This window comes from Chromobacterium aquaticum, from assembly GCF_021129195.1.
GTDB lineage: Bacteria > Pseudomonadota > Gammaproteobacteria > Burkholderiales > Chromobacteriaceae > Chromobacterium > Chromobacterium aquaticum.
Genome location: NZ_JAJOHW010000013.1, coordinates 1 through 57,434, shown reverse-complemented (window position 1 = coordinate 57,434; position 57,434 = coordinate 1). Strand labels below are relative to the sequence as shown.

Genomic DNA, 57,434 nt, shown 5'->3' with positions numbered 1-57,434 from the left:
AGAGCACCATTTTCACCATCGGATGGCCGGTCAGCGACAGGTAGATATTATCCAGCTGTTGACGCGAGGTGGCGGTGACGGTGACGGTCAGCGCGTAGAAGCGGCCATTGGAGCTTTCGCGCAGCGTCACGTCGTGGTCGGCCAGGTCGGGCGCGTTGACGCGGACGACCTCGGTGATGGTGACGACGAATTCCTCGTGACGCTCGCCCATCACCTTGATGGGGAAGCGACAGGGGAATTCCATGAGTTCCTGTTTTTCAGACATATTCAATCAAATCCGCTAAGAACGTGTTTACGATTTTGCGAGCAAGAGCGAGACAAGGCGAAAACAGTTGAGAAAGCGGAGTGTACACACGGTACCTGAGCATTTCGAAGCGGTTTTCAACGCTGTATCGCCGAAGCGCAGCAGATCGTAAACAGGTTCTAAAGACGCCGAACCCGAAACGGGCAAAGGCGCAGCAGCCAGTTGTACGGCAAACCGGGCCGCCCGCGCCAATACATTTTACGGTCGTCTTTATTACTAAAACGCCACATCATAATACAGCCGCGGCGTCCGGGCGATGCCCGGCGCCGCGATCAACGGCGGACGCCGTTTATTTCCAGCCCAGCATCAGCTTGATGCTATCCCACAGCCGGCTGAAGAAACCGCCTTCTTCCACCGCCTTCAAGGCCACAACCGGGCGCTCGAATAGCGGCTTGCCGTCCAGGGACACCACCAGCTTGCCCACCACCTGGCCGGCTTTGACCGGGGCGATCAAGGGCTGCATGGTGGTCAGGTCGGCCTTGAGCTTGGCGGCCTGGCCCTTGGCCACGGTGGCGTAGACGTCGCTGGCGAAGCCGACGGACACGGTTTTGGCCGCGCCCTTGTAGATGGGCAGCTCGGATACCGGCTTGGCTCCGCTATACAGTTTGGGCGTATCGTAAAACTGCAAGCCGTAGTTGAGCAGCTTGGAGCTTTCCACCGCGCGCGCTTCCGGGCTGGCGGTGCCCACCACCACCGAAATCACGCGACGGCCGTCGCGGTGGCTGGTGGTGATCATATTGTAGCCGGCGCTATCGGTGTAGCCGGTCTTCATGCCGTCGACGTTGGGGTCGCGGTAGAGCAGCAGGTTGCGGTTGGGCTGCTTGATATTGTTGTAGGTGAAGGACTTGATCGAGTAGATCGGGTAGAACTCCGGGAAGTCGCGGATCAGCGCGCCGGCCAGGATGCCCAGATCATGCACGGTGGTGTAGTGCTCGGGGTTGGGCAGGCCGGTGGCGTTGCGGAACTGGGTATTCTTCATGCCCAGTTTCTGCGCTTGCTGGGTCATCACCTGGGCGAACACTTCTTCGCTGCCGGCAATGGCTTCGGCCAGCGTCACGCAGGCGTCGTTGCCGGATTGCACGATCATGCCCTTGATCAGGTCGTCGACCTTGGCCGGCACCTTGGGATCCAGGAACATGCGCGAGCCTTCGGTCTTCCAGCCTTTTTGCGACACCGTCAGCGTCTGCTCCAGCGTCAGCCGTTTTTCCTTCAGCGCCTTGAAGGTGAGGTAGGCGGTCATCAGCTTGGTCAGCGAAGCCGGCTCCACGCGGGAGTCCGGGTCGCGCTCGGCCAGCACTTGTCCGCTGTTGAAATCGGTCAGGTAATAGGCCTTGCCGGCGATCTCGGGCGCGGGCGGCAGGAAGGCGGCGGAGGCGAAGGAGACGGACGGCAGCGCAATCGCCGCTGCCGTGAGAATGCTGGTGAATGTTTTCATTGTTCCTATGGGCAACGCTGGGGGTTGAGGGCCTAATAGTAGCCGTTGATTATACACGCGGATTGCCGACCGGTTGCCGCAAAGTGGGGATTTTCTGCGGGCGGCTTCTCGATACTGCAATGCAACAATCCAATGTTATCAAGGCTTCCCGTAGACTTGGAGTTCCTGCTACTCTGGCAGTTCAAGCACAATAATGATCGGGACAAAGGCTTTGCCATGCAAGAGAAGCAAGACTATCTGGAACGCATCCTGACGTCGCGGGTATACGACGTCGCCATCGAAACGCCGCTGGAGCTGGCGCCCAATCTGTCGCGCCGCTACCGCAACAAGATTCTGCTCAAGCGCGAGGATTTGCAGCCGGTGTTTTCATTCAAGCTGCGCGGCGCTTACAACAAGATGGCCAAGCTCAGCCGGGAACAGCGCGAGCGCGGCGTGATCACCGCCAGCGCCGGCAACCACGCCCAGGGCGTGGCCTTGTCCGCGAGCAAGCTGGGTTGTGCCGCCACCATCGTGATGCCGGTGACCACGCCGCAGATCAAGATAGACGCGGTCAAGCAATACGGCGGCCAGGTGGTGTTGCATGGCGATTCCTTCAACGAAGCCTTCCACCACGCGACTGAATTGGCCGCTCAAAACGGCATGACCTATATCCCGCCGTTCGACGATCCGGATGTGATCGCCGGCCAAGGCACCATAGGCATGGAAATCCTGCGTCAGCATCCGGACGATCTGGACGCGGTCTTTGTCGCCATCGGCGGCGGCGGCCTGGCCTCCGGCGTCGCCAGCTTCATCAAGCGGCTCAAGCCCGAGGTCAAGGTGATAGGGGTGCAGCCGGTGGATTCCGACGCGATGCGCCAATCCATCGCCAAGGGCGAGCGCGTGGAGTTGAAGGATGTGGGTTTGTTCGCCGATGGCGTGGCGGTCAAGCTGGTGGGCGAGGAGACTTTCCGCATCTGCCGCGAGCTGTTGGATGAGATCATCCTGGTGGACACCGACGCCATCTGCGCGGCGATCAAGGACATTTTCGAAGACACCCGCTCCATCGTGGAGCCGGCGGGCGCCTTGGCGGTGGCCGGCGCCAAGGCTTATGTCGAGCGCGAGGGTTGCGCCGATCAGACGCTGGTGGCGATTTCCTGTGGCGCCAATATGAATTTCGATCGTCTGCGCCACGTGTCCGAGCGTTCCGAGCTGGGCGAGCGGCGGGAAGCCGTGATCGCGGTGACCATCCCGGAAAAACCCGGCAGCTTCAAGCGCTTCTGCACCGTGATAGGCGGCCGCAACATTACCGAGTTCAATTACCGCTTCGCCGATCCCGGCACCGCCCATGTTTTCGTCGGCGTGCAGATCAGCGGCAAGCCGGATCTGGAAAGCATTCTGGCCAGCCTGAACGCCAATGATCTGGGCAGCATCGATCTGACCGACAACGAATTGGCCAAGCTGCACATCCGCCACCTGGTGGGCGGCCACGCGCCGCAGCTCAAGGACGAGCGGGTGCTGCGCTTCGAGTTTCCGGACCGGCCGGGCGCCTTGATGCGCTTCCTGGAAGCGATGAGCGTGGACTGGAACATCAGCCTGTTTCATTATCGCAACCACGGCGCTGATTACGGCCGCGTGCTGGTGGGCATTCAGGTGCCGGCCAGCGACGACGCGGAGTTCCAGCGCTTCCTGGACAATCTGGGTTATCCCTATGTCGAGGAAACCCAGAACCCGGCCTACAAGCTGTTCCTGGGCAAGACCATACGTTGAACCGGGCCGGCGGGCTGCTCGTGGTCGGCAGCCTGACGCTGTGCCACCTCTTTGAAGCGAATCATGATCAAGGCAGTTCTATTCGATCTGGACGGCACTCTGGCCGACACCGCGCGCGATCTGGGCGCCGCGCTCAACCGCTTGCTGGCCGAGGAAGGCCTGCCGCCGCAGCCGTACGCGGCGGTGCGGCCCATCGCCAGCCACGGCGCGCGCGGGCTGGTCAGCCTGGGCTTCGGCATCGACCGCGAGCATCCGCGTTTCGAGGAGTACCGCCTGCGTTTCCTGGACCATTACGAGCACAGCTTCGCCGACGAGACCGTCTTGTTCGATGGCGTCAACGGCCTGATCCAGGGCTTGATGGACAAGGGGCTGCTGTGGGGCATCATCACCAATAAGCCGATGCGTTTCACCGATAGATTGGTGCCATCGCTGCCCTTCATCTCCTGCCCGGCGGTGACGGTCAGCGGCGACACCGTTGGCGTGCCCAAGCCGGATCCGCGGCCGATGCGTTTCGCCGCCGAGCGGATAGGCATCGCGCCCGAGCATTGCCTGTACGTGGGCGACGCCGAGCGGGATATCGCCGCTGGCCGCAGCGTGGGCATGAAGACGGTGTTGGCCAATTGGGGCTATATCGCCGATAGCGACCGGCCGGCGGAGTGGGGCGCCGATATCGCCATCGACCATCCGCTGCAATTGCTCGATCACGTTTGAGCGGCGGCGGGAATGAAAAAAAGCCACGGTTTCCGTGGCTTTTTTGGTTTCGGCCTGATTGGTGCTCAGGCGCGCAGGTTCTGTGCAATCGCATAGATGGGCGACAAGGCCGCCTCGCCCAGGCGCAGGCTGCGCTGGCCGCTCCAGCCGAAGTCGTCGTCCGGCAGATTGGCATTGTCCTTGAACGGCATTTCCAGCGTGAAGGCGAGACAGCCGAAGTTCTCGCATACCCAGTTGGTGGCGATGGTCATATTGGCCTTGCCCGGTGCGTTGCGCGGGTAGCCGTGCTCGGTCTGGTAATCCGGGCTGGCCAGCAGCAGATGGTGGCGGAACTGGTCGGCCAGGGTTTCCAGGCGCTCGTTCCACGACGGCACACCCTCGGTGCCGGCCAGGAACACATAGGGAATGTTCTCGTCGCCGTGGATGTCCAGGAACAGGTCGACGCCGGTTTCCTGCATCTTGTTGCGCACCGCCAGCACTTCCGGGCTGGTTTCCGCGCTGGGGGCCGCCCATTCGCGGTTCAGGTTGGCGCCGGCGGCGTTGGTGCGCAGATTGCCCAGCACCGAGCCGTCCGGGTTCATGTTCGGCACCACGTAGAAGGTGGCGCGGTCCAGCAGCGCGCGGCTGGTGGGATCCTGCGGATCCAGCAGGCGGTTGAGCAGGCCCTCGATGAACCATTCGGCCATGGTTTCGCCGGGGTGCTGGCGAGCGATGATCCAGATCTTCAGATCCGATTCCACCTCGTGGCCTATGGTCAGCAGATTGATGTCGCGCTGCTGCACGGTAAAGCCCAGGTCGCTGACCTGGCACAGGCCGGAGCCTTGCGCCTGGCCGATCAGGTTCAGGTGCTGGTCGTAGGAATAGGGCTCGAAATAGGCGTAGTAGATGCTGCCGGACAGCGGCACGTGATCTATCGTCATCACGCCGTTTTCGTAATGGGTGGGCACGCGGAACCAGTTGATGCGGTCATAGGAGGCCACCGCCTGGTAGTCGACCCAGCCATCCGGGTAAGCGCTTTCGCTGGCGTTCAGGAAATTGAAGGTGCAGTGCTGATAAGCGGCGCCTTGCACGCGGAAGTAAAACCACTGGGCGAACTCGGCCGCATTGTCGCGACGGATGCGCAGTTGGATGTCTTCGTAGTTGTCGGCGGAGACGATCTCGATGCTGCCGGCGTCAAAATTGCTGCTGATTTTCATGCGCTGAACCTATTGGTTTCCTGAAACGTGCTTAAGGCGGAGATTGTAAACCTGTCGCCGCTCACATGCCATCCTGGCGCGCGGCAAAGAAAAACCCCGTCGGCGGGACGGGGTTGTGCTTTAGCCGGAAACTTCTCTGTTAAGCAGTGGGCGCGCGCTTGCTGGCGGTCTTCACCGCGTCGGCGGTGGCGCTGGTGGCGGCCTTGACGCTGCTGTCGGTGAATTCAACCACTTGCTGGGCTGCCTTGCTGAAGGTGTTGACCGCGGCGGCGGCGGCGGCCACCGAACTCTTCACCGCGTTCAGCGCGGCGTCGGAGCCAGCCGGGGCGTTCTTGGCGGCGGACTCGATCGCGCCGATCAGCGACTTGTTGAAGCTGCCCAGGTTTTCCTCGGCCAGCTTGGTCAGCTCGCTCTGCGCGGCGGACACGATGTCGTACAGATTGCGCGAGTTGGCCAGCGCGGCGTCTATGCTCTGGGTGGTCAGCTTGTTCAGGTGGGTGACGGCTTCCTGCGGGTCGGTCACGCCGCTCAGTTGCTTGGCGACTTTGACGTTGTCTTCCAGCGTTTGCTTGGAGATTTCCAGATTCAGCTTGACCAGGCGCTCGGCGCTGTCCAGAGTGATCTGCGAAAAACGGAAAACGGTTTCCAGGCCGTTGAGGGACAGCTTGTTCAGTTGCTCATTGCTGATGGACATGGGGTATTCCTCCGCTGTGGGGTGAGACCTTAAGGAGATAGTCTTAATCAAAAATTTTGCACTGCACAATGACGACTAAATGTATCATGCAATGCAGCAAAATTGGGAGCATTGACTGAAGATTTACTCTAGCGTGTTGTATTTATGATAAATTGCGGGCACACGGCACCGTAACAAAATAAACCGGGAGCGTTACATGAGTGTTGAGAAGCGGGTCATCAAAAAATACCCGAACCGCCGGCTGTACGATACCGCCACCAGTTCCTACATCACCTTGGGGGATGTGAAGCAACTGGTACTGGATAATGTTGATATCCAGGTGGTGGACGCCAAGAGCCAGGAGGACATCACCCGCAGCGTGTTGCTGCAAATCATTCTGGAGGAAGAGAACGGTGGGATGCCGATGTTCAGCTATGAAGTGCTGACTCAGTTCATCCGCTCCTACGGCCAGGCCATGCAGGGCATGATGGGACCGTTTCTGGAGAACAATCTGCAACTGTTTGCCCAACTGCAACAGAAAATGCAGGAGCAGACCCGCGCGATCTACGGCGACAACGCCATGTTGAACTCCAATCTATGGGGCGAGTTCATGAAGTTCCAAGGTCCGGCGGTGCAGAACATGATGGCCAACTACATGGAGCAGAGCACCAGCATGTTCCTGGACATGCAGAACCGGATGCAGGAACAGACCAAGCAGCTGTTCGGTGGTTTCGGTTTCCCCGGCTACAAGCCGGGCGGCGAAGACGACAAGGACAAGTCGTAAACGCCTGCGGCCAGCGGACGCGGCGCTTGCTCCGCGTCCATGCGCCGTCCGGGAGCCCGCCATGCCGATTCTGCTCGGTTTGATTCCCGGCGCCGCCGTTCGCGACGCCGTGATGCCCTTTGCGGGCGCCATCCTATCTTTTTTCTTTCCTGTTTTCCCATGTCCGCCACGGAACTGAGCCTCAGCCTGCGACAAGCGCAGCGCTGCCATCTTGACGGCGACTGGGCCGAAGCGGAACGCCGCTACCGTGCCTGCCTGCGGGATTGGCCGGATTGCGCCCTGGCTCAGGCCTTGCTGGCCTTTCTGTTATTGCAGACGCAGCGGCCGGAGGAGGCTGAAACCTGGCTGCAGGCGGCGATCGCCGCCGAGGCGGGGCATGCGGACTGGCATTTCAACCTGGGCATGGCGCTGGCGCGCCAGGGCCGCGCCGGCCGGGCGCGGCAGGCTTTTGCCGCCGCGGTGGCGCTGGATGCCGGCCAGTTGATGTATTGGACCAATCTTGCCGCTTCCAGCGAGCAGGATGGAGACCTCGCGGCGGCGGAGCATTGCTGCCGGCAGGCGCTGGCGCTGGATGCCGGCTGCGCCGATGCCCATTTTCTGCTGGCCGGACTGTGCCTGCGCCAGGAGCGCCATGCCGAGGCGCGGCGGCACAATGCTGCGGGCATCGTGGCCCAGCCCGCCGCGCATGGACCGATCGCGCGCATCGAGGCCTATTGCGAACTGGGCCAGCACGACGCCGCGTTGGCGCTGTTGCATGGCTGGCTGGCGCAGGCGCCGGATGATGCGGTGGCCTTGCATCTGCTGGCCGCCTGCGGTGGCGCGCCGCCTCCGCCGCAGTGCAGCCCAGCCTTCATCCAACAGACTTTCGATGCCAATGCCGCGACCTTCGACGCCAGCCTGGCCGGCTTGCGCTACCAGGGGCCGCAATGGCTGGCGCAATGCCTGCGGCGGCTGGCGCTGCCGGCATCCGCGCTGGAGGTGTTAGACCTGGGCTGCGGCACCGGCCTGGCCGGCGCGGCGTTGCGACCGTACGCGCAGCGCTTGCACGGGGTGGATCTCAGCGGCGAGATGCTGGCGCGCGCCGCGGACAAAGGCGTGTACGACGCCTTGACCCAAGGCGACATCATCGAATTCCTGATGGCGGCCCCGCCGCCCTGTGATCTGATCTGCTGCCTGGACACGCTCAGCTATTTTGGCGATCTGCGCCTTGCTCTGGATAGGATGGCGCGCGCGCTCAAGCCGGGCGGCCTGCTGCTGTTCAGCATCGAGCGCGCGCTGCAGCCCTTGCCTGATGGTCATCGGCTGCAGCCCTGCGGACGCTATCTGCACGATTCGGACTGGGTGGAGGCCTGCTTGGCGGACTATGGGCTGCGGCTGGAGGAAAGGCGGGACATGATGTTGCGGGAAGAGGCCGGCTGCCCGGTGCCCGGCGCTTTCTACTGCGCCGAGCGCATGCGCTGAGCCGGGCCGCCGCTCAGTGCTTGCTTTGCATCAGCTTGTCGGTCCAGGCCATCACCAGCGCGGACAGCAGGAAGGTGCAATGGATCACCACCTGCCACATCACGCCCTGTTCGGTGAGCGGATTGCCGGGGCTGCCCAGATTGGACGCGCTGATGAAGGTTTTCAGCAGATGGATGGAGGAAATGCTGATCAGCGCCAGCGACAGCTTGGTCTTCAGTACGCCGGCGTTCACATGGGACAACCATTCCGGCCGGTCCTCGTGGCTGTTCAGACTGTCGATCTTGGAGACGAAGGTCTCGTAGCCGCCCACCACCACCATGATCAGCAGATTGGCGATCATCACCACGTCGATCAGGCCCAGCACGATCAGCATGATCTGGGTTTCCGTCATGCTGGAGGCGTCGGCGACCAGATGGATCAGCTCCACCAGGAATTTATAGACATAGACGCCTTGGGCGACGATCAGGCCCAGATATAAGGGCGCTTGCAGCCAGCGGCTGGCGAAGATCAGGGATTCCATGCGTGAGACAAGAGTTTTCATATCGGTATTGTGTGAGGGGTTGACGGCTCAGAGCCTGTTCTAAGTCTGCCGCGCGTAGTGGAGCGCGACACGGTGAGTACACCTTCGAAATGTCCATGCACCACGAGTAGATTCCGCTTTCTCAGTTGTTTTCGCCTGGTTTCGCTCTAGCTCGCGGGACTTTGAACAGGTTCTCAGGCCTATATGGAGGCGTCGGATTTTACTATCAAGTGAGGTCTGAAAGAGGAGCGGCGCTGATCCGCATCCAGCCCGCCGCGGGAGCCTGTGAAAACGAATCGGCGAGCCCATGGCCCAAACCCCTCGCAACGCTGCGCATCGCCTGTCAAATCGTTGTATACTCTCGCGTTTTTCTTCAGCAAGGCCATCATCATGGCAGACAAGATTCCAAGTATCGGCTTCGTGTCGCTGGGCTGTCCCAAAGCCTCCAGCGACTCGGAGCAGATCCTGACCCGCCTTCGCGCCGAAGGCTACGATATTTCCGGCAGCTACGCCGGCGCCGACCTGGTGGTGGTCAACACCTGCGGCTTCATTGATTCCGCCGTGGCCGAATCGCTGGACGCGATCGGCGAAGCCTTGAACGAGAACGGCAAAGTGATCGTCACCGGCTGTCTGGGGGCCAAGGGCGATGTGGTGCGCGACGCGCATCCGTCGGTCTTGGCCGTGACCGGCCCGCACGCCACCGACGAGGTGATGAGCGCGGTGCATGCCCACCTGCCCAAGCCGCACGATCCCTTCGTCGACCTGGTGCCGGATATCGGCGTGCGGCTGACGCCCAAGCATTACGCGTATCTGAAGATTTCCGAGGGCTGCAACCATCGCTGCACCTTCTGCATCATCCCGTCCATGCGCGGCGATCTGGAAAGCCGGCCGATTCACGACGTGCTGCGCGAGGCGGAGAGCCTGGCCAAGGCCGGGGTCAAGGAAATCCTGGTGATTTCTCAGGACACCTCGGCTTACGGCGTGGACACCAAGTACAAGCTGGGCTTCCACAACGGCCGCCCGGTGAAGACCCGCATGACCGAGCTGTGCGAGGAACTGGGGCGTCACGGCATCTGGGTGCGCCTGCATTACGTCTACCCGTATCCGCATGTGGACGAAGTGATTCCGCTGATGCGCGACGGCAAGATCCTGCCTTATCTGGACATTCCGTTCCAGCACGCCAGCCAGAAGGTGCTGAAGCTGATGAAGCGTCCGGCCAATAGCGACAATGTGCTGGCGCGCATCAAGAAATGGCGCGAGATCTGTCCGGAACTGGTGATCCGTTCCACCTTCATCGTCGGTTTCCCCGGCGAAACCGAGGAAGACTTCGAAGAACTGCTGAGCTTCATCCGCGAGGCGGAGCTGGATCGCGTCGGCTGTTTCACCTATTCGCCGGTGGAGGGCGCCACCGCCAACGACTTGCCGAATCCGGTGCCGGAAGAGGTGAAGGAAGCGCGCAAGGAGCGTTTCATGGCGGTGCAGGAAGAGATCAGCGCCCGTCGCCTGGAGCGCCGCGTCGGCCAGACCATGCAAGTGCTGGTGGACGAGATCGACGACGAAGGCACGGCGATTTGCCGCAGCTACGCGGACGCGCCGGAGATCGACGGCATGGTGTTCGTCGAGGACGCCGCCGACATGCGTGCCGGCGAATTCTATTCGGTGAAGATCGTCGACTGCAGCGAGCACGATCTGTGGGGCGAGCGCCAGCCGTCCTGATCTAGGGATTCCGGTGGCGAAAACGGCGCGTCGCCTGCGGGCGTCGCGCCGTTTTCATTTCAGGCGTCGCGCAGCAGGCGCTGGCGCGCTACCCAGGCCTGCCCCAGGCTGAGGCCGCCGTCATTGGGCGGCAGCTGTTCCGCGGTCAGCGGACGCAAGCCGGCCTGTTCCAGACGCGGCAGCAGCTGTGCCATCAATTGGCGGTTGCCGCAGCAGCCGCCGGCCAGCGCCACGATACGAGTGCCGGTGGTGCGCGCGGCCTTGGTCGCCCAATCCGCCAGCGCCGCCGCCAGCGTGGCGTGCCACAGGCCGGCGATAACGTGGTCGTCGTCCAGCAGGCACAGGTGGCGCGCCAGCGGCGTCAAATCCAGCAGATTGGCCTGGGTGGCCCAGCCGTTGGCCAGCGGGTCCATGATTTCCGCCAGCGCTTCCAGCCGTTGCGCGGCTTCGCTTTCAAACGTTTCCACCCCGCATTGGCGGGTGAGGCCGGCGATGGCGCCGAACCAGCGGCCCAGGCTGGTGCTGTCCTGGCAGTCGCGGCGCATGGCGATCTGTTTTTCCAGCATGGCCGCGCCAGCCTGCTCCGCCAGATGCGGCGGCAGCGGCCCCAGGTCCAGGGTTTGCCACAGCGCGATGGCCAGCTTCCATGGCTGCAGCCGGCTGCGGCCCTGGCCCGGCAGCGGCAGCGGGGTGATGTGGCCGATGCGCTGGCAGGCGTCGCCGTCCACCAGCATCATTTCGCCGCCCCAGGCGCCGTTGTTGTGACCCAGGCCATAACCGTCCAGCGCCAGGCCCAGTGCCGGCTCGGCCACGCCGTGCTCGGCCAGCACCGCGCCCAGGTGGGCGTGATGGTGTTGCACCCGGATCAGCGGCACGCTCCATTGCTTGGATAGATGTTCGGCCAGCAGGCTGGAATAGGTGCCGGTTTCCAGGTCGCAGGCCACTGCCTGCGGGGTGACGCCGGTGAGGTCGAGCAGGTGGTCGGACGCCTGTTGCAAGGCTTCGCAGGTCAGCGGGTGGTTGAGCGCGCCTATGTATTGCGACACGAAGGCGTCCTTGCCGCGCAGCACGGTGGCGGTGGCCTTCATATAGGCGCCCAGCGCCAGCACCGGCGGGCCGTCCAGCGCCAGCGGCACCGGGTCCGGCACGAAGCCGCGCGCGCGGCGGAACAGCAGCGGCCGCCTGCGCTGCAGCGATACCACGCTGTCGTCGCAGCGGGTGACGATGGCGCGGTTGTGCAGCAGGAAGACGTCGGCCACCTGGTTCAGCCGCTCGCGCGCCTCCTGGTTGCCGGTGACGATGGGCTCGCCGGACAGGTTGGCGCTGCTCATCACCCACAGCCGCGCGCAGGGCTGGCGCAGCCAGGCGGTGCCGGCCGGGCGGCCCAGCGCTTCATGGAACAGCAGCCATTGCAGCGGGGTATAGGGCAGCATCACGCCCAGCGCGGACAGACCGGGCGCGACATCGGGCAGCAATTGGTCGGCTTCCGGCTTTTTGTTCAACAATACGATGGGACGCTCCGGTCGCTGCAGCCAGGCGGCCTCCTCGTCGCTGACATGGCAGAGCGCGCGGATGGATTCCACGTTCAAGGCCATGATGGCCAGCGGTTTGCCGGGGCGATGCTTGAGATGGCGCAGCCGCGCCACCGCGGAGGGGTTGGCGGCGTCGCAGACCAGGTGGAAGCCGCCCAGTCCTTTCATCGCGATGCTGCGGCCCATATTGAGGATTTGCACCGCGCCTATCACCGGGTCGCCGTTCAGGCTCTGGCCGAAGCGGTCGGTCAGCTGCAGCTTGGGCCCGCATACCGGGCAGGCGGTGGGCTCGGCGTGAAAGCGGCGGCTGCTCGGGTCCTGGTATTCCTGACGACACACCGGACACAAGGGAAAGGCCAGCATGCTGGTGTTGGCGCGGTCATAGGGCAGGCGGTGGGTGACGGTGTAGCGCGGCCCGCAGTCGGTGCAGTTGATGAAGGGGAAGCGGTAGCGGCGGTCGCCGGGAGTGAACAGCTCTTCCACGCATTGCGGGCAGGTGGCCACATCCGCCGGCAGCCGGGCATGGGTGACTTCGCCGCTGCTTTCCTCGATCTGGAAGCGTTGCTCATCCGCGAGCACCGGCAACTCGCACTCTTGCACCGCGTCGATGTGAGCCAGCGGCGGCAGCCGGGTTTTCAGCGCTTGCCGGAAGGCGTCCAGCGCTTGCGGCTGGCCCTGTAGTTCCAGCGTGACGCCTTCGCCGGTATTGCGGACGAAGCCGGTCAGGCCATGCTCGCTGGCGGTGCGCCAGATGAAGGGACGGAAACCGACGCCCTGGACCCGGCCCTGAACCGATAGGTGGATGCGTTGTGGGTTCATGGTGTTTGTGTCGCTGTGTGCCGGCGTCGCGATGCCGCCGTGCGGGTGGTTGGACAGCTTGCGCGCCTCGCCGTGGCGCTACCGCCAGGAGGATGACGCGCCACGCTATTCCTATGTCATTGCTATGGCAAGGGTGATCTCACCGATCCTGTTGACAGCCTAGCAGTAGAAACCGTCCCAAGGCTTTGTCCTAGATCATGTATATGAGTATTTGACGATTTACTGTATGTAAAAAGGATTCTTGTCTGGTGCGCAGAAGACAAGGCATCGGCGGCGAGGCGCGCCGGCGCGCTGCTGTTGCAATCCGATTACATCAGAGTGGTTGGCGTCGTTATAATGCCATTTGGAATTTTTCCGTGATGAGCCCGGGTTGGATTGTTAATGAATTACTTGAAACAGTGCATAAAAGAGATATCTACCCCGGACATACTGGCGTGCGCGGCGGATACGCCGCTGGCAGAGGCGGCGCGACGCATGGTATTGGCGGGCTGCGGCTCCATCGTGGTGCAGGACGAGGCGGGACGGCCGCTGGGCATCTGGACCGAGGCCGACGCGCTGGCGCTGGACCGGCTGGACGGCGCGGCCGGCGCGCGACCGGTGGGCGAGGCGATGAACGCGCCCTTGGTGGTGCTGCCGCATGATTTGCCGGTGAGCGAAGCGGTGGCCTTGTTCCGCAACCGCGACCTCCGCCATGCGCTGGTGGAGCAGGCAGGCCAGATCTGCGGCGTGGTGTCGCTGACCGATATCGTGCTGAGCCAGGGCAGTGAAGCGTTTCTCAGTGTGCGGCGGGTGGTGGCGGACCGCGCGGCGCCCTTGTGTCTGCTGGGCGCGCAGGCGGCGCCGGAACAGGCGCTGGCCATGATGCGGCGCCAGGGCGCCACCGCCTTGGCGGTGCGCTTCGACAACGGCGATTACGGCATCCTGACCCTGCGCGACCTGCTGCGGCTGCTGGCGGAGGGGCGGGCGCCGGCGACGCTGGCCGAAGCCTGCTCCTGGCCGCTGCTGGGCGTGCGCGACGGCAGCAGCCTGCTGCAAGCGCGACAGTTGATCCTGCAACACAAGATCCGCCATTTGGCGGTTTACGACGCCGATGGCGGCCTGCTGCAGCTGCTGGGTTTTTGCGACATCATCCAGATGGTGGAGCAGGAATTCCTGCATGAGCTGCATTCTGCGCTGCGCGAGCGCGACGACGCGCTGCTGCGCTCGCGCCACAGCCTGCTGCTGGCGGACAAGGTATTCGAATCGACGCTGGAGGGCATTCTGATCACCGATGGCAACGGTGTGATCCAGATGGTGAATCCGGCGTTCAGCCGCATCACCGGCTATGGCAGCGAGGAGGCCTTGGGCAAGACGCCGGCCTTGCTCAAGTCCGGCAAGCAGTCGCCTGATTTTTACCGCCAGCTGTGGCAGAGCCTGAAGGAGAACGGGCTGTGGCAGGGCGAGGTGGTCAACCGCCGCAAGGGCGGCTTGCTGTACACCGAGCATTTGAGCATCACCGCGATCCGCGATGCCGATGGCGCCTGCCTGCACTATGTGGCGGTGTTTTCCGACATCACCCAGCGCAAGCAGTCCGAGGAGAGGCTGCATTTCCTGGCCAATCACGACGCCTTGACCGGTTTGCCCAACCGGACGCTGTTCCTGGAGCGTTTGCAGGAGGCGATAGAGCGCGCGCAGCCGGCGCGTTCGCAATTCGCGCTGCTATTCGTCGATCTGGACCGTTTCAAGCTGGTCAACGATACCCTGGGGCATCATGCCGGCGACGAATTGCTGGTGCGCATCGCCTCGGTGCTGCTGAGATACGCGCCGCAGCATTCCACCGTGGCTCGGTTGTCCGGCGACGAATTCATCCTGCTGCTGCCGGTGGTGGAGCGCGTCACCCAGGTGGCGGCGCTGGCGCAGCAATTATTGGACGGCGTGACCGAGCAGTCCGGCCTGACCGGTCACGAGTTGTTCATCTCGGCCAGCATAGGCATCAGCATGTACCCGGAAGACGGCGTCAGCGCGGACGCGCTGCTGGTCAACTCGGATTCGGCGATGTACCAGGCCAAGGAGCGCGGCAAGAACAATTTCCAGTTCTACACCGCTGACATGAACGCGCGGGCGATGGAGAGGCTGAAGCTGGAGTACAGCCTGCACCGCGCCTTGGCCCAGGAGGAACTGGAGGTGTGGTATCAGCCCAAGGTGGAGCTGGCCACGCGGCGCATCGTCGGCGCCGAGGCCTTGCTGCGTTGGCGTCATCCGGAGTTGGGGCTGATGGTGCCGGGAAAATTCATTCCCATCGCCGAGGATAGTTCGTTGATGGTGCCGATAGGCGAGTGGGTGTTGGATACCGCCTGCCGCGATTGGGCGCAATGGCGCGCGATGGGACTGGAGCCCGGCCGCATCGCGGTCAATGTGTCGGGGCGCCAGCTCAAGTACGGCGGTTTCGCCGCCACGGTGGCGCGCACCTTGTTGCAGCATGGGCTGGATAGCGGCGAACTGGAGCTGGAGATCACCGAAAGCGTTGCGATGGACGAGGACTGCGGCATGGTGGAGGCGCTGCAGCGCTTGCGCGAGCTGGGCGTTTATCTGTCCATCGACGATTTCGGCACCGGCTATTCCTCGCTGTCCTATCTGAAGCGGCTGCCGGTCAGGGGTTTGAAGATAGACCGCTCCTTCATCATGGACCTGCACCAGGACGGGGACGACGCCGCCATCACCAGCGCCATCATTTCCATAGGCCGCAGTCTGGGGCTGGAACTGGTGGCCGAGGGGGTGGAGTTGGAATCGCAGCGGGCGTTCTTGCTGCGGCAGGGCTGCCGGCTGGGCCAGGGTTATCTGTTCAGCAAGCCGCTGCCGCGAGCCGAGTTCGAAGCGCTGCTGGCGGCGCGGGCATGAAAAACGGCGCCCATAAGGGGCGCCGTTGTCTTTCCAGCGGCGGAGCTTGAACCGGGGCCTTAGCCGCCGATCTTGTCGCGGCCGCCGAAGTAGGGGCGCAGCACGGTCGGGATGGTCACGCTGCCGTCGGCGTTCTGGTAGTTTTCCAGCACCGCCACCAGGGTGCGACCCACCGCCAGGCCGGAGCCGTTCAATGTGTGCACCAGCTGGTTCTTGCCGCTCTCGTCCTTGTAGCGCGCCATCATGCGGCGCGACTGGAAGGCCTCGCAGTTGGAGCAGCTGGAGATTTCGCGATAGGTGTTCTGCGCCGGCAGCCAGACTTCCAGATCGTAAGTCTTGGCGGCGCCGAAGCCCATGTCGCCGCTGCACAGCGTGATCACGCGGTAGGGCAGTTCCAGCGCCTTGAGGATGTTCTCTGCGTGGCCGACCATTTCTTCCAGCGCGGCGTAGGAGTCTTCCGGCTTCTCGATGCGCACCATTTCCACCTTGTCGAACTGGTGCTGGCGAATCATGCCGCGGGTGTCGCGACCATAGCTGCCGGCTTCGGAGCGGAAGCAGGGCGAATGCGCGGTCAGTTTCAGCGGCAGATCCTCGGCCTTGAGGATGCTGTTGCTGACGGTGTTGGTCAGGGTGATTTCCGAGGTGGAGATCAGGTACTGGTCCACATTGCCTTCTTCACCGCCCTTGGTCACCTTGAACATGTCCTCGGCGAACTTGGGTAGTTGGCCGGTGCCCAGCAGCGCGCTGTCGTTGACGATGTAGGGGGTGTAATGCTCGACATAGCCGTGATCGCCGGTATGGGTGTTCAGCATGAACTGGGCGATGGCGCGGTGCAGGCGGGCGATATCGCCCTTGAGCACGGTGAAGCGCGCGCCGGACAGCTTGGCGCCGGTGTCGAAATCCAGGCCCAGCGGCGCGCCGACATCGACGTGATCCTTCACTTCGAAGTCGAACTGGCGCGGCACGCCGACGCGGCGCACTTCCACATTGTCGTTTTCATCCTTGCCCACCGGCACCGATTCATGCGGCAGGTTGGGGATGGACATCAGCCAGGCGTCCAGCTGTTTTTGCACCGCGTCGAAACCTTGCTCGGCGGCTTTCAGCTCATCGCCCAGCGTCGCTACTTCGGCCAGGATGGCTGACACGTCTTCACCCTTGCCCTTGGCCACGCCGATCTGCTTGGAGGAGGCGTTGCGCTTGGCTTGCAGTTCCTGCATGCGGGTTTGCAGGGATTTGCGGTCGGACTCCAGCTGATTGAAGGCGGCGGTGTCCAGGGTATAGCCGCGGCCGGCCAGACGGGCGGCGACGGCTTCGATGTCGTTGCGAAGCAGATTGATGTCGAGCATGGTTAGGTTGGTCCTGTTTCTTTCACTTATTCGGAGTCTTGCCGGGCGTCGTCGTCGAGTTGACGCAGGAAATCCAGCTTGTCCCTTATTTTGCTTTCCAGTCCGCGCGGCGTCGGCTGATACCAGCGCATGTCTTCGATTCCTTCCGGCAGATAGGTCTCGCCGGCGGCGTAGGCATGGGGTTCGTCATGGGCGTAGCGGTATTCGTGGCCGTAGCCCAATTCCTTCATCAGCCGAGTGGGCGCATTGCGCAAGTGTACCGGCACCGGCCGGGATTTGTCCTGCTTGATGAAGGCGCGGGCCTCATTATACGCCTTGTAACCGGCATTGCTCTTGGCGGCCACGGCCAAATACAGCGCGGCTTGAGCCAGCGCAAGTTCGCCTTCCGGGCTGCCCAGCCGCTCATAGGTGGCGGCGGCCTCGTTGGCGATCTGCATCGCGCGCGGATCGGCCAGGCCGATGTCTTCCCAGGCCATGCGCACCAGCCGGCGCGCCAGATAGCGCGCGTCGGCGCCGCCGTCCAGCATCCGCGTCAGCCAATACAGCGCCGCGTCAGGATTGGAGCCGCGCACCGATTTGTGCAGCGCGGAGATCTGATCGTAGAAGTCGTCGCCGCCCTTGTCGAAGCGGCGCGCGTTGACGGTCAGCACCTCGGACAGGAAGTCGCGGTCGATCTGGCCGGCCTTGCGCGCGTAGGCGGCGGTGCGGGTCTGCTCCAACAGATTGAGGAAACGGCGGGCGTCGCCGTCGGCGTAGCCGGTCAGGGTATCGATGGCGGCATCGTCGAAGCTCAGCCCGTCCAGCGCGCCATTGGCGGCGGCGCGTTCGAACAGCTGGCGCAGTTCCTCCTCGTCCAGGCTGTTGAGCACATAGACCTGGGCGCGCGACAACAGCGCGGAGTTGACCTCGAAGGAGGGGTTTTCCGTGGTGGCGCCGATGAAGGTGAGCAGACCGGATTCGACGAAGGGCAGGAAGGCGTCCTGCTGGCTCTTGTTGAAGCGGTGCACCTCGTCGACGAACAGAATGGTGTGGCGGCCGGAGCGCTGCAGCGCGGCGTGAGCGCGCTCCACCGCTTCGCGGATGTCCTTGACGCCGGAGAACACTGCCGACAGCGGGATGAACTCGGCATCGAAACTGGCGGCGAGTATGCGCGCCAGCGTGGTTTTGCCTACGCCGGGCGGGCCCCACAGAATCATCGAGTGCGGGGTGCGCGCTTCCACCGCCAGCCGCAGCGGCTTGCCGGGGCCGATCAGGTGCCGCTGGCCGATCACCTCGTCGAGGCGGCCGGGACGCAGCGCTTCAGCCAGCGGTTTTTTCGGTTCATTGGCAAACAGATCGTTCATGGCGGGGTTCTGCGGCGGGGAAAATCAAAGCGACAGTATATCAGTTGATCCGCCGGACGCGGCTGACTGGCGTTTTTGTTGCGATGCAAAAAATATGGCGTAAATGGATTATTGCTGGCAGATTGTTTCCATTGTCATGATGTTGCGAGTAGCTGGGAGATAGCGATGCAAGCAGTGGATACCGGCCGCATGATTTTGCGGCCTTTCAAGGAGGATGACCTGGACGCCTTCTACCGGCTCGGCACCGTGGCCGAGGCCATCCGCTATGTGGGCAATACGCCGTTCGGCTCGCGCGAGCAAGCCTTGCAGGCGATGCGCGACGGCCCGTTGGCGGACTATGAGCGGCATGGTTTCGGCCGAGTGGCTTGCGTGTGGAAGGACAGCGGCGAGGTGATAGGCTTCAGCGGCCTGAAATACATGGCGGCGGTGGACGCGGTGGAACTGGGCTATCGCTTTCTGCCGGAGTATTGGGGCCTGGGTCTCGCCACCGAGTCCGGCCGCGCCTGTCTGCGCTTGGCGCGCGACGTCCATGGCCTGGACCGGCTGGTGGGCCTGGTGCATCCGGACAATGCCGGATCGGCGCGGGTATTGAGCAAGCTGGGTTTCGCGGTGGAAAGCCGGGTGCGCCTGGATTTTATCCCGGACACGCCGGTGGATGTGTTCGCCAGGCGCTTATTGGCCGAGGAGCCCTTGTAAAACAATAGCCAGCAAGGCTTGGCCAAATCTTGAACCCGCCGTTTCGGCGGGTTTTTTCATTGGGCGCCGCCTGGGCGGGATCTAGCGGTTTTGCCGAGTTTGACGCGCGTCAAATGCGCGCGCGGTTGCGCATGACATGCCGGAAATGTGATGGATAGAATCTCGCCGTGATAAATTTTTTGTCATCGCCATGAAACTATATCTCGACGCCGAAGTGCTCGCCGACTTTGTGTCGGCCCTGTTGGGGCCGGACAGCGAAGTGGCGGTGCATGATCTTTCCGATCCCAGCGCCTCGCTAAAAATCATCCGCAACGGGCATTTGTCCGGCCGCAGCGTGGGCGCGCCGGCCACGGATCTCGCCTTGAGCATGGCGCGGGAGTGTTCCGGCAAGGGCGGTGAGAACTACCGCTTGAACTACCACAGCAAGACCAGGGGCGGCGTGTCGCTGCGCTCGTCCACGCTGGTGATCAAGGACGATGCCGGCCGCGTGCAGGCGATGTTCTGCGTCAATTCCGACGATAGCCGCTACCAGCGCGCGCTGGAGGCGGTGCAGGCGCTGCTGCCGGCCGAGCTGTCCCTCGATCCGCACCAGGAAACGCTGTCGCTGGGAATAGACGATGTTGGCGTGGGCATCATGCAAAACGTATTGGAACAGTACCCGATGGACCCGGCGCGTTTGTCCGGCGATGAGAAACTGGAGGTGATCAGGGAGTTGAATCGACGCGGCTTGTTTTCGATCCGGGGATTCGTCGGCAAGGCCGCGCAGGCGCTGGAGATTTCCGAGCCCACGCTTTACCGCTATCTGAAACAGTGCCGTGAATGACGGCTTTTGATGTGCATCCGTAGCTCCCGTACCGCGCTGTTGGCGCAGCGCGTCTGGGAAAACCAAGCACCCGGTTGGCGCCGGATTGCTTGAAACAGTACATGAAACTACTAAAGGAACATTCAGTATGGACATCAGCCAGGTGGGCGTCAAGCCCAGGGCAAGCGCTGCCCAGCGCGCGGGAATGAGCGAGACGGAATGGCGGGAGGCGATACGTTTCGATAGCACCGACCGCGGTTGGGTGGTGATGAGCATAGGCATGGCGATAGGCGCCGGCATTGTTTTCCTGCCGGTGCAGGTGGGGCTGATGGGGCTGTGGGTGTTTCTGCTGTCGTCCATCATCGGTTACCCGGCGATGTATCTGTTCCAGCGTCTGTTCATCAATACTTTGGCGGAGTCGCCGGAGTGCAAGGACTACCCCAGCGTGATCAGCGGCTATTTGGGCAAGAACTGGGGCATCTTGCTGGGCGCGCTCTACTTCATCATGCTGGTGATCTGGGTATTCGTGTATTCGACGGCCATCACCAATGACAGCGCCTCCTTCCTGCACAGCTTCGGCGTCACCGATACCTTGCTGTCCGCCAATCCCTTTTACGGCCTGGGGCTGATTTGCCTGCTGGTGGCGCTGGCGTCTCGCGGCGAGCAGCTGTTGTTCAAGATTTCCACCGGCATGGTGCTGACCAAGCTGGGCGTGGTGGCGGTGCTGGGCCTGGCCATGGTGTCGGAATGGAATATGGTCAATGTCGGCGCCTTCCCGTCCGTGGGCAGCCTGATCAAGGACGCCATCATCATGTTGCCGTTCACGCTGACCTCCATTCTGTTCATCCAGAGCCTGAGCCCGATGGTGATTTCCTATCGCGCGCGGGAAAAGTCGCGCAAGGTGGCGCAGTACAAGGCGATGCGCGCGATGAACATCGCCTTCGGCATCCTCTTCGTCACGGTGTTTTTCTATGCGGTGTCCTTTACCCTGGCGATGGGGCATGAGCAGGCGGTGAAGGCCTCGCATGAAAACATCTCGGCCCTGGCCATGGTGGCCAGCAGCATGCCGGGCGACATGGTCAAGCTGTTCAGCCTGATCCTGAACATTTTTGCGGTGATGACCGCCTATTTCGGCGTCTATCTGGGCTTTCGCGAGGCCTGCCAGGGCCTGGCGATGAATCTGCTGCGCCGGGTGATGCCGGAGGAGCGCATCCGTCCCGAATGGGTGGCCAAGGGCATCATGGTGTTCACCGTGCTGCTGTCCTGGGGCGCCATCGTGTTGAACGCGCCGGTGCTGAGCTTCACCTCGATCTGCAGCCCGGTCTTCGGCCTGGTGGGCTGCTTGATTCCGGCCTACCTGGTTTACCAGGTGCCCTTCCTGCACAAATACAAGGGCGGCGCGCTCAAGATCATCATCGCCACCGGCCTGCTGCTGTGCGTGTCGCCTTTCCTGGCCTTCTCCTGATTTCAGCCGCTGCGCGCCGGGCGGGCAGCGGCAAGGCATTGACTTGATTTGAAAGTGTAACAACCATGACTGCATCGACTCTCAACACCGATTTATGGCCGCGCTTCGTCACGGCGGCACGCGCTGAAGTCGCGCCGGCGCTGGGCTGCACCGAGCCGATTTCACTGGCGCTGGCCTGTGCCATCGCCGCCAAGACACTGGGCCGCGCGCCTGAGCGCATCGAGGCGCGGGTATCGCCCAATCTGATGAAGAACGGCATGGGCGTGACCGTGCCAGGCACCGGCACCGTCGGCCTGCAGATCGCCGCCGCGGTGGGCGCGCTGGGCGGCGATCCTGACGGCAAGCTGGAAGTGCTCAAGGGTTTGCGCGCGGAGGTGGTGGACGCCGCCAAGCGCATGCTTGCCGAACACCGGGTACAGCTGAGCATCGCCGAGGTGCCCAATATCCTGTACTCGGAAGCCCGGGTGTTCGCCGGTGGCGAGGAGGCCCGCGTCTGCATCGCCGACTCGCACACCCATGTGGTGCTGATCGAGCACAATGGCGAGGCACTGTTCCGCGCTCAGCCGGAAAGCACGGGCCAGGCCGGCGTCGCCTACGATTTTTCCGACGCAAAAGCGCGGGATATTTATGACTTCGCCACCCAGGCGCCGCTGGATATGATGGACTTCATCCACGAGGCGGCCACCTTGAACGAGGCCTTGTCACGGGTAGGCATGGATGGCCAGTACGGTCTGCACATCGGCGCGACGCTGCAGAAGCAGGTGCGGGCGGGCTTGCTGTCGGACAACCTGCTGACCCGGATTCTCACTCGCACCACGGCGGCGTCCGACGCCCGCATGGGCGGCGCCACCCTGCCGGCGATGAGCAATTCCGGTTCCGGCAACCAGGGCATTGCCGCCACCATGCCGGTGGTGGTGGTGGCCGAGCATGTCGGCGCGGACCGGGAAACGCTGACGCGGGCGCTGATGCTGTCGCACCTGATGGCGATCTACATCCACGCCCGCTTGCCCAAGCTGTCCGCGTTGTGCGCGGTCACCACCGCATCCATGGGCGCGGCGGCGGGCATGGCCCATCTATTGGGCGGCGGCTATGCGGTGGCCGGCATGGCCATCTCGAGCATGATTGGCGATCTGGCCGGCATGATCTGCGATGGCGCGTCCAATAGCTGCGCGATGAAGGTGTCCACCTCGGCCGGCTCGGCCTACAAGGCGGTGCTGATGGCGCTGGACGGGGTATGCGTGGCCGGCAGCGACGGTATCGTCGAATGCGAGTTGGACGCATCCATCGCCAATCTTGGCAAGCTGGCCAGCCAGGGCATGGTGCAGACCGATGTGCAGATTCTGAAAATCATGATGGACAAGCAGGCGGCCGCCGCGAGCTGATTCGACGGCAGCTTTGCGCGAAGCCGGAGTCCGGCTTGACGCCCTCGAAGCGGAACGGCTTCGGGGGCGTTTTCCCATGGAGCCGACGCTTGGATCACAGTGTCCGGTGACGGTTTGGGCGCGGCAGGGGCGGGCTATTGCGGAAAACGGCAGTGCTTTGGCGGACGCATGTCATGATTCCACGCGCGAGAAACCCTTGCGACGGGATCTTTATTCAGGAAGATTCATGGCCTTGCGTGGCCATGGAGATAAAAACCAGGGATGGTGCGAAAGGAGAGACTCGAACTCGTCCTGTTCGATATCAATTGTAAGTTAAATCAATGGCTTATCGATTACGGTTCTGCTGCGGTTGTAGCTCACTGGCGAGCAGTTGAACACCTGTGAAGTCTACCATGTACTCGTGATGGTTTTACAGATAGTTAGTCTGATTAGGGGTGAGCTTATGCCGCGCACGCTCGTTTCACGCTGGCAGGGGAGATATCGAAGTGTTCGGCGGTTGCTTTGATGCTGGCTTGATGCTCGGCCCGCCATGCTTTTACTGCTGCATCATCAATTGTCTTTACCCGGCCTAGTGCTTTGCCTTCAGCCTTGGCGCGCTCTATGCCTGCCATCTGCCTAGCCTTGATGTTTCCCCGTTCAAGTTCCGCGACTGCTGCCAGCATGGTCAACATGGCCTTGCCAATTGGCGTTGACAGGTCGAAGCCTTCCCGCATGGATACCACAGACACGCCTTTACCTTGTAAAGCCTCGACAGTGGACAGGATATCAATCGTATCGCGCCCTAAGCGGTCTATGGCAGCTACCACAAGCGTATCGCCCTCCCGTACATAGTCGAAGCATGCCTTGAACTCGAGCCGCTGCATGGCCTTTACAGCGCCAGAGACACCATCATCCGAATAGAAGCGCTCAACCTTGTAGCGGTCTTCAATGGCTTTGCGCTGGGCTGCCGTGTTCTGCTCGTCTGTACTGACGCGAAGGTAGGCGATGGTCTGGGTCATGATGATGTTTCCGTGTGGCTCATAAACTATGGCTCACATAGTAACGATGGCTCAGAATTAAATCAACAGTTTTGATCCATAATCAGGCTTAGCCATGACCTGTGGCTCATAGGGTGTACTCAAAGAGCCATCCTCAAAGACGCCTTGCCGCCCCATGGAAGGCCGGGAATAGCATTTGGTATGCCTTTGGGTACAAAGGGGCTACCCACGAGTTTTCAAGAGCGCTTACAGGGGTTTTTTCGGTTTGTCGGCTCTTCTCTGCACCCCACGGGGGACACTCCGCGTCCTTCTTGTCTCAGATACCCATTTAAATTTTTGCGGTAATTTCAGGCTCGCATGGGAGGAAACCCATCCTTCGAAACACACTGCTCGAAGCAGCGCATCGCATAGCTATTTAAGGAAAGGCCCAAACATGTGGCAGATACTTCCATTCGTTCAACGAGATTACCAGGGAGACGAATCGTTAGTCGGCGCTCTGCCATGCCACCTTCAGGCATTTCACCAAAATATTGCTCAACGAGATGGTTTGCATGTTCTTCAAGCAACTCTTGAGCCTCGGTGTCAGCTATGGGGCCAAACTCAAGCACTTCTTCACCTCCATGGTCGAACTTGACCTTGAAGAACTCTCCAAAGCGAGTTTGATATAGTCCCCACCATGCCCCTGAGCCGTAGCACTCCTCTTCGGAGAATACTTCTATGGCTGTAGCAGTGTTGTAGGCTCTACCATCGATGATGCGTTTCATAAGTTTCTCCCGTCAGGTGACGTCACCTAATCTTAGGTCTAGTTCACATGACGTCATGTGTCAATGATGATTTACAACGTCTAGCCCTTGAGGTGGTTTCCCTGCGCATCAACGACAGTGACAACACCTGCCAGCGGTGCCGCGCTAACCCAGCTTTGATGATGTGTCTTATCTCCAGCGTATCAAAGCGGGGCTAGCGTCAATGGGCTTGGCTAATCTCGTTCATCAATAGTCAAGGTCCAAAGCCAACGAGTGCCGGGGACGGGGAGTATCAGAATAGGGATAGGCAGATTGACACCAGTCCTCAATGGCCCATTCAATTTGTTGTTCATCAAGATATTCCGCCATGCAGATGGTCATGCCGAAGCTGGCCTCCAAGACGCGTTCAATCTCCTTAATCGGCATACCCGCCTTACAGAGCGCCAAAGCGACATTGTAGGCCTTCGCGTAGACGTCAAGGTGTTCAACGCGCAGAACATCCCGGACACCTTTTCCTGCGTAGGTTCTCCATCGACTGGCTCGAATGCCCGTCAATGCCTTGGCCACCAACGATTTGATGGCGCGTTCATCTATGAGGGCTAGCTGCTTCACTTGGTAAGAAGACAGTTTCTGTCCGATGGCCTTTGCGCTTTCATGCACCTTTACTATGGTTGCCTTGCTTAGCTCGTTATCGGTCTTGACGATGGTGGCCGCGCGCAGATAGCCATGACGAGCCAGCTTGAGTACCAAGTCCTCCATGTCTAGGAAGTATTCTCGGATGGCTTCCCCTTCATCGGTATTGGCTTGCATGGCTAGGTGGGCGGCTACGTCACGAGAGAGCAGGTAGTCTTGCTGAGGCTTTGTTTTGCCGAGTGTGAGAATCGCGGAAATTTCCGCTTTTCTCCGAGAGCCTTCCGCTGCGAGTGGTTTGATGTAGTGAGCGGCCCAGTCGCGGAAACGCTTGTGAGGTTTACCAAGGCGCTCCCACAGCTTCCGGGCATCAATACACGGTTCTTTGCGGTTCTCCACGAATGGCAGGATGCGTCGTACGTTCATCATGCGGCTTGCTTGCTCTTCGGAGAACTCCAAAGTCAGCATCAGGGCCTTGGGGCAGTCGGTAACGGTGTGAATGAGACTGGAGCCGGTACGCTTATTGGATTGAGTCATTTGGTTTATTTCCTTTTAAGTTTGTCGCCTCAAGTGTCCCATCGCTTTCATGCCCTCACGCGCCTTAAACCAGTAGGCAGCATGAAGCGCACTCGAAGCGACAAGCTTGAATGGGCGTGAGTGGTGGTGTGGGTGTTTTAAAGGGCTGGGAAGCCCGTAAATGGCGTGCTATCGCGTATGGCTACGCTGACGGGATACTTCGAGGTACAAGGGGGTACCAAGGGTTAATGTTCTTAAAGAACCTGAAGGAATCATCTTGATACCACTTCATCCTTCTGTTTCAGTTTCTTGAAAGGTTCTTTAAGGGATGGTTTGAAGATAGGTTCAAAATGAATCATCAAACCAAGCTGGTACCCCTATTTAAGTCTGTGTCCCAGAGCCTTAAAGGTTCTGAAAAATAACCTTGAATCGGGCACTAATATGGTATCTGTCTCTTGACAAGAATGGTGACTTGCGAAGCAAAATTCAAGTTCCTTTATATAGGTTGCCATAACTCGTAAGTGCTTAACTAAATGGTGCTTTCGCATTCCAGAGAGAGCACGGTTCACCATGTTTCACCAGCGTATTCAGAATGGCCGTTGAAGCCACTCTAAGCGCCTGTGAGAGGTTGCGTGAGTGCCTGCTAGATTGTCCTGTGGCCGCTTGAACGGTGGCGGTGGAGACGATGGAAAGGGCCGATAACAGCGTGTAGAGCTTGGACTTGCTCAGTGGTCTGGTGTTGCCGCCATAGTCCAATCTGGATACTCCTTCCAATATATCATCAACGGCAGTGGTGATAACACGCGGTAAGCCGGAGTCATTCATGAAGTGATTCAGGGTTAAATACACTGTCAGATAGGTTTGCACGTCCTCATTGTTGAATTGAATGGTTGGTCTTGCCATATGATTTCTGGTGGTCTCCTTTTTAAAGTATTATTCAAGGTTTGGCTCTTTATAGTTCCAGTCATTTTTTGCTGAGCCCATTTTCGATGTTCTCGGCTTGATCTCAACATCTGTCACGGTAAAGCGAATCGAAGTGACTTTCTTCCCTGTCTTGATTGGCTCCATTGAAAGGGTTGCCCTGTAATGCTCCCGCTTGTCATTTAATAGTTGGATGGCCGGTGTTAGTACATTCCGTCTGAAATCTTTAAAGTTGGTTTGGTAAGAATGGCAGCTTTGCATTTTCTTGTGTAACTCCACTATCGAAATATCTTTTGTTCTGATCTCGTTCCTACTCCAAAAATCCGATCCTTGGACATCGCATATTTTTCGTAATGTCTCTGCGTACATGCCTACACTCTTTACGCCCTCTTTAAAAGAGAGCGGGGCCGGTTCTTTTATCTTAAAGTCATTTTTTATCTTTTTCAGAAGAGCGGATTTGTTTGCGTGCACGTTTTTGGATATCCATACGGAAACCGTTGCATCTCCTTTTGGCTTGCTCAGATTTTCCTTTGCTTCTTTCTTGAAGATGGTGCCTTGATTGAGTAGGGCAGAATCCAGTTGGATCGAATCCACCCAGCTAAACCAAAGTTCACAATAGCGTGCTGGCGTACCATCCCCATCTTGCTTTTGGGTCTTTCTGAGTTTGCCGGGCCGGTGTAGCGCGGCGATGCCTTCACGTATCTCGGCCATGGCGGTATCAAGGCTGATGTCATAGGTGGCGGCGTAGTCGCTCACCGTGATGTGAACAGGCGTTCCATGCTTCATATAGTCAAGCTGGTGCAGTCTGGCGCATATGCGTTCAAGTAGCCTGCGTCCAGGGATGCCCAACTTCTTGGCCACACGGTATAGCTCTGCCATCGTTGGCGTGATCTGTGCAATGTGGTCGTGGGGGTTGGGGCGGTTGCTGTCGTTTGTCATCATGGAGCTGTCCTTACCTCTGGCGTGGTGGTGGGTCGGAGTGCGGGGAGTTGGAAAGAAAAAGTTGAGCCTCCTTCTATGTGGGAGTGTAATAGCACGCTTTCCCAGTTTTATCACCGAAAATAAAGGATAAAATATAGGAATTAGATTTTCAAAAAGTGGCTGTTTTACCCTGTTTAGAAGATGTCGGATGGGGCTCATGGCATACAGGGCCGGGGAGGCTGGAGAACGGTGCGGCTTGCCTGCTAGTGCCGCAAAGGTTGTGTTGACGGATGGTCATCCGCAGCCCTGCAGCGGCCTGTCGCTAGGGAAAGAACAGTCTGCGGGTGAAGAACACGGCTGGCTTCGGCTGCTTTCAGGTACACGGCCTTGCCCGTAATCACCTGATATAGGGATGCTGAGTTTCTATCTTTCATAAATTTGCATGATGCCAAATAGACGATTGAAACGTGGTGGCAGGGCTATAATCATGTCTGTATCCCATGGTTCATTGAGTTCTCTAATCTCCTGTCGAATTTCATGGGAAATATTTGGCAAAATTAAGTTGGGTTGCTATCAAATTGGTAGTGCGCCAATAGTGGAAAGTCCGGTGGGCGAGCTGTAGGGGAAGGGGCGAGCGGGGAAGTGCCGAGGTGGATAGAGGTCAAGAAGATGGGGCCATCTATTTTCTTGATGGCCCCGCGCTTGCTTATATGTTGAAGGCTTATTCTTAATCAACTTCCGCTTTAAGCAATGTCGATTGACTTCCAATCGGTGCAATTTCTTCAATTGCGGATTCAGATTGATCAAGGGTGTTTAAAACGCGCTGAGCAAGTTTCCCGAGAGCAAAGCCAAGTAGCGGGGGGACTGCATTACCAATCTGTTTGAGTTGCTGCCACTCGCTGCCTACGAAAACGAAACCATCGTGGAACGATTGAAGGCGAGCGGCTTCACGTACTGTGATCCAGCGATTCAAATGGGGATGAATCCATTCACTTAAATCACGATGCATTTGAGCCAAGATTGTATGAGATGGAAGGTCGGGGTGAAGTCGCCGCCATTTCTCAGGACGCTTGTTATCCCAGATTTCCTTCGGAAGGCTATTAGCTTTCATGCCAGGCTCAAGTAGAGAGATCAAATGAGCACGCTTCTCTTGAATTTCTTTGGTATGGTGATTATGAAGCAATGCTTTAGATCGCCCTATTCCTCGCTGTTTCTTCATTGTCTTGGTGTAGCGGTTCCCATCAGAATCGAGTCGCATGTCTTTAAGAAAGTCATTTGGCCTTGATACTTTGGGGTACGACATAACTTCGCCACTGTGCACAACCTCGCTGGGGAGGTCGAAAAGAGCTTCGTGTACTGTAACGGGGCGGTTTACTTTCAATTGTTCAAGTACGCCTTCAGCGAAGGTGGTGAGGTCGTACGGAAAGTTATCTTCATCTCGAGTGCCAATGAAAATTACACGTTGACGAGTTTGTGGCACACCAAAGTCAGAAGCAAGTAAGCGAAGCATTATGGTATTGCTGTAACCAATGGATGCAAATTCTTTGAGAATTAGATTCTTGAAATGCCCCTTGTTCATCATCGCCAAATTGGGGACGTTTTCCATTAGGAAAACTCGAGGTTTTAACGTCTTCACAATTCGAGTGTACTGTTTGTAAAGTTCGTTACGCTCATCATCAAGGCGGCGTGTACCAATCTGACTGAATCCTTGGCAAGGAGGGCCGCCAAAAACTAAGTCAATATTATTCAATCGGTATTTTTCGCGATGCCCACTTTTTTCGGTAAGGAAGTCGTGCACATCTTGGTCAAAAAGTGGAGTCTTTGGAAAGTTGTGCTTGTATGTCTGGCAGGCAAACTTGTCGAGTTCAACTGCTGTGCGTACTTCGAAGCCGGATGACTCTATTCCCTCGCAGAACCCTCCGCATCCGGAGAAAAGAGAGAGTGCAGTAGGTTGATGATTCATAAGCATTTTGACCGGCGGAATGACGTGACTTTTAGACATCTTCAAATTCTACGAAAGCCAAGGAGGCTAGTCAAATATAACTGTGGGAAGTACGAAATGTGACTGATAGTCCGTGGACTCATAGTCGACTCGAATTTAGCTTATTGGCATGAATTTAGCAGACTACTTTGGCCCTGCCGTACGACGGCATAGGGAGCTCCTCCGGTTAAGCCAAGAAGAGCTTGCTGAGCGTGCTGGTATCGATCGGACATACATCAGCGGCGTTGAGCGAGGTGTTCGAAACCCTTCCTTGGATGTCATGCAGAGGATCGCCCGCGGACTAGGTGTTGATCTCGACGTGCTTTTTGCTACGGCTCGAGAAATCGCAACCAGACAGGATTCTTGATGCCATTCGACTTTGACCATAGTGCAGTTTGCTTAACTTGCCCACATGGCAAGTGCTTTGAAGATCGTAGGATGAATCGGGTGAAAGGGCGTAATACACTTTTCCGCTTTCGTCAGCAAGCTGCCATGAACTGTACGTTTGATGCCTTCATGCCTGGCACCGATTCTGATCCTGACCCCACCCGTACGTATGAGACATATCTGAATACTTTCCGAAGCAATGCTGAAGAGGCAGGGAGACTCTTATTTGGTGCTGCTTTCAATGTGCAAAGTTCTGCAATCGCAAAGGTCGAGGGCGATGTTTTTGAGTTGCTTGAAGCAGGAGCTTTTTGGAATGCAGCAGCTGCATGGAATCGTTTTATGGACTCTGGCCAATGGTCATCTTCGGCATATGTATGTCCAGAGGGTGCTGTTGCCACGCCAACACGGAAGGTCGCAATCGTTAAGCTTCCTCGTGGATACGATGCAACTCGGCTTTTTAAGCCGGAAGTTCGCGGCAGCATTCAGGCATTCGATCATGCGCTGCACTTGCGCGGCATGGAGTTGGGATTATCTTCGCCGGACATTGTGGGTGTTAGGTTGCCGTATCCGTTACCAAATGCGATGAAGTGTTTTCTTGATGGGGTTGATAGCCTGAATGAGCAGAACCTAGTTTTTCTAGAAGGGGCACACCGGCTCCTCGAAGACATGATTGATGGTGCGGGTTTTCTCTTTGCCATTGCCGTGAAGAGAACAACTCGAAGTGATCGGCTCTATCAGCCCTTGTTTGAAGCCAATATCCTTAAGTATCTGATTGAGTTTGTCTTGAAAGGTGCCGCTTTTCGCTTTTATGCGCATTTGAACTCATTCGATGGGGCTGATGTTGAAGGGCATTACCGCGCGGCATCTCTGATCTCTTTGATTCGAGGAGGGACTCCGACTAAGGCTGTTGATTCCCTGTATTTGGCACTACGCCCGCGAGATTCCGCACAATCGATACTGAATGATCTTCCACTTTTTCCTGTGTGATTTTGGGTTAAATTACTCCTCTTTCCTAGTGAATTGCCTCTCACTTTTTTAGAGACCTAGTCAGCCGTATTCTAAGCTCGATAAAGATGTGCCATAAGCAGATAGAGGTTCCCTAAATAGTTCTAAAGTCGAAGCCGATAAACAGGACATTGAATGGGTTATCCCATTATCGAAGTTACAGTCTCCTGATATCTCTACTCACAGGCTGTATCAATGGCTGAAGTGCTACGATCCCAAATATACCCTGTCGATGGAGTTTTCCGCCCAGCAAACCGAAATCCACGATTTTAAAGCAGAGTTGACCGGATAAGCGAGGAGCGTGATATTCAAAAAAAGGCCGTCGCATGATTTGCCAAAGGGCTTGGGTGGGGTATGCCTATGTCTTGGCCCGCATGTGGCATGTTTGTGCCCAGAATGGGGAGCGGCCACGACAAGTCCGTAGCGGAGAGTTCTTTCTGGTGCTGAGGCATGGGTGCATCAAGCGAAAAACCTATCACGACTAGAAGACCGTCAAGAAATCTTCGAATACACCGAGATGTTCTAAAACCCGAAGCGTCGGCATGGTTCAGCAAATGGGCTATCGCCGGAATGGTTTGAGGCGCAGTATTTCCATCAAATTAAGATTGCCTGGAGAGGCTGGAGCGATTCAAATCAGCTAGGAGTGGTTTATCCGCTTCGTGTCTGGAAGATGGCGTCAACTCACTTTCCCTCAAGCTCCACTCTCAATAGTTGTTCTCATTGTTTTAGTTGACAAGTTTCTAAGCACCATCTGAGTAAGCCCCCAATTTGTTCTTGCAAAAACATGTAAGTCTATGATTTTTAAAGAGATTTGGCTGTTGAAAACGACTTATTTCAGATCGCTTCTAGCTAGGCATGCGTAGAGGGATGAGACTATATGCGGCTGCTCGCTCTAATAGCTGACTTGTCGTGTTTACGTCGAACTTTACATAAAGCCTATCGCTAATAGCTGTTTGCACCGCACGAATTGAAATGTCTTTGCCATGAATCGTTGATAATATTTTTGCGATCTCTTTTGGGGATTTATAGATGGATAGATAGTAAATTATCTCCTGCTCTCTATTGCTTAGACTTATTTGTGTTCTGCTTGTTTTGTTTCCGCCATGATTTATGCCTAGGCGCTGGTTTAAGATGGATAGTTTAGTGTGCTGTGCATCATTCATGAACTTATCAACTAAGTTGGCAAGTTGTAAATGTAGTTTGTCAATGCTGCGCTCACGTTCTATCTCTTGCAGCCTTCTTTCAATTGTGACGTCTTTGCAAAAGCCGACCAATCCCACTATCTTGCCATCTCGCATAATTGGATGCTTAATAGTTTCAGACCAAATGGAGTCACCATTGCCAGAGGGTATTTGCTCGAGTCTAGTAACAGTTTGTCCCGTTTCTAAAACAAGCCTATCATCTTTTTCAAAGAGTTCCCAATTGTGTGCCCAAGGCAGGTCTATATCCCGTTTTTTGATAAGGATTCCAATGTCTTCGACTTCAACCATGTCAAGAAATTTCTGGTTGCAGCCCATGAAGAATCGTTCTGCATTCTTCCAGAAAGTTGGGACGGGACTATAGTTGATTATCTGATAATAATTGTCGCTCTTGTTCATACCATTTTCCAATATCCGCTTCTTTGAGCCAAGTGGTAAAGTTTTTTACCTCGTGATCACCTTCGTCAGGTGCCCAGTCGGCAAATGTACGATCTACCTCTGGCCGTCCGTAAGTAAAGCTACAGTTCCGTATTTCAAGGTATGCACAGTCGGATAAAGGGACATAGCTGTGATACAAATTTTGCGGTATCTCAATCACGCGGTGGCAGTACTGACTTATCTCAACCTTGTTCAGTATTTTGCCAGAATCATCAAAAATGATAACAAGCATTTCTCCAGATATCCAAGTTAACAGTTCCCATTGATTATCACTTTCATGCTTATGAGGCTTGATGTAAGAGTCTGATGCCATGCAGTTCACGAAGCGTTGAGGGATCTCATCGTAGCTGCTATGGATCAGGATTGGCGTACGTTTTCTAGGTGCGCTTTTGCTCTCTTCAATTACAGCTTCTATGCAGTCGTTGCTAATAAGCTTAGATGTAATTGGCTGCATTTGAATTGTTCTTTCTTGAACTATTTGTAAAATGTGTTAACCCTAGCATATTTTTTTGCCGCCGTGAACAGTTGTTTTTGCGTCATGAAATCTTCTCAAATCTTATAAAATCCCATCAGCTTTGCTTGATTGGAGTGCTTTTCTATGAATCCAGAAGAATATGCGTATAAACATCCTTCCTGTATGGGGTTGCTGTCATTTAAGAATTCATTTGCCGAAGTGGTAGCGCAACATGTTTTATCTTTGCCAGATAACGAGCTATCGCAGTTTGAACATTGCGTGAGGCAGCATGGCAAGATATCTGATATGGTTTGTATAGATGAGGTTTCTGTTAGTGATATGTTAGCCTCTCCATTTTATCGTCATCGAGCCGATATTATTGCTTACATTGACAGGAAGCCTGTCTTTTACTACGCAGGGGCAGGTATCTATCAATGGAGCGATACCCTTGATAAGGAATGTCTGAGCTACTGGATCAGCTACCCAGAGTTGCCTTTGGGCTGGGAAATAAACTAATGAATTTCGGTGGAGATTATTAGAGGTGGGAATGTTTGCTGTTTGAGCTTGCCATGATGACTATAGTCTTTCACCTAACAAATTATCCAGCCAAGCCGTGTCTATAAAACTGCGCGTTTGAAGAAAAAATCTTCACTCGTAGCATCGTAGCAATTTACCGGATGAAAGCCATCTTTATTAAATAGGGCAACTGGATTGCGGATATATTATTTGGATACAGCCGAGAGCTATATTAATGCGCTTTGCCGTTGCTTTTTAAAGGCTGTAGCTTAGAGGCATTCAGCCCTATTCTTTCGGGCTTTTACTATGAAACGATGCTCTTGGGAGAGTGTGTCCCTGTCCTTTAGGATGGGGTCTTGCCAAACCTTGACCTAGGTCGCTTGTTCTGTCACCGCCCATCCAAATAGAATGTTACCGCTCTCCATTGCGGACCAACACCAAAAGGCCACTTTATGTAAGTGGTTTTTCTTTGCGGACATTCTATTTCTATGGATATCAGCCAGCTGCTTGCCAGTTTTTCCAGTGCCTTCACGCAAGACAATCGCCTGCTCACACTGTCCCTCGGGGATGGCAGCATCGCGGCTGAAACCCTGTTGCCTCAGACTCTGGAAGGCGAGGAAGGCGTTTCAGAGAGCTATCGCTATCAATTGACCTGCCTGTCTCCCAACGGCTCCATCGAATTGAAGTCTCTGCTGGGCGTGGCCGCAAAGATAGGCATTGCCGCCGCCTCCGGGGAAGAGCTTGTACGCTGCGGGGTGGTGTCGGAGGTGAAGCAGCTGGGGGCGGATGGCGGTTTCGCTCAGTACGGTTTGACGGTGGAAGCTCCTTTTTCGCTGCTGCGCTATCGGCGGACTTCACGCGTGTTCCAGGACTTGACCGTGCCAGACATCATTAAGCAGATTCTGGCGGAGCATCAGGCGAATAATGCCCAGTTCGCACGGGTTCAAACCTTGGACATTCAAGTGGGTCCGGCTTCGCCGCGCAGCTACTGCCTACAGTACCGCGAGAGCGACTATGACTTTATCGTGCGCTTGATGCATGAAGAGGGTTACGGCTGGCGGTTTGCCCATTCTGAGAAAGACAAGCTGCCGCAAGTACAGCTGATCCTGTTTGATGATCCGTTTGGGCTACCCGCCGCCAGCATGGAGCGTCTGCGCTTTCACCGTAGCGATGCGACGGAAGAAGAGGATGGCTTAACCGCGTGGGAATCTTCCCGGCAAATCGTATCCGGCAATGTCGCTCTGGCGAGCTTCGATTACCAGCCTGTCACCAGCAATATGACGGGCGATGAAAGCCAAATCAATCAGGGGCAGAGCGGCAAGGCCTTACAGTCCACCTTGCAGGATTACGCGCCGCAGACACTTTACTATGCGAGCGATGCGGAGCAATTTGGGCATTACGCGCAGCTGCGGCAGCAGGCGCATGATTTACAAGCCAAGCAGTTCAGCGGCGGTGGCGCGGTCAGGGGGCTGCTGCCTGGCGAATGGTTCCGTCTGGACAACCATCCCAACCATGACGGCGACAGCAGCGAGCAACGTGAATTCGTGGTGACCAAACAGAACTTCATCGCTCACAACAACCTTCCCCAAGGACTGAAGCGGCTGCTTCAAACCGCCATCCCTGATCTATCCCAAAGCAAAGAACAAACTGAACCTGCGCCCTACCAAACCACCTTTACCGCTCAACGGCGCGGCATTCCGCTGACGCCGGCATACGCCTATACCCGGCATGCCAAGCCAACGAGTTTGGGCAGCCAGACCGCTACCGTGGTGGGGCCAGCCGGCGAAGAGGTGCATACGGATCAGTTCGGACGCATCAAGGTGCAATTCCATTGGCAGCGTGCTGAAGAACATCCCGGCATCGGCGCGGCGATGGATGACAAGTCCTCTTGTTGGATTCGAGTGGTGATGCCCAGTGCTGGGGCGGCTTGGGGGCATCAGTTCATTCCCCGCATCGGTCAGGAAGTCTTGGTGGATTTTCTGGAAGGAGACATTGACCGCCCGGTGGTTGTTGGCGTGCTCTATAACGGCAGCCACGCCACACCGGACTTTAGCGGCGCAGGGGCTTTGCCAGCGAACAAGACCCTCTCCGGCATCAAGTCCAAAGAGCATCAAGGAGGCGGCTACAGTGAGCTGCTGTTTGATGATACCCCCGGCGAAGTTCGCGCCAAGCTTTCCAGTGAGCCAGGCAAGACCCAGTTGAACCAGGGCTTTTTGACGCATCCCCGCAAAGACGGGAAAGCAGAACCTCGGGGTGAAGGTTTCGAATTGCGATCCGACTTAGCCGGAGCAATTCGAGCTGCTAGAGGAGTTCTTGTTAGTGCGCATGGCCAGCCCAAGGCTCAGGGCGGGCAGTTGGATCGAGATGAATTGATAAGTCAGTTAGAAATGGCCTTGTCGATTGCACAAGAGCTAGCTAAAACCTCAGAGATTCATGAGGCAGAAACTACGGATACAAGGTTACAACAGCAGCTAGTTGAAGATTTAAAACAATGGGAAGCGGGAAGCAACACTTCTAAAGAAGGTAAGAATGGAGGTAAAGGAATGCTGGCGTTGACTGCTCCTCAAGGTATTGCTGTTTCATCGGATTCTAGTATTAATATGGCGGCAGGCTCAAACTATGATCTAGTTACAGCTAAAGATAGTAATGTCAGTGTCGGGCAAAAACTCCGCTTTCGTGTTGGGCAGTCCTTGTCAATATTTGTGCAGCAATTAGGCATGAAATTGATTGCGGCGGCTGGCAAAATTCAGTTGCAAGCCCAAAACGATGAAGTTGAAATTGGTGCGGCTAAAAAATTAATGCTGTACTCCTTAGAGGAGATTGTCCTTTCTGCGCCCAAAATAACAATATCGGCTCAAGGTGCTTCAGCAGCTTATGGTGGTGGTAGTATCATCACACAAGCCTCTGGTTCTCACACTCAGAAAGCATCTAGTCATTCGATGGAAGGTCCCGGGAATAGTTCGCTACAGCTGCCAAATATGCCTAAGAGTAGTTTTAAAACCAATGAAACTTTTGCGGTTTCAGGCCGCTCTGGTATAGCCCAAACTCAGATTGCGCATGAGCTAAAAAATGGACAGGGGGCTGTTGTTGGAGGCGGGAGTACAGACGCTACAGGGACAACAGAGACTGTTGTAGGAAAAGCCACTGAACAATTAACAATGTTTTTGAATCGGAAATAGTATGACCGCGTGGGTGAATGAAAAGGCTACTCGTCGGATTAAGCTAGAGTTCGATAAAAATGGTAATCCTAAATTTAATTCAACTCAAAGCCCTGAATCCTTTAAGCAATGTGCTCTGTGTGTAAAGCCGCCGCATACGGTGATTCCTATAATTTTTGTTCCGGGAATTATGGGGACAAATCTAAAATTAAGAGGGGGCCGGGGCAATGCTTGGTCTCCTCCTAATGGCGTATTTTCTGGCATTGGTGCCGCAGGGAAAGGCGCTATGCAATCGCCAGGAACTCGCCAAGGTTTGTTTGATCCGAAAGAGACTGAGGTCAATTGGGATGGCCCCTGCGAAGCGCCTTCGGATGTTTTCTGGCTAACATCTGAAGAGGCAAAAAAAAGAGGTTGGGGGGCACTTCATGCAGAAAGCTATCATGGCATTCTGAGTCAATTGGAGATTAGTCTGAATGATCAGTATAGTAAGCCAGGACTTCCTAAAGAGCGTGGCAATTTCCTGCTTCCTGAAATTGGTTTACTGAGTCATCTTGCAGGAGGACACTCCAAAGCGAAACGAGTCAAGGGAGAGCCTGATTATTCTTTTTTGGCTGAAGAAACAGTTACTGCCTGGAATAAAGTACCTAAATCGCTTTCTCAGGAAGATGTTCTTAAACTTGATGATTATTACTATCCGGTCTGGGCGCATGGCTACAATTGGCTTCAAAGTAATGAAGAGTCTGCTCAGTCTCTGATTGTAAAAATTGACGAGATCATTGCTTATTACCAAAAAAGTGATTACTTTCATTGTGATGGTAAAGTGATTCTGATATCCCATTCTATGGGAGGGTTAGTTACACGCCGCGCAGCTCAACTAGCGGAGGATAAGGTATTAGGGATTGTACATGGGGTACAGCCTGTAGCGGGTGCTCCGGTAGTTTATCGACGCTTTCGGGCCGGCACTGAAGTCGGTGGTTTTTTCGATATCGTTGGCGCGGCAACTGCGTCAATTATTGGCTGGAATGCGGCAGATGTTACTCCGACGTTAGCTTGTTCTCCTGGGCCGTTGGAGTTGCTGCCTACAAAGCACTATCCTTCTGGCTGGCTAAGAGTTGTCAAAGGTTCTGGAGCCAGAGAAGAGGTGTTAATTCATCTACCAAAGGCTGATCCTTATGAAGAAATATATAGTAAAACTACTGACGAATGTTGGTGGGGAATGCTTGATCCAGATCTGATTGATCCAGCCAATACAATCAAAACGGTTGCACCTCCTCGACAAGTTTATGAAACGTCTCTTTCTAAGGCTGAACTGTTCCATGATACAGTTGGTCTGTATGCTCATCCCCAGACTTATGGATATTATGGGGCAGATGAGAAAAAATACCGTGCTTTTGGACAAGTAAGCTGGGAGACAGAGAGTTTGCCTGATGACGATGCGCTACCCTTGTTGTTGAATAAGGATAGTGGCCGTAGTCTGACTGGCAAGTCCACAGTTTCACTGTATCAGCAGGAGGGTAGCCCGAAGGTGAAATTGAAGTTGAGAAATGAGCGAAACCAAGCGGGCGATGGTACTGTTCCACTTGATTCTGGTGCTGTGTTAGCGAAATTACAACCAACTCCACAAGCTGTCTTTGAGATGAGAGGGTTTGATCATCAAAAAAGCTATGGAGATAAATTTACAATTAGAGCTACTATTTATGGCATTGCCAGACTAATACAGCTTGCCGAGCCAGCAAAACCTTAAAGGGTTATCTAATGAAGATGCTTGCACTCTCATTATTAATAGTAGCAGGGGGTAGTTCAAACGTAATTGCAGAGGGAGGGGAGATGTTTGAGAAAAGCAAAACTTACTGCTTCGGTCGCTATGTGGTTGATGTTCCGCTCGAGCTGGAATTGATTGGCGGAACAAATAAATATATCTCTGGCTCTATTGACTCTGGGCGTGGCCCACAGAAATATAAAGAACTTGTTGCAAAATCACTCGAGAAGAGAAAGAGTGAAAATTATAAGCGAGGCTTTAAATATGCCGGATCAGAGTTTGAAGGGGATAACAATAAGAGGATCATAGTCTCCAAGGCTGATTTATACAGCACAACAGCTTACGGAATTGATGCTTATCTGTTGGTTCCATCCACCAGACCCGGTGCGGGAACATATTTTTACACTGGGGGAGAAGGGTTTGATGGGAAAAGCATCTCCCAGACGGTTGAGCAATATAAAAAACTAATGTCAAGCTTGCGATATCGTTCCAGCAATGACATACCAAAAGAGGCTGGGTTTTGTTTTGAGAATGGGTTTGTTGCCGGAGATGGAAAGACTCAGCAGATTGAGAGTGTAAGTTTGAGTTTTACTTTAAAGAAGCATCCGGATGTTTTCGTCCGCCTATCAAGTGATGTTTACTTCAGGCAGGAAAAAACATTGCTAGATAGAAGCGATGAACGTTATAAGTCATTCCCCAAAGAAGTGCTAGCCAAAATAAATACGCTGCGTTCAGGCGTGAGAGATGTGAATGGAAATAAAGGTGAAGAGTCTCTAAAAATATTTCCTTCAGATGATGGAATGGGAAAGGTGTACGGTTTTTATTGGGAGACTTTGGGAGAGATTGGCAATGCTTTAAAGCCAAGTGTGCATCTTGAAGTTAGCACAGGTGAAGTGGGGGCAGGCCAGTCAATTCCATCAACTATAACTCAAAAAGAAGCTCTAGCTTTATACGAGGCTGTAGTGAAATCTATTCGTTTTCGGTCTTATAATTAATTGAGCCAATTTTTATGATGAGCATTTCAAGGATTGTTTCCCGCTTTGGGATTTTGTCAGCTGTATTAATTGTGACAGGTTGCGCCCTTAATGGGCCGCTTGAACCTGAGGCGATCCGCGCCGCGATGAAAGCGACTTATCAGTGTCATTCATCGCCAATTGAGAAAGTGGGGCAAGGCGAGCAAGGTGTAAATAAAGGCTGCTATTTTGTGCTGCATAGCCCGGAGACGGGGAGGGTGCTCAAAAATACTCCTTATCTACTTCAGGTCCATGATCCGAAGTCCAGCGGCGAAGCTCCTGCGATTTCATTGCAGGGACGGACGGATGGCCAAGGAAGAAGTCAATTTGTATCACCCCCTTTTGATATTGATGTGAATGCAGTGCGCTTTGTAGAAGTTGTGGGCAGCGGGAACTATCGGGGCAACTTTACCTTGGTTTCAAGAAGCGGCAAGCCATCTAGCGGGGCTGGATACAAGTTGTTGGCATGCGGGAAAGAAGTATATAAATCCCGTGCAGACTATCACGGTGAAACAGTGGTTTATCAAACGCAAGATCGCTGTGACTTTTCAATGCAACTTACAAGGTGAGTACGGAGCAGCTTTGCTCTAGGTTCAAGTAAATTCTTTTAAAAGATAGGCACTGATGTTACCTAACGAGGTGTAACTTCAGCGCCTGTCTTTGGTTTTTGTGCTATTGAACAGAAAAACACAATCGTGCTCAGTATGATCTTTGCCAAGAGATATGTGATAGTCCTATGTTTTTGAAATTTAATTGGCCGATTGCAACAAATAGTGGACTCAATGGGTAGGTTCCAGACCCATAGCTCCTAGATGTTGATGAGTTAGTGTGGCCGGTGAGGGCATCGTGTGTTTCTTCATCTACCTCAGCTTCTCTGCATATGTCCTTGAAGCTATGCCGGAATGAGTGAAACACCATGCGCTTGTCTGTAATTCCTAATTGCTTTCTACACCACTTTCCCCACCACTGTGACCATAGAGATGAACGCTTTCCATATTTGTCGGGCGTTAATTCTGGGAATAGGTATCCAGTGGGAGGCAGTGTCTCTAGGTAATTGCCAAATCCCATTCGTTCCAGTTCCGAATGAAGAGGAACTCGACGCCTTGACTCGTTGGTTTTCACTGAACCTTCATCGTCTCTGTCCGTGATATGAATATGCCGCCCTAGGCTATCCTTAACAATGTCCGATACTTTGAGTTGAGCCAGTTCTTCTAGCCTTGCTCCCGTAAATAGGCCCAACAGCGGCAGCCAGAAAGCTGTTTCTCCCTTGCCAGCTACAGGCCGTGCATTTTCGGTGGCGTAGATCGGGCTGTTGAAGATAGCTTGGAGTGCCTTCAGGTCATAGGAGGTCCGCGACTCTTTTTGAACTTTTCCGACTACGACGCGGACGGAGGCGATGGGGTTTTGTTCGATGTAATCGTTTTGTGCAGCCCAATTCAGTAGCGTTTTCAAGAACGCCAGGTGCTTGGAATTGATCGTTTTGGCGGAGAGGCCTTTCTGCAAGAGGGCTTCCTTGTACTTGAGGCCATGTGCTTTAAGTATCTGCTTGACTGGTAGGGTGCCGATGCAATCATGAAAACGGTTAACCACTTGAAGCATATCGTCAAATGATTTGCTTTTCAGCTTCCGTTCGGTTTGGTATTTGTTGAGAATATCTACTAGAGTCGGCGCTCCCTTGCTGGCTATGGCCGCCCTAGCCTGTAAAGGGGCCAAAGAGGGCATAGGCACATCGTCGACTACTTCGCCCTCGTGGCGGGCTTTCAAGGCATCTACGGTGCGTTTGTATGCCTTGGATGCGGCTGAGACGAGCCTCTTGTAGTCGACAGAGCTTGTATCCAACTCGATGCCTTCAAAGCGGAGGCTGTCTTCAAGGGCATTTACAACTGACCAAGTGTCTCCTCGAGCGATGGCCGCACGTGCATCTTGATCCAGCCGGGAGAGATCGTCTCCTAGTTGTTCATATCTCGCGTTGTCCAGGCCCTGTGATCGTAACTCGCTATCGAACGTCATCATACGAGATTGGTGCATATGAATGATGCGGCTTATGTCATCGTCTGAGAGGGCTACGACTACAGTGGCCTTGTCCTTGGCGCGAAGTTCGGCAAACTGATCGTCCCACTCCACGCGTATTCTTGCGGCAAGGCGGTTCGCCTCTCGGAGGTCTCGTGTTTGCAGTGAGCGCCACACGTCTTTTTTGCCGTTGAAATGGGGGCGTAAATCAGTAGGGATCGTGATGCGGAAGTAGTAGACTGAAGAGCCTGTGCGGCGGAGTACATTGGTATGCTTAGGCATGTCTGGCATGGGGCCAAGTGTAGCACACAACTGTAGCAGTTGGCCTGGGATGGCCTTTGAAATCAGTAAGTTATTGAGGCTTAACAGATTTAATGGTGCGAAAGGAGAGACTCGAACTCTCACGCCTTGCGGCGCTGGAACCTAAATCCAGTGCGTCTACCAATTCCGCCACTTTCGCTTTGATGCCGCTTGCAAATTAGACCGTAAGCCCTCATTTGCAAGGGAGTGCAAGAATACCCGAAGCGTTTGCGAGGCGCAAGCCGGGCCGCCGGGAAACTTATTGCCACGGCGGCTGTCACTGTCGGTACAATTTGATAAAAATCCCTTTGGAGAAAGGCTTAATTATGCACCCGAACCTTGAGACGGCCTATCAGACGACCGGTATGGCCGAGGTACGCCATAAGGTTCTTCGCAATACTTATGGCTTGCTGGGCCTGTCGATGATTCCCACGGTGATGGGCGCCATCGTCGGCACCAATATGAATTTCGGCTTCCTGGCCGGCAGCCCCATCATCGGCATGCTGGCGATCCTGGCCGTGTTTTACGGCTTGGTGTTCGCCATCGAGAAAAACCGCTACAGCTCGGCCGGCGTGTTCCTGATGCTGGGCTTCACCTTCCTGATGGGCTTGCTGTTGGGGCCCTTGCTGCAACTGGCGTTCCGGTTTTCCAACGGCGGCCAGCTGATCATGACCGCGGGCGCGGCCACCGCGCTGGTGTTCTTCGTGATGGCGGGCATCGCCACCACCACCAAGCGTGATCTGAGCGGCCTGGGCAACTTCCTGACCGTGGGCGCGATTGTGCTGATGGTGGCGGTGGTGGCCAATATCTTCCTGCGCATGCCGGCTTTCCAACTGATGATCTCCGCGGCTTTCGCGCTGTTCAGCTCGCTGATGATTCTGTGGCAGGTCAAGGTGGTGGTGGATGGCGGCGAGGACAGCTATATCTCCGCCGCGCTGTCGATCTACATCAGCATCTACAACCTGTTCACCAGCTTGCTGCAATTGCTGCTGGCCTTTGCAGGCGAGCGCGACTAAAACCTCGTGCCTTAAACGCATCCCATTCAAAACGCCCCGTCCGGGGCGTTTTTTTGTTCCTTTTCTTTCCCTTTTCAGCGCTTTTGTCTGACAAATCCTGACCTTGCCCATGGCCGAAAGCCGGCCGCGCCGCGCTTGCCCGGCGTGGGCCAAGTGCCTGCCCCTGTCGGCGGCTTGGTGGGTAAGCGGTTGATTTAGACCGGGTTTTATCTGTTTTGTTACGGGCTTATGTCATATTTGCAAATGGGAATTATTGCATTTTGCATTATGAAAATTTTATATACGATCAAAATTGCTAGGACTTTGGCATTTATGCTTTTGATGGTTCACTGCATTGGCCGGTACGCAATGTTGCGAAAGGAAGGCGGATGGAATTTCCGCTTCGTCCGTCGCTTGGCGGGCCGGCATTGGCGCCGCCGGCTTGCGTTTGGCAGGGTTTGACATCGAGTCCAGGTGTCGATGGCAGGCGCGGGCGGCGGGGCCACGCGATTTCGCGGCCGCTGGCAGGTGGCTGTGAATGGCCGGGAGCGATGGGGTGGCAGCCCCGGACTCACGGCGGTTTTTCTCAATCGACCGTAGTTTCGACACTTAGGAGATGCAATGCGTATCCATATCACGGTGGGCGCGGTTTCGTTGGCCCTGGCGTCCCTGGCCGGCCAGGCCGCCACGCCCTTGCAGCCGGGAGACCCGCTGGTTTCCCAACAATGGTTCTTGCAAAACACAGGGCAAAACGCGTTTTCGCAACGCGGCGGCGTGGCCGGCATTGATCTGAACCTGGCGCTCAGCCACTCGCGCAATATCCTGGGCCGCGGCGTGACGGTGACCGTCATCGACGACGGCCTGGAAATCCGCCACCCGGACCTGGTGGGCAATGTGGTGCCCGGCTCCAAGAACCTGGCCAACAACAGCGACGACCCGACCCCCAGCCTGGCCACCGACAGCCACGGCACCGCCGTGGCCGGCATCGCCGCCGCCGTGGGTTTCAACAATCTGGGCGGCCGCGGCGTGGCGCCGTCGGCCAGCCTGAACGGTTTCAACTGGCTGAAGGCACAAACCACCGCCGGCTGGATGCTGTCGCATGGCAAATCGCCGAGCGATGGCGCCGGCCAGTCGTCCACCAGCTCCCGGGTGTTCAACCAGAGCTATGGCAGTTCGGCGATCCGCTCGATTCCGGGCAACCCGGACACCGATATGACGCTGCGGGTGCGCGACGAAGCGCACGAGGACGTCAGCCTGCGCAGCAACGGCGGCAAGGGCGCGGTATTCGTCAAGTCGGCGGGCAATGCTTTCAGCAGCTTCCAGTCCGGCACCGGCAGCGATGGCAAGCCCACTTACATCCTGGCCAAGTCCGGCAACGACGGCCTGCCGATGCAGGATTCCAATCTGACCACCGACAACAGCAACTACTGGAACGTGGTGGTGTCGGCGCTGAACGCCGACGGCGTGCGCTCGTCCTACTCCTCGGTGGGCGCCAACGTGCTGTTGACCTCGCCCGGCGGCGAGTACGGCACGGCGAGCCCGGCGATGGTGACCACCGATCTGGTGGGTTGCGACCGCGGTTCCAACTCCACGCTGCGTCCGTCCACCAATCAGTTGCACGGCGGCACTACGCTGGACCCGAACTGCGATTATCGCGGCACCATGAACGGCACCTCCGCCGCGGCGCCGGCGGCTTCCGGCTCGTTCGCGTTGCTGATGGCGGCGTATCCCAATCTGAGCGCGCGCGATGTGCGCCACTTGCTGATCAAATCGGCGCGCAAGGTGGATGCCAACCATCCGGGCGTGACACTGGCGTTCAAGGACGCCAAGGGCGGAGCGCACAGCTACCAGGCCTTGCCGGGATGGCGGAACAACGCCGCCGGCCTCGCTTTCCACCCGTTCTACGGCTTTGGCCTGATCGACGTGGACAAGGCGGTGGAACTGGGCCGCAACCACACGCCGCTGACGGCGTTGGAGAAGACGCGCTGGCAGACGGTGTCAGTGATGAAGGCGATTCCCGACGCCAATGAAGCCGGGGTGGAGAGCGCGTACAATCATGCCGATGACCTGACGGTGGAGGCGGTACAAGTGCTGGTGGACGCGCAGCACGGCCGCGCCAACGACCTGGCGGTGGAGCTGATTTCGCCGGCCGGCACCCGCTCGGTGCTGCTGTCGCCGCGCACCAGCCTGGTGAATGAAAACTATGGCTTGAATCAGCAGCGTCTGCTGTCCAACCACTTCTACGGCGAATCGGCGCGCGGCCAATGGCGGCTGCGCGTGATCGACACCAATGGCGCCGAGTACTTCTATGACTACCGTGACGGTCAAGGCCAGCGCACGCTGAGCCTGCCCAACGCCACCGGCACGCTGCGGTCTTGGTCCATCCGCTTCATCGGCCACAAAGGAGCATAACGATGAAACATTCCCTGATTCTGGCCGGCCTGCTGGCGCTGGCCGCCGCGGCCCAGGCCGCCGACGTTCCGTCCTTCAAGCAGAAGCCGGACGGCCAGCCGCTGGTGATCAACGGCAAGACTTATTACAAGCAGGCGGCTCCGGCCGGCAAGCTGCCGCTGGGCGTCAGCGCCCGCTCGGCGGCGAGCGAGGGTGGCGTGACGCTGAAGCGCGGCGATGTGCTGCGCTCGGAGGGCGAAGTGGCGCCGTCCAAGGCCAGCGGCGTGGTGATGGTCAAGCTGGCTTCGCCGCGCGACGAGGCCGCGGTGGCGCGCGACCACAGCCTGAGCGTGCGTTACCGCACCCAGAGCGTGGTGGTGTTCGACGCGCCGGCCCAGGCCGAGCTGCTGTCCTTGCAGCAGCGCCTGGCCGCGGACAAGCGCGTCAAGCAGGTGCAGTTGGAGGTGTTCAGCAATAGCGAGTTGCCGCAGTAAGGGCGTTCGCCAGTCCAAAGGACGACGCCGGCCCAGGGCCGGCGTTTTTCATGCCGCGGCGTTTTGCGTGTGCAAATGGCGCGCGCTTTGGCCCAGATCTTCCAGCAAATGGTCCAGCCGCGCGATGGCGTCGGCGATGGCCTGGGTTTCGCCGGACAGGCTGCGGGTGGATTCTCCCACCGCGGTGATGTCGCTGGCGAACTGGGCGAAGCCGCGATTCTGATTGGCTTCCGCCTGCGACATCTGGCTGAGCAGGCTGGCCAGTTCGCCGGTTTCGCCTATGATGCCGGACAGCTTGCGCTGGGCGTCCAGCGAGTTGTCGCGGCCGGCCTGCATCTGCTGATTGCCGTCGCGCATCGCCAGCAGCGCTTGATTGGTGCCGTCGACGATCAGGCGGATTTTCTGCTCTATGTCCAAGGTGGCGTTCTGGGTGCGCTCGGCCAACTTGCGCACCTCGTCGGCCACCACCGCGAAGCCGCGGCCCAATTCGCCGGCGCGCGCCGCCTCGATGGCGGCGTTGAGCGCCAGCAGATTGGTCTGGTCGGCGATGTCGCGGATCAGTTGCACGATGCCGCTGACCTCGGCGCTGCGTTCGCCCAATTGTTCCAGCCGGCCGGAAGCCAGCGCGATCACCTCGCCGGCCTTGCTCAGCTGGCGCACCGCCTGGTCCATCGCCGCGCCGCCGCCCAAGGCCGCCTGGCCGGCGGTATGGGCCAATTGGGTGGCGGTCACCGATTGCTCGGCGTTCTGGCTGGTGACCACCGCCATCTGCTGGGCGATCACCACCATGTCCTCGGAGCGTTCGCGCTGGCTGGCCATGGTGTCGGCCATATTGCCGGTGCTGCCGGCGATGTCGCGGCTGGCGCTGGACGCGGCCTGGATGGATTGGGTCAGCTGGGTCATCAGTTGCCGCATCGCCAGCTGCGCCTGCTCGGCCTCGCGCCGCGCGCTTTCCAGCTTTTCAAAGCTTTTGACCTTGGCCTTGTCGAAAGCCAGCGCCAGCGCCAGCACCACCAGGGACAGGCCGGCCAGAGACTTGGCCTGCAGCTTGGGGATTTCCGCGTGGGGAATCGGGTTGGCCGGCAGCAGGCCCTGGGCGCTCAGCCATAGGAACAGGCCGATGGCGGCCACGGTCAGCGCCAGCCAGACCATGCCGGAGACGCGGGTGGCGACGAAGACGGCGGTGAAGGGAATGGCGGCGAACCAGACGATGCTGGTGGATTGGATGCCGCCGTTGACGTAGACCATCCAGCACACCATCGCGTACATGCAGCTGGTGATGAATTCCGCGCTGAAGCGCACCGCGCCACTGAGCTTGAGCAGCAGCGGCCCCAGCAGCAGGCCCAGGCCGCCGAGCGCGATGCCGGCGGCCATCGCGCGGTGGCCCAGTTGCAGGTATTCGACGGCGAATAGCGGCGCCACCAGGCCGGCCAGCAGGCCGACGCCGACGACGGTGCGGCCGCGGATCGCCTGTTCCGGAGATAGGCGGACGCGGTCCGGGATGAACCATTCGGTGATGGTTTGAATCGACATGGAGTGCCCCTCTGATGCGTTGTAGACGCGGCTGCGGACGCAGCTTGTTGTTGTGCGGCTCTTATGGCGCTCCAATGTAAAACAATTGTTTGAATTAACGCAATGGCATGAACGGGCAGGGCGGCACAGGGGAGGGGCGCTGTTGCGCGGAATGGCGAAACCGCCTGCCGGGCGGCAGGCGGTTGGATAGGGAGGCTGGGCTTAGATGGACTCGCCTTGCTCCGCCTGCAGCGCAGTCAGGGCGATGGTGTAGACGATGTCGTCCACCAGCGCGCCGCGCGACAGGTCGTTGACCGGCTTGCGCAGGCCTTGCAGCATCGGGCCCACCGATACCACATTGGCCGAGCGCTGCACCGCCTTGTAGGTGGTGTTGCCGGTGTTGAGGTCCGGGAACACGAACACGGTGGCGCGTCCGGCCACCGCGCTGTCCGGCGCTTTCTGGCGGCCGACGGATTCCACGCTGGCGGCGTCGTACTGCATCGGGCCGTCAATCATCAGGTCCGGCCGCTTTTCCTTGGCGATGCGGGTGGCTTCGCGCACTTTCTCCACGTCCGAGCCGCTGCCGGAGGAGCCGGTGGAGTAGGAGATCATCGCCACTCGCGGCGGAATGCCGAAGGCGGCGGCGGAATCCGCCGACTGAATGGCGATGTCGGCCAACTGTTCGGCGTCCGGGTCCGGGTTCACCGCGCAGTCGCCGTAAACCAGCACCTGTTCCGGCATCAGCATGAAGAACACGCTGGACACGATGCGGGCTCCCGGCGCGGTCTTGATCAGTTGCAGGGCGGGGCGGATGGTGTTGGCGGTGGTATGCACCGCGCCGGACACCAGGCCGTCCACTTCGTCCAGCGCCAGCATCATGGTACCCATCACCACATTGTCTTCCAGTTGCTGCTCGGCCATGGGCGCGTTCAGGCCCTTGCTCTTGCGCAGCTCCACCATCGGCGGCACGTAACGGCCGCGCACCTCGTTGGGATCGATGATTTCCACCGATTCCGGCAGCGTCACGCCCTGGGCTTCCGCCACTTGCAGGATTTCGGCGCGCTGGCCGATCAGCACGCAGCGGGCGATGCCCTTCTCGTGGCAGATGGCGGCGGCCTGTATCGTGCGCGGCTCGTTGCCTTCCGGCAGCACGATGCGCTTATTCGCCTTGCGCGCCTTCTCCATCAACTGATAGCGGAAGGCCGGCGGCGGCAGGCGCAGTTCCTGCGGCGTGCCGATGTATTGCTTCAGCGGCGCCACGTTCAGGTGCTCGGCGACGAATTCGATCACGCGTTCCATGCGCTCGCGGTCGTCGGACGGCACTTGCAAGCTCATATTATTGAGCGCGCTGCTGGTATCGAAGGTGTTGGATTCGCTGGCCATCACCGGCATGCCGCCGGTGAAGGCCTGCTGGCACAGCAGCATGATGCGCGGGTCCGGCATCGAATCGCAGGTCAGCAACAGGCCGGCCAGCGGTACCCCGTTCATCGCCGCCATCGCGGTGGCCAGCACGATGTCCTCGCGGTCGCCCGGGGTGATGATCAGCGCGCCGGGCTTGAGCAGGTGCACGATATTGGGCACGGTGCGGGCGGTCACCACCATGGTGCGCACGCGGCGGCTGGTCAATTGGCCGGCGTGCAGCAGCCGCGCCTTCAAGTGATTGGCCACGTCCAGCGTGCGCGGCGCCAGCAGTTCCGGCTCGTGTGGAATGGCGCCCAGCATCGGCAGCCGCGCCTTTTTCATCAGGCTGCTGCTCTCCAGCACCTCGGTGGCGATGTCCTGGGCGTCCTGGTCCTTGGGCACCCGGTTGAGGATGTAGCCGGCGATCTGGCCGCCCTGGCCGCCGCCAAAGGCCTGGATGCTCATTTCCAGTTGCTCGGCGATTTCATGGCTGGCCAGATTGTCGGCGGCGCTGACCAGGATGGTCTGCGCCTGCAGATTGCGCGCGATCTTGGTGTTCAGAAAGGTGGAGAACACCTGCTTCTGGTCCGGCACCAGGCCTTCCACCAGCACCACGTCCACCTGATTGGCCGCCTGTTGGTACAGGCTGACCACTTCTTCCATCAATTGATCCACCTGACCCTTGGACAGCAGGTGCTCGACCCGCTCCATCGGAATCGGTTCCGGCGGGTTGAGCCGGCAGATGGCGCGCGCGAAATGAGTGGAGCGCTCTGGCTCCTTGGGGTCGGCGCCCTGGGCGATGGGCTTGACGAAGCCGACGCGCAGGCCGGCCTGTTCCAGGCTGTGAATGGCGCCCAGCGCCACCGAGGTCAGGCCGGCATTGAAGCCGATGGGAGCGAGGAAGAAGGTTTGCATGTTTTCAGAGGCTTTCCTGTGGCGCGCGGCGGGAGCGGGCGCGATAGACTGCCGCGAACCGACAAGGCGGCAAGGCTGGCTGTAGGCGCAACACGCGCGAGATCATTAAATTGGGCATTTGAGCAAAAATCCGCATTTTTCCGGCATGGCGGCCGCGCAGGCGGCCGTGGCGGGGGGAAGGGTTTTCCCGCCGGCGCCGCCTAGGCATTCCAATCGGTATAGCATTGCCGGACTGCCGCGTCAGCGCAGGGGCGCGACTGGCGCGAAACATGGCTGCGGCTGGTTTTGCGCGGCGCTCATTGCAACTGGCCGCACATCGGCTACAGTCCAGATGGGGCGTTGGCGCCAAGCCTGGCGCGCAAGGGCGACGACCATGGCGGCGATTATAGCACCGCGAATTAACCGACTCTAATGTTGCAATGCAATGTTATTGATAAAGCGTTGATTTCTATCAAAAATATCATTCCAAATATTATTTGGATCGCGCAAGCTGATGTTTTTGCGCCAAAAACCCGCTGACGCGAGAGAGGAAAGGCTTGCCCCGGTGGGGGGGCGGGGGCATAATCCGCCCCTCTGTCGCAAGGTTCGGCCTTGTTTTTGTTGATTGTTTTTGATAGTCCCGCAAACTCGTTTCAAGCGAGATTCGGCTGGTCTTATATCTTCTACCACGGAGGTGTGGGAATAATGTCTGATCTGGCTTCCGCGCAGTTGCTTCAAGCTTCTGCTGCTCAGCTACCCGTCTATACCTATTTTGATCCTGCCTATTACGCTCAGGAACAGCGGCTGCTGTTTGGAGACGCGCCCATCTACTATGGCCATGAGCTGATGACGCCGAACGCCGGCGATTATCAGACCCTGGACTGGATGGGCCACGGCAAGATGCTCAAGAATGTGGATGGCCGGATCAAGCTGATCTCCAATGTCTGCCGTCACCGCCAGGCCATCATTTATAAAGGCCGCGGCAACGGCAACCATATCGTCTGCAATCTGCACGGCTGGACCTATGACGCCGAGGGCGCCTTGCTGGGCGCGCCGCATTTCCCGGAAACGCCGTGCCTGAAACTGAACCAGACCGAGCTGACGCGCTGGAACGGCCTCTTGTTCGACGCGCGCCGCGATGTGGCGCGCGATCTGGAAAACCTGGGCGTGGCCAAGCATATGCGCTTTGACGGCTACGCCTACCACTCCAGCCATCTGAGCGAGTACGACTTCAACTGGAAGACCTTCATCGAAGTGTATTCCGAGGATTACCACGTCGATCCCTTCCACCCCGGCCTGGGTAATTTCGTCGATTGCGGCGACCTGAAATGGGAGTGGGGCGCGCAATACCATGTGCAGACCGTGGGCGTTAAGAACAAGCTGGCCACTTCCGGCTCCCGTGTCTACGGCAAGTGGCACGAGGAAGTCCGCCGCCGCTACGCCGACCAGCAGCCGGAATTCGGCGCCATCTGGCTGACCTACTACCCCAACATCATGGTGGAGTGGTATCCGCACGTGCTGGTGGTCAGCGTGGTGATGCCGCGCGGCCCGGAGCAGTGCACGGTGCTGACCGAGTTCTACTACCCGGAGGACGTGGTGTGGTTCGAGCCGGAGTTCATCGAGGCGGAGCAGGCGGCTTATTTCGAAACCGCCAAGGAAGACGACGAGATCTGCTACCGCATGCACGAAGGACGCCGCGCGCTGTGGTTGCGCGGCGAAAGCGAGGTGGGGCCTTACCAATCGCCCACCGAGGAAGGCATGCAGCACTTCCACGAGTTCTACCGCGGCAAGATGGGCGCGGCGCTGGCTGGTTAAGCTGCGGCTTGCGGTGTCATAATGCGAAGGCGCGGACGGGGTCCGCGCCTTTCTTATTCTGGTTTGCCCGATTCCATGCTTAAAACGCTTTTTCGCTGTTTGCCCTTGTTATTGGTCTTGCAGGTCCCTCTGGCGCAGGCCGCCGTCTATGCCGATGCCGCCAGCCGGGTGCGTTTCAACGTCCCGCCGGGCTGGAAAGTGCGGCCCAGCGTGGTGGATGGCCAGCGCGTGCTGCGGGTGGTGCCGCCCAAGGCGGACCAGCGCGAGCGCGCCGCCATCGATGTGCAGATCATCGCGCGCAAGTCCGGGCGCGGCGACACGCTGGCGCGGCTGGCGCAGAAATACCGCCGCGAGGATGGCGACCGCGAAGCCGCCAACTTCGTGCGCAGCAACAGCCGCAACGGCCGGCTGGTCACCGAATACCGCGACGGCCGCCTGGTGTCCAACCGCTTGTGGATCGTCCGCCATAATCTGCACGTGTTCCAGTTGGGCGACAAGAAGCGGGTGGCCGAGGCGCGCTGCACCGCCAACGCATCCGAATTCAAGACTTACCGCCGTCAGATGGAGTCCATCTGCCTGTCGCTGGAATGGCTGAAGCGATGACGCCGGCCTGGCGCGACGGCGCGCTGAGGCTGGGACGGCGTTTGCGCCAGGGCCGCTTGGGCGCCGGCTGGATGGTGGTGGCGGCCTTGTGCTTCGCGCTGATGAGCATGTTCGTCAAGCTGGGCGCCGCCGCCTTCGGCTCCACCGAGCTGCTGTTCTGGCGCACCGCCATCGGCGCGCTGACCTTGGGCGCGGCGATGGCCTGGCGGCGGCAATCGCCGCTGACGCCGCATTGGCGCGGCCACATCAAGCGCAGCTTCGTCGGCTATGCGTCGATGGTGGCGCTGTTCTACGCGCTGACCCGGCTGCCCTTGTCCACCGCGGTGACGCTGAACTACACCTCCTCGCTGTTCTTCGCCTTGCTGTGCGTGGTCAAGCTGAAGGACAGGCTGACGCCGCGCACCGGCCTGGCCTTGCTGCTGGGCTTTGTCGGCATCGTCGTGCTGCTGCGGCCAACTTTCAGCTCGGCACAGTGGCTGGCCGGTCTGATCGGCCTGACGTCCGGCATCAGCGCCGGCTACGCGGTGTTTCAGGTGCGCGAGCTGGGCCAGATGGGGGAGCCATCCTGGAAAGTGGTGTTCTGGTTTTTCGCTATTTCCAGCCTGTTCGGCGGCATTTGGCTCATTCTGGGGCCGGGCTTCAGCGCGGTGACGGTGGACAATGTCTTGCCGCTGCTCGGCGTCGGCGTTTGCGGCATGCTGGGCCAGTTGGCGATGACTCGCGCTTACAAGGACGGGCGCAAATACCTGGTGGCCAGCTTTGGCTATCTGACGGTGCTGTTTTCCGTGCTGCTGGGCGTGGTGCTGTGGGGCGATCCGCTGAGCGCCTGGTCGCTGGCGGCGATGGCCCTGATTGTGGGGTCTGGCCTGATGGCGGCCCTGCGTTGAAGCAGGGCTTGAGGGTTCAACAAGAATGAATAAGGATAATGTGGTTTGACTAGTGCAAAGTGGCGCCTGGGTTCGGGGTGGATGGTGGTGGCGGCGGTGTTTTTCGGCCTGATGGGGGTGTTCGTCAAGCTGGGCGCCGAATATTTCTCCTCCACCGAGCTGGTGTTCTGGCGCACGCTGATGGGCGTGGTCACCCTGGGGGCGGCGGCGCTGTGGCGGCGCGATCGCTTCGCCACGCCCTTGCTGCGCTACCACGTGCAGCGCGGCCTGATCGGCTATGTCTCGATGCTATTGTATTTCTACGCCATCGCCCATCTGCCCTTGTCCACCGCGGTGACGCTCAACTACACCTCGCCGATGTTCCTGGCGCTGCTGTCGGTGGTGCTGCTGCGCGAGCGCCTGCCCAAGCAGGCGTTGGCCGGCCTGGCGCTGGGTTTTGTCGGCGTGGTGCTGTTGCTGCGTCCCACGCTGTCCAGCGAGGCCTGGGTGGCCGGCCTGCTCGGCGTCGGTTCCGGCCTGCTGGCCGGCTGGTCTTATCTGCACGTGCGCGAACTGGGCCGCCAGGGCGAGCCGGAGTGGAAGGTGGTGTTCTATTTCGCGCTGATCTCCACGCTGGGCGGCCTGCTGCTGATGCTGTTCGAAACCTGGCATCCGGTGACGCTGCAGAACGCCTGGCTGCTGCTGGGCCTGGGCGCCACCGCCACCATCGCCCAATTGGCGATGACCCGCGCTTATAAAGTGGGACGCAAGCTCTTGGCCGCCAATCTGTCCTATCTGACCGTGGTGTTTTCCACCCTGTTGGGCGTCGGCCTGTGGGGCGACCCGCTCAGCGCCGCCAGCCTGGCGGCGATGGGTTTGATCATCGTCAGCGGCATGCTGGCCAGCCGGCGTTAAGCTGGGAGCGAAACCCGGCGCTGCGCCGGGCCAGTCTGGGAGAGCGACGATGGCGGTACCGGCGGACAAGGCGGCCTTGCTGGCGGCGATGCGGGACGAATACCGGCGCTTGCGCGCGGTGCTGGCGCGGGTGCCGCCGGAGCGTACCTTCATTCAGGAACTGGACGGACACGCCAAGAACAGCCAGATGAGCGCGGCGGACCTGCTGGCCTACCTGCTGGGCTGGCAGGCGCTGGTGCTGAAGTGGCACCGGCTGGAGCGGGAAGGCTTGCCGATAGACTTTCCCGACACCGGCTACCGCTGGAACCAACTGGGCCTGCTGGCACAGAAGTTCTACCGCGATTACCAAGGAATCGGAGACTGGGCGCGGCTATGCGCGCTGCTGGACGACAGCCAGCGCCAAGTGGAGGCGCTGGTGGAGGGCTACTCCGACGAGGCGTTGTACGGCCGCCCCTGGTACGACAAATGGACGCGCGGGCGGATGATTCAGTTCAACACCGCCTCGCCCTGCCGCAATGCCCGCGGGCGTTTCGCCGCCTGGCTCAAGACGCTGCCGCCGACCGCCTGAAAAAGCTTGCCGCGCCAGTGCTGCCCGGCCTTAAAATGAAAGCGACACCGCATAAAGGAGAAGCACATGATCTCGATACGCGAACAACACTACGGCCTGGACGTGGCGCTGTACAACGAATTCACGCTGGCGGATTTCAAGTTGCTGGAAGAGGCGCTGCTCAAGCGCCAGTCCGAGTGCGACAAGCCGGATCTGCTATTGGACCTGAGCGAGCTGAAGGACTTCACGCTGGACATGGCGCTGGAAGAGGTCAAATTCATGCGCGCGCATGAAAACCATGTCGGCCGCGTGGCGCTGGTGGTCAGCGATGTGTGGATCAAGCTGGCCGCCCACATCGCCGGCCTGCTGTCCAATACCCACACCCAGTATTTCGACACCGCCGAGGAAGCCCAGGCCTGGCTGGAGCGGCCGGTGGCCGCCGGTACCTAATGCCGGTTCCGGGACGTCCGATGCGGCGTCCCGGTTGATTTTGTCGGCGATGGCGGTAGAGTAGCGGTTTTTGTTCAACTCGAAAGAATAAAAACCGATGTTGAAAAGCATTTCCAACCGTCTGGCGACGGAACTCTCCGTCCGCGAGGCGCAAGTATCCGCCACCATCGAACTGATAGACGGCGGCGCCACCGTTCCCTTCATCGCCCGCTACCGCAAGGAAGTCACCGGCGGCCTGGACGACACCCAGCTTCGCACCCTGGCCGAGCGCCTGGTGTATCTGCGCGAACTGGACGAGCGCCGCGTCAGCATCCTCGGCAGCATTTCCGAGCAAGGCAAGCTGAGTCCCGAACTGGAGGCCGCGCTCTACGCCGCCGACAACAAGACCACGCTGGAAGACCTTTACCTCCCCTACAAACCCAAGCGCCGGACCAAGGCGCAGATCGCGCGCGAAGCCGGGCTGGAGCCGCTGGCCGACGGCTTGCTGACCGACCCGAGCCAGGACCCCAACGCCGCCGCGGCCGCCTATGTCAACGCCGAGGCCGGCGTGGCCGACGCCAAGGCGGCGCTGGACGGCGCGCGCGCCATCCTGATCGAGCGCTTCGCCGAGGACGCCGAACTCCTGGGCCAATTGCGCGAAAAGCTGTGGAGCGAGGGCGAGTTGGCCGGCCAGGTGGTGGCCGGCAAGGAGCACGAGGGCGCCAAGTTCTCCGATTATTTCGAGCACCGCGAAGCGATTCGCTCCACCCCATCGCACCGTGCCTTGGCGCTGTTGCGCGGCCGCAACGAGGGCGTGCTCAGCCTGACGCTGAAGTACCAGCCGGATGAGACTCCGATCACCGAGCGCTCCGCCTACGAGCAGTTGATCGCCGCGCGCTTCGGCGTGCGCGACGCCGGCCGCCCGGCCGACAAATGGCTGCTGGACGGCGTGCGCCTGTGCTGGCGCGCCAAGATCTTCCTGTCGCTGGAACTGGAGCTGGTGTCGCGGCTCAAGGATGCCGCCGACGCCGAGGCGATCAAGGTGTTCGCCGACAATCTGCATGATCTCTTGCTGGCGGCGCCGGCCGGCCGGCGCGCCACCCTGGGCCTGGACCCGGGCCTGCGCACCGGCTGCAAGGTGGCGGTGGTGGACGACACCGGCAAGCTGCTGGACACCGCCACCATCTATCCGCACGAGCCGCGCCGCGACTGGGACCGCTCGCTGGCGGTGCTGGGCGCCTTGTGCGCGCGTCACCGCGTGGATCTGATCGCCATCGGCAACGGCACCGCCAGCCGTGAAACCGACAAGCTGGCGCAGGAACTGATCCGCGCCTATCCGCAGCTGGGCATGACCAAGATCGTGGTGTCCGAGGCCGGCGCCTCGGTGTATTCGGCCTCGGAACTGGCGGCGCGGGAATTCCCGGATCTGGATGTGTCGCTGCGCGGCGCGGTCTCCATCGCCCGCCGCTTGCAGGACCCGCTGGCCGAGCTGGTGAAGATCGATCCCAAGTCCATCGGCGTCGGCCAGTACCAGCACGACGTCAACCAGAGCCAGCTGGCGCGCGCGCTGGACGCGGTGGTGGAAGATTGCGTCAACGCCGTCGGCGTCGACGTCAACACCGCCTCGGCGCCGCTGCTGACCCGCATCTCCGGCCTCAACGCCACGCTGGCGGCCAATATCGTGTCCTACCGCGATCAGAACGGCGCCTTCCGCAACCGTAGGCAATTGTTGAAAGTGCCGCGGCTGGGCGACAAGACCTTTGAGCAGGCGGCCGGCTTCCTGCGCATCCGCGACGGCGACAACCCGCTGGACGGCTCCGCCGTGCATCCGGAAGCCTATCCGGTGGTGGAGCAGATCGTGGTCAAGACCGGCCGCGAGATGAAATCGCTGCTCGGCGATTCCGGCTTCCTGAAAACGGTGAAGGCGGTGGATTACACCGATGAACGCTTCGGCCTGCCGACGGTGATGGACATCCTGCGCGAACTGGACAAGCCGGGTCGCGACCCGCGTCCGGAATTCAAGACCGCCACCTTCCAGGACGGCGTCGAGGACATCAAGGACTTGCAGCCGGGCATGATCTTGGAGGGCGTGGTCACCAATGTCGCCAACTTCGGCGCCTTCGTCGACATCGGCGTGCATCAGGACGGCCTGGTCCACATCTCGGCCTTGTCGAACAAATTCGTCGACGATCCGCGCAAAGTGGTCAAGGCCGGCGATGTGGTCAAGGTCAAGGTGCTGGAAGTGGACGCGGCGCGCAAGCGCATCGCACTGACCATGCGGCTGGACGACGCGCCGGGCGCCGGCAACAGCCGCGGCCCGCGCAACGACGGCCCGCGCGCTCAGGATAGACGCGGCGGCGACCGTCAGCGCGGCCAGCAGCCGGCCAGCGACACCGCGATGGCGGCGGCGTTCGCCAAGCTCAAGCGCTGAGGCGGCGCTATAGAATCGGCTCAACGCTGTATCGCCGAAGCGCAGCAGACTTTGAACAGGTTCTAACCGCCGCTAACAAGACCATGCAGAGAAGCTGAGCCAAGGCGCGCCGACGCAGGCTGTGCCCGTAGTTCCATAAGAAGGCGCAACGCAGGATCAGGGGTTTTGTTAGCGGGTTTAAGCAACGGCGGGGGACTCTCCGCCGTTTTGTCTGCTGGAAGCCGGATGGAGCACGAAGTGTGTTGATTTCTCTCCATGTCGCCTCACGGTTTGAAGCCTGAGGCGCAAAGTTTCATGGCATATCTTTAAGAAAAATCCTATATGGCCCGACTAGGATACTGAATTAATATATTCATTTTTTTGTGGTGCCAATTGGAGAGGCCACCATGCCGCCGCAACAGCACT

Annotated in this window: 46 protein-coding genes, 1 tRNA gene and 1 pseudogene (1 of these 48 running past the window's edge); 28 read left to right on the top strand and 20 right to left on the bottom strand. The window is 58.4% G+C overall.

All coding sequences use genetic code 11. The features are described 5' to 3' along the window. Positions 1 to 265, bottom strand: partial view of an HP0495 family protein gene (locus tag LQT98_RS02390; RefSeq protein ID WP_048407739.1) — the 5' portion only. It extends 2 nt beyond the left edge of the window; only the first 265 of its 267 coding nucleotides appear in the window; its start codon is at positions 263 to 265; its stop codon straddles the left edge of the window (only 1 of its three bases is visible, at position 1). A 328-nt stretch (positions 266 to 593) separates the two neighbouring features. Continuing rightward, complete coding sequence (locus LQT98_RS02385; protein WP_107798629.1) at positions 594 to 1,739, bottom strand: D-alanyl-D-alanine carboxypeptidase family protein; 1,146 nt, start codon at positions 1,737 to 1,739, stop codon at positions 594 to 596. Positions 1,740 to 1,955: 216 nt separating this feature from the next. Between LQT98_RS02385 and ilvA the strand changes: the two genes are divergently transcribed. Continuing rightward, positions 1,956 to 3,485 (top strand): threonine ammonia-lyase, biosynthetic, encoded by a 1,530-nt coding sequence (gene ilvA, locus LQT98_RS02380; RefSeq protein ID WP_231460995.1) that lies wholly within the window; start codon positions 1,956 to 1,958, stop codon positions 3,483 to 3,485. 63 nt (positions 3,486 to 3,548) lie between these two features. After that, positions 3,549 to 4,196: an HAD family hydrolase gene (locus tag LQT98_RS02375; RefSeq protein ID WP_048407741.1), complete on the top strand. Its 648-nt coding sequence runs from the start codon at positions 3,549 to 3,551 to the stop codon at positions 4,194 to 4,196. 65 nt (positions 4,197 to 4,261) lie between these two features. On the opposite strand, the gene LQT98_RS02370 is transcribed toward LQT98_RS02375, so the two are convergent. Further along, complete coding sequence (locus LQT98_RS02370) at positions 4,262 to 5,392, bottom strand: M14 family metallopeptidase (RefSeq protein ID WP_231460994.1); 1,131 nt, start codon at positions 5,390 to 5,392, stop codon at positions 4,262 to 4,264. Positions 5,393 to 5,531: 139 nt separating this feature from the next. After that, complete coding sequence (locus tag LQT98_RS02365) at positions 5,532 to 6,086, bottom strand: phasin family protein (protein ID WP_048407743.1); 555 nt, start codon at positions 6,084 to 6,086, stop codon at positions 5,532 to 5,534. Positions 6,087 to 6,282: 196 nt separating this feature from the next. Here LQT98_RS02365 and phaR point away from each other — a divergent pair, with 196 nt between their 5' ends. Next, positions 6,283 to 6,849, top strand: a complete 567-nt coding sequence (gene phaR, locus LQT98_RS02360) for a polyhydroxyalkanoate synthesis repressor PhaR (protein WP_048407744.1) — start codon at positions 6,283 to 6,285, stop codon at positions 6,847 to 6,849. A gap of 159 nt (positions 6,850 to 7,008) precedes the next feature. Continuing rightward, a complete protein-coding gene (locus tag LQT98_RS02355) occupies positions 7,009 to 8,310 on the top strand; it encodes a tetratricopeptide repeat protein (protein WP_231460993.1) in 1,302 nt (433 codons plus the stop codon). A 13-nt stretch (positions 8,311 to 8,323) separates the two neighbouring features. Here the strand turns inward: LQT98_RS02355 and LQT98_RS02350 are convergent, their stop codons facing one another. After that, positions 8,324 to 8,830 (bottom strand): TIGR00645 family protein, encoded by a 507-nt coding sequence (locus LQT98_RS02350; RefSeq protein ID WP_231460992.1) that lies wholly within the window; start codon positions 8,828 to 8,830, stop codon positions 8,324 to 8,326. Between the two features lie 390 nt (positions 8,831 to 9,220). Between LQT98_RS02350 and rimO the strand changes: the two genes are divergently transcribed. Continuing rightward, positions 9,221 to 10,546, top strand: a complete 1,326-nt coding sequence (gene rimO / locus LQT98_RS02345) for a 30S ribosomal protein S12 methylthiotransferase RimO (RefSeq protein WP_048407902.1) — start codon at positions 9,221 to 9,223, stop codon at positions 10,544 to 10,546. Positions 10,547 to 10,605: 59 nt separating this feature from the next. Here the strand turns inward: rimO and hypF are convergent, their stop codons facing one another. Continuing rightward, positions 10,606 to 12,897, bottom strand: coding sequence for a carbamoyltransferase HypF (gene hypF, locus LQT98_RS02340; RefSeq protein WP_231460991.1), 2,292 nt, complete (start codon positions 12,895 to 12,897; stop codon positions 10,606 to 10,608). 381 nt (positions 12,898 to 13,278) lie between these two features. On the opposite strand from hypF, the gene LQT98_RS02335 reads away from it, so the two are divergent. Beyond that, positions 13,279 to 15,774, top strand: coding sequence for an EAL domain-containing protein (locus LQT98_RS02335; protein ID WP_231460990.1), 2,496 nt, complete (start codon positions 13,279 to 13,281; stop codon positions 15,772 to 15,774). A gap of 59 nt (positions 15,775 to 15,833) precedes the next feature. Here the strand turns inward: LQT98_RS02335 and serS are convergent, their stop codons facing one another. Together serS and LQT98_RS02325 are read right to left on the bottom strand one after the other, a co-directional pair. Beyond that, positions 15,834 to 17,120, bottom strand: a complete 1,287-nt coding sequence (gene serS, locus LQT98_RS02330; protein WP_231460989.1) for a serine--tRNA ligase — start codon at positions 17,118 to 17,120, stop codon at positions 15,834 to 15,836. Between the two features lie 26 nt (positions 17,121 to 17,146). Then, positions 17,147 to 18,463 carry a replication-associated recombination protein A gene (locus tag LQT98_RS02325; protein ID WP_048407748.1) on the bottom strand — a complete coding sequence of 439 codons (1,317 nt, stop codon included), beginning with the start codon at positions 18,461 to 18,463 and terminating at the stop codon, positions 17,147 to 17,149. A 165-nt stretch (positions 18,464 to 18,628) separates the two neighbouring features. Here LQT98_RS02325 and LQT98_RS02320 point away from each other — a divergent pair, with 165 nt between their 5' ends. The 4 genes from LQT98_RS02320 (at position 18,629) to LQT98_RS02305 (ending at position 22,808) form a co-directional block, all read left to right on the top strand. Then, positions 18,629 to 19,159 carry a GNAT family N-acetyltransferase gene (locus LQT98_RS02320; protein ID WP_231460988.1) on the top strand — a complete coding sequence of 177 codons (531 nt, stop codon included), beginning with the start codon at positions 18,629 to 18,631 and terminating at the stop codon, positions 19,157 to 19,159. 190 nt (positions 19,160 to 19,349) lie between these two features. Further along, positions 19,350 to 19,982: a helix-turn-helix transcriptional regulator gene (locus LQT98_RS02315; protein ID WP_231460987.1), complete on the top strand. Its 633-nt coding sequence runs from the start codon at positions 19,350 to 19,352 to the stop codon at positions 19,980 to 19,982. 127 nt (positions 19,983 to 20,109) lie between these two features. After that, complete coding sequence (locus LQT98_RS02310) at positions 20,110 to 21,426, top strand: amino acid permease (RefSeq protein ID WP_231460986.1); 1,317 nt, start codon at positions 20,110 to 20,112, stop codon at positions 21,424 to 21,426. A gap of 65 nt (positions 21,427 to 21,491) precedes the next feature. Then, complete coding sequence (locus tag LQT98_RS02305; RefSeq protein ID WP_231460985.1) at positions 21,492 to 22,808, top strand: L-cysteine desulfidase family protein; 1,317 nt, start codon at positions 21,492 to 21,494, stop codon at positions 22,806 to 22,808. Between the two features lie 440 nt (positions 22,809 to 23,248). On the opposite strand, the gene LQT98_RS02300 is transcribed toward LQT98_RS02305, so the two are convergent. From LQT98_RS02300 to LQT98_RS02275, 6 genes are all read right to left on the bottom strand, one after another. Further along, positions 23,249 to 23,806: a recombinase family protein gene (locus tag LQT98_RS02300; RefSeq protein WP_231460984.1), complete on the bottom strand. Its 558-nt coding sequence runs from the start codon at positions 23,804 to 23,806 to the stop codon at positions 23,249 to 23,251. A 326-nt stretch (positions 23,807 to 24,132) separates the two neighbouring features. Beyond that, entirely contained in the window at positions 24,133 to 24,549 is a 417-nt protein-coding gene (locus LQT98_RS02295; RefSeq protein WP_156183683.1) for a hypothetical protein, read from the bottom strand. Positions 24,550 to 24,774: 225 nt separating this feature from the next. Then, entirely contained in the window at positions 24,775 to 25,695 is a 921-nt protein-coding gene (locus LQT98_RS02290; RefSeq protein WP_048407756.1) for an antA/AntB antirepressor family protein, read from the bottom strand. Positions 25,696 to 26,199: 504 nt separating this feature from the next. Continuing rightward, positions 26,200 to 26,577, bottom strand: coding sequence for a hypothetical protein (locus LQT98_RS02285; RefSeq protein WP_156183684.1), 378 nt, complete (start codon positions 26,575 to 26,577; stop codon positions 26,200 to 26,202). A 30-nt stretch (positions 26,578 to 26,607) separates the two neighbouring features. Next, the gene (locus LQT98_RS02280; protein WP_048407757.1) at positions 26,608 to 27,537 is read right to left on the bottom strand and encodes a replication initiation protein; all 930 of its coding nucleotides are present in this window, start codon (positions 27,535 to 27,537) and stop codon (positions 26,608 to 26,610) included. A gap of 706 nt (positions 27,538 to 28,243) precedes the next feature. Further along, positions 28,244 to 29,518, bottom strand: a complete 1,275-nt coding sequence (locus LQT98_RS02275; protein ID WP_082150795.1) for a DNA cytosine methyltransferase — start codon at positions 29,516 to 29,518, stop codon at positions 28,244 to 28,246. A 109-nt stretch (positions 29,519 to 29,627) separates the two neighbouring features. Here LQT98_RS02275 and LQT98_RS02270 point away from each other — a divergent pair, with 109 nt between their 5' ends. The 3 genes and pseudogenes from LQT98_RS02270 to LQT98_RS24240 form a co-directional block, all read left to right on the top strand. Further along, positions 29,628 to 29,864 carry a helix-turn-helix domain-containing protein gene (locus LQT98_RS02270; RefSeq protein ID WP_082150796.1) on the top strand — a complete coding sequence of 79 codons (237 nt, stop codon included), beginning with the start codon at positions 29,628 to 29,630 and terminating at the stop codon, positions 29,862 to 29,864. Positions 29,865 to 29,935: 71 nt separating this feature from the next. Beyond that, positions 29,936 to 30,871, top strand: a complete 936-nt coding sequence (locus LQT98_RS02265; RefSeq protein WP_231460983.1) for a Cfr10I/Bse634I family restriction endonuclease — start codon at positions 29,936 to 29,938, stop codon at positions 30,869 to 30,871. A 411-nt stretch (positions 30,872 to 31,282) separates the two neighbouring features. After that, positions 31,283 to 31,499: pseudogene (locus LQT98_RS24240) on the top strand (IS3 family transposase); the annotation flags it as partial. Positions 31,500 to 31,734: 235 nt separating this feature from the next. On the opposite strand, the gene LQT98_RS02260 reads toward LQT98_RS24240, so the two are convergent. Further along, on the bottom strand, positions 31,735 to 32,487 hold the full coding sequence (locus LQT98_RS02260) for a PAS domain-containing protein (protein ID WP_048407761.1): 753 nt from the start codon (positions 32,485 to 32,487) through the stop codon (positions 31,735 to 31,737). Then, positions 32,447 to 32,980 carry a WbuC family cupin fold metalloprotein gene (locus tag LQT98_RS02255; RefSeq protein WP_082150798.1) on the bottom strand — a complete coding sequence of 178 codons (534 nt, stop codon included), beginning with the start codon at positions 32,978 to 32,980 and terminating at the stop codon, positions 32,447 to 32,449. The genes LQT98_RS02260 and LQT98_RS02255 overlap by 41 nt, the downstream gene beginning before the upstream one ends. Before the next feature lie 144 nt (positions 32,981 to 33,124). On the opposite strand from LQT98_RS02255, the gene LQT98_RS02250 reads away from it, so the two are divergent. The 5 genes from LQT98_RS02250 (at position 33,125) to LQT98_RS02230 (ending at position 39,995) form a co-directional block, all read left to right on the top strand. Next, a complete protein-coding gene (locus LQT98_RS02250; RefSeq protein WP_146176584.1) occupies positions 33,125 to 33,496 on the top strand; it encodes a hypothetical protein in 372 nt (123 codons plus the stop codon). A 488-nt stretch (positions 33,497 to 33,984) separates the two neighbouring features. Beyond that, complete coding sequence (locus LQT98_RS02245; protein ID WP_082150799.1) at positions 33,985 to 36,675, top strand: type VI secretion system Vgr family protein; 2,691 nt, start codon at positions 33,985 to 33,987, stop codon at positions 36,673 to 36,675. Position 36,676: 1 nt separating this feature from the next. Beyond that, entirely contained in the window at positions 36,677 to 38,398 is a 1,722-nt protein-coding gene (locus LQT98_RS02240; RefSeq protein WP_082150800.1) for an alpha/beta hydrolase family protein, read from the top strand. A gap of 83 nt (positions 38,399 to 38,481) precedes the next feature. Beyond that, a complete protein-coding gene (locus LQT98_RS02235; protein ID WP_231460982.1) occupies positions 38,482 to 39,408 on the top strand; it encodes a T6SS immunity protein Tli4 family protein in 927 nt (308 codons plus the stop codon). A gap of 14 nt (positions 39,409 to 39,422) precedes the next feature. Next, positions 39,423 to 39,995, top strand: a complete 573-nt coding sequence (locus LQT98_RS02230) for a hypothetical protein (protein WP_146176685.1) — start codon at positions 39,423 to 39,425, stop codon at positions 39,993 to 39,995. Positions 39,996 to 40,125: 130 nt separating this feature from the next. Here LQT98_RS02230 and LQT98_RS02225 read toward each other — a convergent pair whose 3' ends face one another. Then, the gene (locus LQT98_RS02225; protein ID WP_197081328.1) at positions 40,126 to 41,718 is read right to left on the bottom strand and encodes a site-specific integrase; all 1,593 of its coding nucleotides are present in this window, start codon (positions 41,716 to 41,718) and stop codon (positions 40,126 to 40,128) included. 93 nt (positions 41,719 to 41,811) lie between these two features. After that, positions 41,812 to 41,896, bottom strand: a tRNA-Leu gene (locus LQT98_RS02220). A 166-nt stretch (positions 41,897 to 42,062) separates the two neighbouring features. On the opposite strand from LQT98_RS02220, the gene LQT98_RS02215 reads away from it, so the two are divergent. The 3 genes from LQT98_RS02215 (at position 42,063) to LQT98_RS02205 (ending at position 45,616) form a co-directional block, all read left to right on the top strand. Next, positions 42,063 to 42,752 (top strand): Bax inhibitor-1/YccA family protein, encoded by a 690-nt coding sequence (locus LQT98_RS02215; RefSeq protein ID WP_231460981.1) that lies wholly within the window; start codon positions 42,063 to 42,065, stop codon positions 42,750 to 42,752. A 600-nt stretch (positions 42,753 to 43,352) separates the two neighbouring features. Continuing rightward, positions 43,353 to 45,143, top strand: coding sequence for a S8 family serine peptidase (locus tag LQT98_RS02210; protein ID WP_231460980.1), 1,791 nt, complete (start codon positions 43,353 to 43,355; stop codon positions 45,141 to 45,143). Positions 45,144 to 45,145: 2 nt separating this feature from the next. Beyond that, positions 45,146 to 45,616 carry a hypothetical protein gene (locus LQT98_RS02205; protein WP_048407765.1) on the top strand — a complete coding sequence of 157 codons (471 nt, stop codon included), beginning with the start codon at positions 45,146 to 45,148 and terminating at the stop codon, positions 45,614 to 45,616. Positions 45,617 to 45,664: 48 nt separating this feature from the next. Here the strand turns inward: LQT98_RS02205 and LQT98_RS02200 are convergent, their stop codons facing one another. Beyond that, the gene (locus tag LQT98_RS02200; RefSeq protein ID WP_231460979.1) at positions 45,665 to 47,149 is read right to left on the bottom strand and encodes a methyl-accepting chemotaxis protein; all 1,485 of its coding nucleotides are present in this window, start codon (positions 47,147 to 47,149) and stop codon (positions 45,665 to 45,667) included. Between the two features lie 201 nt (positions 47,150 to 47,350). Beyond that, positions 47,351 to 49,444 carry a phosphate acetyltransferase gene (gene pta / locus LQT98_RS02195; RefSeq protein WP_231460978.1) on the bottom strand — a complete coding sequence of 698 codons (2,094 nt, stop codon included), beginning with the start codon at positions 49,442 to 49,444 and terminating at the stop codon, positions 47,351 to 47,353. Positions 49,445 to 50,128: 684 nt separating this feature from the next. Here pta and LQT98_RS02190 point away from each other — a divergent pair. The 7 genes from LQT98_RS02190 to LQT98_RS02160 all read left to right on the top strand — a co-directional run bounded on the left by LQT98_RS02190 (position 50,129) and on the right by LQT98_RS02160 (position 57,029). Beyond that, positions 50,129 to 51,238: an aromatic ring-hydroxylating oxygenase subunit alpha gene (locus tag LQT98_RS02190; RefSeq protein ID WP_048407768.1), complete on the top strand. Its 1,110-nt coding sequence runs from the start codon at positions 50,129 to 50,131 to the stop codon at positions 51,236 to 51,238. A 117-nt stretch (positions 51,239 to 51,355) separates the two neighbouring features. Further along, a complete protein-coding gene (locus tag LQT98_RS02185; RefSeq protein WP_231460977.1) occupies positions 51,356 to 51,841 on the top strand; it encodes a hypothetical protein in 486 nt (161 codons plus the stop codon). Further along, positions 51,838 to 52,728, top strand: coding sequence for a DMT family transporter (locus LQT98_RS02180; protein WP_231460976.1), 891 nt, complete (start codon positions 51,838 to 51,840; stop codon positions 52,726 to 52,728). The genes LQT98_RS02185 and LQT98_RS02180 overlap by 4 nt, the downstream gene beginning before the upstream one ends. 81 nt (positions 52,729 to 52,809) lie before the next feature. After that, positions 52,810 to 53,622, top strand: coding sequence for a DMT family transporter (locus tag LQT98_RS02175; protein ID WP_378124895.1), 813 nt, complete (start codon positions 52,810 to 52,812; stop codon positions 53,620 to 53,622). A gap of 49 nt (positions 53,623 to 53,671) precedes the next feature. Further along, the gene (locus LQT98_RS02170; RefSeq protein ID WP_231460974.1) at positions 53,672 to 54,190 is read left to right on the top strand and encodes a ClbS/DfsB family four-helix bundle protein; all 519 of its coding nucleotides are present in this window, start codon (positions 53,672 to 53,674) and stop codon (positions 54,188 to 54,190) included. 66 nt (positions 54,191 to 54,256) lie between these two features. Continuing rightward, entirely contained in the window at positions 54,257 to 54,619 is a 363-nt protein-coding gene (locus LQT98_RS02165; RefSeq protein ID WP_048407772.1) for a SpoIIAA family protein, read from the top strand. A 97-nt stretch (positions 54,620 to 54,716) separates the two neighbouring features. After that, positions 54,717 to 57,029 carry a Tex family protein gene (locus LQT98_RS02160; RefSeq protein ID WP_231460973.1) on the top strand — a complete coding sequence of 771 codons (2,313 nt, stop codon included), beginning with the start codon at positions 54,717 to 54,719 and terminating at the stop codon, positions 57,027 to 57,029. Positions 57,030 to 57,434: the final 405 nt, after the last annotated feature.

What these genes read in the sequence shown, in the direction of transcription:
- LQT98_RS02385 (WP_107798629.1), bottom strand. Translation starts at nt 1,739, where the DNA reads ATGAAAACATTCACCAGCATTCTCACGGCAGCGGCGATTGCGCTGCCG.
- ilvA (WP_231460995.1), top strand. Translation starts at nt 1,956, where the DNA reads ATGCAAGAGAAGCAAGACTATCTGGAACGCATCCTGACGTCGCGGGTA.
- LQT98_RS02375 (WP_048407741.1), top strand. Translation starts at nt 3,549, where the DNA reads ATGATCAAGGCAGTTCTATTCGATCTGGACGGCACTCTGGCCGACACC.
- LQT98_RS02370 (WP_231460994.1), bottom strand. Translation starts at nt 5,392, where the DNA reads ATGAAAATCAGCAGCAATTTTGACGCCGGCAGCATCGAGATCGTCTCC.
- LQT98_RS02365 (WP_048407743.1), bottom strand. Translation starts at nt 6,086, where the DNA reads ATGTCCATCAGCAATGAGCAACTGAACAAGCTGTCCCTCAACGGCCTG.
- phaR (WP_048407744.1), top strand. Translation starts at nt 6,283, where the DNA reads ATGAGTGTTGAGAAGCGGGTCATCAAAAAATACCCGAACCGCCGGCTG.
- LQT98_RS02355 (WP_231460993.1), top strand. Translation starts at nt 7,009, where the DNA reads ATGTCCGCCACGGAACTGAGCCTCAGCCTGCGACAAGCGCAGCGCTGC.
- LQT98_RS02350 (WP_231460992.1), bottom strand. Translation starts at nt 8,830, where the DNA reads ATGGAATCCCTGATCTTCGCCAGCCGCTGGCTGCAAGCGCCCTTATAT.
- rimO (WP_048407902.1), top strand. Translation starts at nt 9,221, where the DNA reads ATGGCAGACAAGATTCCAAGTATCGGCTTCGTGTCGCTGGGCTGTCCC.
- hypF (WP_231460991.1), bottom strand. Translation starts at nt 12,897, where the DNA reads ATGAACCCACAACGCATCCACCTATCGGTTCAGGGCCGGGTCCAGGGC.
- LQT98_RS02335 (WP_231460990.1), top strand. Translation starts at nt 13,279, where the DNA reads ATGAATTACTTGAAACAGTGCATAAAAGAGATATCTACCCCGGACATA.
- serS (WP_231460989.1), bottom strand. Translation starts at nt 17,120, where the DNA reads ATGCTCGACATCAATCTGCTTCGCAACGACATCGAAGCCGTCGCCGCC.
- LQT98_RS02325 (WP_048407748.1), bottom strand. Translation starts at nt 18,463, where the DNA reads ATGAACGATCTGTTTGCCAATGAACCGAAAAAACCGCTGGCTGAAGCG.
- LQT98_RS02320 (WP_231460988.1), top strand. Translation starts at nt 18,629, where the DNA reads ATGCAAGCAGTGGATACCGGCCGCATGATTTTGCGGCCTTTCAAGGAG.
- LQT98_RS02315 (WP_231460987.1), top strand. Translation starts at nt 19,350, where the DNA reads ATGAAACTATATCTCGACGCCGAAGTGCTCGCCGACTTTGTGTCGGCC.
- LQT98_RS02310 (WP_231460986.1), top strand. Translation starts at nt 20,110, where the DNA reads ATGGACATCAGCCAGGTGGGCGTCAAGCCCAGGGCAAGCGCTGCCCAG.
- LQT98_RS02305 (WP_231460985.1), top strand. Translation starts at nt 21,492, where the DNA reads ATGACTGCATCGACTCTCAACACCGATTTATGGCCGCGCTTCGTCACG.
- LQT98_RS02300 (WP_231460984.1), bottom strand. Translation starts at nt 23,806, where the DNA reads ATGACCCAGACCATCGCCTACCTTCGCGTCAGTACAGACGAGCAGAAC.
- LQT98_RS02295 (WP_156183683.1), bottom strand. Translation starts at nt 24,549, where the DNA reads ATGAAACGCATCATCGATGGTAGAGCCTACAACACTGCTACAGCCATA.
- LQT98_RS02290 (WP_048407756.1), bottom strand. Translation starts at nt 25,695, where the DNA reads ATGACTCAATCCAATAAGCGTACCGGCTCCAGTCTCATTCACACCGTT.
- LQT98_RS02285 (WP_156183684.1), bottom strand. Translation starts at nt 26,577, where the DNA reads ATGGCAAGACCAACCATTCAATTCAACAATGAGGACGTGCAAACCTAT.
- LQT98_RS02280 (WP_048407757.1), bottom strand. Translation starts at nt 27,537, where the DNA reads ATGATGACAAACGACAGCAACCGCCCCAACCCCCACGACCACATTGCA.
- LQT98_RS02275 (WP_082150795.1), bottom strand. Translation starts at nt 29,518, where the DNA reads ATGTCTAAAAGTCACGTCATTCCGCCGGTCAAAATGCTTATGAATCAT.
- LQT98_RS02270 (WP_082150796.1), top strand. Translation starts at nt 29,628, where the DNA reads ATGAATTTAGCAGACTACTTTGGCCCTGCCGTACGACGGCATAGGGAG.
- LQT98_RS02265 (WP_231460983.1), top strand. Translation starts at nt 29,936, where the DNA reads ATGAATCGGGTGAAAGGGCGTAATACACTTTTCCGCTTTCGTCAGCAA.
- LQT98_RS02260 (WP_048407761.1), bottom strand. Translation starts at nt 32,487, where the DNA reads ATGAACAAGAGCGACAATTATTATCAGATAATCAACTATAGTCCCGTC.
- LQT98_RS02255 (WP_082150798.1), bottom strand. Translation starts at nt 32,980, where the DNA reads ATGCAGCCAATTACATCTAAGCTTATTAGCAACGACTGCATAGAAGCT.
- LQT98_RS02250 (WP_146176584.1), top strand. Translation starts at nt 33,125, where the DNA reads ATGAATCCAGAAGAATATGCGTATAAACATCCTTCCTGTATGGGGTTG.
- LQT98_RS02245 (WP_082150799.1), top strand. Translation starts at nt 33,985, where the DNA reads ATGGATATCAGCCAGCTGCTTGCCAGTTTTTCCAGTGCCTTCACGCAA.
- LQT98_RS02240 (WP_082150800.1), top strand. Translation starts at nt 36,677, where the DNA reads ATGACCGCGTGGGTGAATGAAAAGGCTACTCGTCGGATTAAGCTAGAG.
- LQT98_RS02235 (WP_231460982.1), top strand. Translation starts at nt 38,482, where the DNA reads ATGTTTGAGAAAAGCAAAACTTACTGCTTCGGTCGCTATGTGGTTGAT.
- LQT98_RS02230 (WP_146176685.1), top strand. Translation starts at nt 39,423, where the DNA reads ATGATGAGCATTTCAAGGATTGTTTCCCGCTTTGGGATTTTGTCAGCT.
- LQT98_RS02225 (WP_197081328.1), bottom strand. Translation starts at nt 41,718, where the DNA reads ATGCCTAAGCATACCAATGTACTCCGCCGCACAGGCTCTTCAGTCTAC.
- LQT98_RS02215 (WP_231460981.1), top strand. Translation starts at nt 42,063, where the DNA reads ATGCACCCGAACCTTGAGACGGCCTATCAGACGACCGGTATGGCCGAG.
- LQT98_RS02210 (WP_231460980.1), top strand. Translation starts at nt 43,353, where the DNA reads ATGCGTATCCATATCACGGTGGGCGCGGTTTCGTTGGCCCTGGCGTCC.
- LQT98_RS02205 (WP_048407765.1), top strand. Translation starts at nt 45,146, where the DNA reads ATGAAACATTCCCTGATTCTGGCCGGCCTGCTGGCGCTGGCCGCCGCG.
- LQT98_RS02200 (WP_231460979.1), bottom strand. Translation starts at nt 47,149, where the DNA reads ATGTCGATTCAAACCATCACCGAATGGTTCATCCCGGACCGCGTCCGC.
- pta (WP_231460978.1), bottom strand. Translation starts at nt 49,444, where the DNA reads ATGCAAACCTTCTTCCTCGCTCCCATCGGCTTCAATGCCGGCCTGACC.
- LQT98_RS02190 (WP_048407768.1), top strand. Translation starts at nt 50,129, where the DNA reads ATGTCTGATCTGGCTTCCGCGCAGTTGCTTCAAGCTTCTGCTGCTCAG.
- LQT98_RS02180 (WP_231460976.1), top strand. Translation starts at nt 51,838, where the DNA reads ATGACGCCGGCCTGGCGCGACGGCGCGCTGAGGCTGGGACGGCGTTTG.
- LQT98_RS02175 (WP_378124895.1), top strand. Translation starts at nt 52,810, where the DNA reads ATGGTGGTGGCGGCGGTGTTTTTCGGCCTGATGGGGGTGTTCGTCAAG.
- LQT98_RS02170 (WP_231460974.1), top strand. Translation starts at nt 53,672, where the DNA reads ATGGCGGTACCGGCGGACAAGGCGGCCTTGCTGGCGGCGATGCGGGAC.
- LQT98_RS02165 (WP_048407772.1), top strand. Translation starts at nt 54,257, where the DNA reads ATGATCTCGATACGCGAACAACACTACGGCCTGGACGTGGCGCTGTAC.
- LQT98_RS02160 (WP_231460973.1), top strand. Translation starts at nt 54,717, where the DNA reads ATGTTGAAAAGCATTTCCAACCGTCTGGCGACGGAACTCTCCGTCCGC.